48 protein-coding genes and 1 tRNA gene (2 of these 49 running past the window's edge) are annotated in these 57,671 nt (G+C 38.1%); 29 read left to right on the top strand and 20 right to left on the bottom strand.

Annotated features, from left to right (window positions below; genetic code table 11):
• The 6 genes from BTO23_RS10570 to BTO23_RS10540 all read left to right on the top strand — a co-directional run.
• A protein-coding gene (locus tag BTO23_RS10570; protein ID WP_105063469.1) for a bifunctional aspartate kinase/homoserine dehydrogenase II crosses the window boundary here: on the top strand, positions 1-438 show its end. 1,980 nt of this gene lie to the left of the window's left edge; 438 of the gene's 2,418 nt are visible here — the last part of the coding sequence; its start codon lies off the left edge, out of view; it ends in the stop codon at positions 436-438.
• A 335-nt stretch (positions 439-773) separates the two neighbouring features.
• Complete coding sequence (gene leuO / locus BTO23_RS10565; RefSeq protein ID WP_060992610.1) at positions 774-1,751, top strand: transcriptional regulator LeuO; 978 nt, start codon at positions 774-776, stop codon at positions 1,749-1,751.
• A gap of 246 nt (positions 1,752-1,997) precedes the next feature.
• Entirely contained in the window at positions 1,998-3,836 is a 1,839-nt protein-coding gene (locus BTO23_RS10560) for an AMP-dependent synthetase/ligase (protein ID WP_060992609.1), read from the top strand.
• 425 nt (positions 3,837-4,261) lie between these two features.
• A complete protein-coding gene (locus tag BTO23_RS10550; RefSeq protein WP_060992607.1) occupies positions 4,262-5,983 on the top strand; it encodes an acetolactate synthase 3 large subunit in 1,722 nt (573 codons plus the stop codon).
• The gene (gene ilvN, locus BTO23_RS10545; RefSeq protein ID WP_060992606.1) at positions 5,983-6,477 is read left to right on the top strand and encodes an acetolactate synthase small subunit; all 495 of its coding nucleotides are present in this window, start codon (positions 5,983-5,985) and stop codon (positions 6,475-6,477) included. Before BTO23_RS10550 ends, ilvN begins: the two co-directional genes overlap by 1 nt.
• Positions 6,478-6,613: 136 nt before the next feature.
• Positions 6,614-8,509 (top strand): sensor domain-containing diguanylate cyclase, encoded by a 1,896-nt coding sequence (locus BTO23_RS10540; protein ID WP_105063467.1) that lies wholly within the window; start codon positions 6,614-6,616, stop codon positions 8,507-8,509.
• A gap of 409 nt (positions 8,510-8,918) precedes the next feature.
• Here BTO23_RS10540 and BTO23_RS10530 read toward each other — a convergent pair whose 3' ends face one another.
• The 5 genes from BTO23_RS10530 to BTO23_RS10510 form a co-directional block, all read right to left on the bottom strand.
• Complete coding sequence (locus BTO23_RS10530; protein ID WP_105063466.1) at positions 8,919-9,581, bottom strand: GntR family transcriptional regulator; 663 nt, start codon at positions 9,579-9,581, stop codon at positions 8,919-8,921.
• Positions 9,582-9,769: 188 nt separating this feature from the next.
• A complete protein-coding gene (gene pykF, locus BTO23_RS10525; protein WP_061004721.1) occupies positions 9,770-11,182 on the bottom strand; it encodes a pyruvate kinase PykF in 1,413 nt (470 codons plus the stop codon).
• A gap of 387 nt (positions 11,183-11,569) precedes the next feature.
• Entirely contained in the window at positions 11,570-11,971 is a 402-nt protein-coding gene (locus BTO23_RS10520) for a hypothetical protein (protein ID WP_060992602.1), read from the bottom strand.
• Positions 11,972-12,064: 93 nt separating this feature from the next.
• Positions 12,065-13,609, bottom strand: coding sequence for a long-chain-fatty-acid--CoA ligase (locus tag BTO23_RS10515; RefSeq protein ID WP_060992601.1), 1,545 nt, complete (start codon positions 13,607-13,609; stop codon positions 12,065-12,067).
• A gap of 183 nt (positions 13,610-13,792) precedes the next feature.
• On the bottom strand, positions 13,793-14,407 hold the full coding sequence (locus BTO23_RS10510; RefSeq protein ID WP_060992600.1) for an outer membrane beta-barrel protein: 615 nt from the start codon (positions 14,405-14,407) through the stop codon (positions 13,793-13,795).
• A 187-nt stretch (positions 14,408-14,594) separates the two neighbouring features.
• Here BTO23_RS10510 and BTO23_RS21330 point away from each other — a divergent pair, with 187 nt between their 5' ends.
• Together BTO23_RS21330 and BTO23_RS10505 are read left to right on the top strand one after the other, a co-directional pair.
• Positions 14,595-14,744 (top strand): hypothetical protein, encoded by a 150-nt coding sequence (locus tag BTO23_RS21330; protein ID WP_170066713.1) that lies wholly within the window; start codon positions 14,595-14,597, stop codon positions 14,742-14,744.
• Between the two features lie 348 nt (positions 14,745-15,092).
• Positions 15,093-16,436 (top strand): tyrosine-type recombinase/integrase, encoded by a 1,344-nt coding sequence (locus BTO23_RS10505; RefSeq protein WP_105063465.1) that lies wholly within the window; start codon positions 15,093-15,095, stop codon positions 16,434-16,436.
• A 696-nt stretch (positions 16,437-17,132) separates the two neighbouring features.
• Here BTO23_RS10505 and BTO23_RS21325 read toward each other — a convergent pair.
• Together BTO23_RS21325 and BTO23_RS10500 are read right to left on the bottom strand one after the other, a co-directional pair.
• Positions 17,133-17,276 carry a hypothetical protein gene (locus tag BTO23_RS21325; protein ID WP_170066712.1) on the bottom strand — a complete coding sequence of 48 codons (144 nt, stop codon included), beginning with the start codon at positions 17,274-17,276 and terminating at the stop codon, positions 17,133-17,135.
• A gap of 32 nt (positions 17,277-17,308) precedes the next feature.
• Positions 17,309-17,509 carry an MbcA/ParS/Xre antitoxin family protein gene (locus BTO23_RS10500; protein ID WP_105063464.1) on the bottom strand — a complete coding sequence of 67 codons (201 nt, stop codon included), beginning with the start codon at positions 17,507-17,509 and terminating at the stop codon, positions 17,309-17,311.
• Between the two features lie 295 nt (positions 17,510-17,804).
• Here BTO23_RS10500 and BTO23_RS10495 point away from each other — a divergent pair, with 295 nt between their 5' ends.
• The 6 genes from BTO23_RS10495 (at position 17,805) to BTO23_RS10465 (ending at position 24,178) form a co-directional block, all read left to right on the top strand.
• Complete coding sequence (locus BTO23_RS10495) at positions 17,805-19,361, top strand: hypothetical protein (RefSeq protein ID WP_105063463.1); 1,557 nt, start codon at positions 17,805-17,807, stop codon at positions 19,359-19,361.
• Positions 19,362-19,502: 141 nt separating this feature from the next.
• Positions 19,503-20,120, top strand: a complete 618-nt coding sequence (locus tag BTO23_RS10490) for a recombinase family protein (RefSeq protein ID WP_105063462.1) — start codon at positions 19,503-19,505, stop codon at positions 20,118-20,120.
• Between the two features lie 98 nt (positions 20,121-20,218).
• Positions 20,219-21,196 (top strand): hypothetical protein, encoded by a 978-nt coding sequence (locus BTO23_RS10485; RefSeq protein WP_105063461.1) that lies wholly within the window; start codon positions 20,219-20,221, stop codon positions 21,194-21,196.
• A 704-nt stretch (positions 21,197-21,900) separates the two neighbouring features.
• The gene (locus BTO23_RS10475) at positions 21,901-22,968 is read left to right on the top strand and encodes a hypothetical protein (protein ID WP_105063459.1); all 1,068 of its coding nucleotides are present in this window, start codon (positions 21,901-21,903) and stop codon (positions 22,966-22,968) included.
• A gap of 17 nt (positions 22,969-22,985) precedes the next feature.
• Positions 22,986-23,432, top strand: a complete 447-nt coding sequence (locus tag BTO23_RS10470; RefSeq protein ID WP_105063458.1) for a hypothetical protein — start codon at positions 22,986-22,988, stop codon at positions 23,430-23,432.
• Positions 23,432-24,178, top strand: a complete 747-nt coding sequence (locus BTO23_RS10465; RefSeq protein WP_105063457.1) for a hypothetical protein — start codon at positions 23,432-23,434, stop codon at positions 24,176-24,178. The genes BTO23_RS10470 and BTO23_RS10465 overlap by 1 nt, the downstream gene beginning before the upstream one ends.
• Positions 24,179-26,835: 2,657 nt before the next feature.
• On the opposite strand, the gene BTO23_RS10460 is transcribed toward BTO23_RS10465, so the two are convergent.
• Positions 26,836-28,014 carry a MarR family transcriptional regulator gene (locus BTO23_RS10460; protein WP_105063456.1) on the bottom strand — a complete coding sequence of 393 codons (1,179 nt, stop codon included), beginning with the start codon at positions 28,012-28,014 and terminating at the stop codon, positions 26,836-26,838.
• 81 nt (positions 28,015-28,095) lie between these two features.
• Between BTO23_RS10460 and BTO23_RS10455 the strand changes: the two genes are divergently transcribed.
• From BTO23_RS10455 to BTO23_RS10440, 4 genes are all read left to right on the top strand, one after another.
• Positions 28,096-28,299 (top strand): helix-turn-helix transcriptional regulator, encoded by a 204-nt coding sequence (locus BTO23_RS10455; RefSeq protein WP_105063455.1) that lies wholly within the window; start codon positions 28,096-28,098, stop codon positions 28,297-28,299.
• A gap of 628 nt (positions 28,300-28,927) precedes the next feature.
• On the top strand, positions 28,928-29,191 hold the full coding sequence (locus BTO23_RS10450; protein WP_105063454.1) for a type II toxin-antitoxin system HigB family toxin: 264 nt from the start codon (positions 28,928-28,930) through the stop codon (positions 29,189-29,191).
• On the top strand, positions 29,188-30,417 hold the full coding sequence (locus tag BTO23_RS10445) for an ImmA/IrrE family metallo-endopeptidase (RefSeq protein WP_105063453.1): 1,230 nt from the start codon (positions 29,188-29,190) through the stop codon (positions 30,415-30,417). Before BTO23_RS10450 ends, BTO23_RS10445 begins: the two co-directional genes overlap by 4 nt.
• A 12-nt stretch (positions 30,418-30,429) precedes the next feature.
• Positions 30,430-31,587, top strand: a complete 1,158-nt coding sequence (locus BTO23_RS10440) for a beta family protein (RefSeq protein ID WP_105063452.1) — start codon at positions 30,430-30,432, stop codon at positions 31,585-31,587.
• A gap of 274 nt (positions 31,588-31,861) precedes the next feature.
• Here BTO23_RS10440 and BTO23_RS10435 read toward each other — a convergent pair.
• The 5 genes from BTO23_RS10435 to rpsU all read right to left on the bottom strand — a co-directional run bounded on the left by BTO23_RS10435 (position 31,862) and on the right by rpsU (position 36,554).
• Positions 31,862-31,937: transfer RNA gene (locus BTO23_RS10435), tRNA-Ile, on the bottom strand.
• Between the two features lie 155 nt (positions 31,938-32,092).
• A complete protein-coding gene (gene rpoD / locus BTO23_RS10430; protein WP_060992599.1) occupies positions 32,093-33,934 on the bottom strand; it encodes an RNA polymerase sigma factor RpoD in 1,842 nt (613 codons plus the stop codon).
• 98 nt (positions 33,935-34,032) lie between these two features.
• The gene (dnaG, locus tag BTO23_RS10425) at positions 34,033-35,793 is read right to left on the bottom strand and encodes a DNA primase (protein ID WP_105063451.1); all 1,761 of its coding nucleotides are present in this window, start codon (positions 35,791-35,793) and stop codon (positions 34,033-34,035) included.
• 75 nt (positions 35,794-35,868) lie between these two features.
• The gene (locus BTO23_RS10420; protein WP_060992597.1) at positions 35,869-36,312 is read right to left on the bottom strand and encodes a GatB/YqeY domain-containing protein; all 444 of its coding nucleotides are present in this window, start codon (positions 36,310-36,312) and stop codon (positions 35,869-35,871) included.
• 26 nt (positions 36,313-36,338) lie between these two features.
• Positions 36,339-36,554 carry a 30S ribosomal protein S21 gene (gene rpsU / locus BTO23_RS10415; RefSeq protein WP_005421025.1) on the bottom strand — a complete coding sequence of 72 codons (216 nt, stop codon included), beginning with the start codon at positions 36,552-36,554 and terminating at the stop codon, positions 36,339-36,341.
• A gap of 227 nt (positions 36,555-36,781) precedes the next feature.
• Between rpsU and tsaD the strand changes: the two genes are divergently transcribed.
• Positions 36,782-37,801, top strand: coding sequence for a tRNA (adenosine(37)-N6)-threonylcarbamoyltransferase complex transferase subunit TsaD (gene tsaD / locus BTO23_RS10410; RefSeq protein WP_060992596.1), 1,020 nt, complete (start codon positions 36,782-36,784; stop codon positions 37,799-37,801).
• Positions 37,802-37,860: 59 nt separating this feature from the next.
• Here tsaD and plsY read toward each other — a convergent pair whose 3' ends face one another.
• Entirely contained in the window at positions 37,861-38,457 is a 597-nt protein-coding gene (gene plsY, locus BTO23_RS10405) for a glycerol-3-phosphate 1-O-acyltransferase PlsY (protein WP_060992595.1), read from the bottom strand.
• Positions 38,458-38,602: 145 nt separating this feature from the next.
• On the opposite strand from plsY, the gene folB reads away from it, so the two are divergent.
• The 3 genes from folB to BTO23_RS10390 are packed head-to-tail and all read left to right on the top strand — an operon-like array spanning position 38,603 to position 40,254.
• Complete coding sequence (gene folB, locus BTO23_RS10400) at positions 38,603-38,956, top strand: bifunctional dihydroneopterin aldolase/7,8-dihydroneopterin epimerase (RefSeq protein ID WP_061004715.1); 354 nt, start codon at positions 38,603-38,605, stop codon at positions 38,954-38,956.
• Positions 38,953-39,441 carry a 2-amino-4-hydroxy-6-hydroxymethyldihydropteridine diphosphokinase gene (folK, locus tag BTO23_RS10395; RefSeq protein WP_105063450.1) on the top strand — a complete coding sequence of 163 codons (489 nt, stop codon included), beginning with the start codon at positions 38,953-38,955 and terminating at the stop codon, positions 39,439-39,441. The genes folB and folK overlap by 4 nt, the downstream gene beginning before the upstream one ends.
• Positions 39,442-39,450: 9 nt before the next feature.
• Positions 39,451-40,254 carry an undecaprenyl-diphosphate phosphatase gene (locus tag BTO23_RS10390; RefSeq protein WP_105063449.1) on the top strand — a complete coding sequence of 268 codons (804 nt, stop codon included), beginning with the start codon at positions 39,451-39,453 and terminating at the stop codon, positions 40,252-40,254.
• Positions 40,255-40,459: 205 nt separating this feature from the next.
• Here the strand turns inward: BTO23_RS10390 and BTO23_RS10385 are convergent, their stop codons facing one another.
• Positions 40,460-41,683, bottom strand: a complete 1,224-nt coding sequence (locus tag BTO23_RS10385) for a multifunctional CCA addition/repair protein (RefSeq protein WP_061004712.1) — start codon at positions 41,681-41,683, stop codon at positions 40,460-40,462.
• A 139-nt stretch (positions 41,684-41,822) separates the two neighbouring features.
• Here BTO23_RS10385 and BTO23_RS10380 point away from each other — a divergent pair, with 139 nt between their 5' ends.
• Together BTO23_RS10380 and BTO23_RS10375 are read left to right on the top strand one after the other, a co-directional pair.
• Positions 41,823-43,376: an AAA family ATPase gene (locus BTO23_RS10380; protein WP_105063448.1), complete on the top strand. Its 1,554-nt coding sequence runs from the start codon at positions 41,823-41,825 to the stop codon at positions 43,374-43,376.
• The gene (locus BTO23_RS10375) at positions 43,377-44,069 is read left to right on the top strand and encodes a general secretion pathway protein GspB (protein WP_105063447.1); all 693 of its coding nucleotides are present in this window, start codon (positions 43,377-43,379) and stop codon (positions 44,067-44,069) included. It abuts the gene before it with no gap.
• A 118-nt stretch (positions 44,070-44,187) separates the two neighbouring features.
• On the opposite strand, the gene BTO23_RS10370 is transcribed toward BTO23_RS10375, so the two are convergent.
• The 3 genes from BTO23_RS10370 to BTO23_RS10360 all read right to left on the bottom strand — a co-directional run bounded on the left by BTO23_RS10370 (position 44,188) and on the right by BTO23_RS10360 (position 46,967).
• Positions 44,188-44,799 (bottom strand): TIGR04211 family SH3 domain-containing protein, encoded by a 612-nt coding sequence (locus BTO23_RS10370; RefSeq protein ID WP_060992588.1) that lies wholly within the window; start codon positions 44,797-44,799, stop codon positions 44,188-44,190.
• Between the two features lie 173 nt (positions 44,800-44,972).
• A complete protein-coding gene (locus BTO23_RS10365; RefSeq protein ID WP_105063446.1) occupies positions 44,973-46,259 on the bottom strand; it encodes an inorganic phosphate transporter in 1,287 nt (428 codons plus the stop codon).
• 27 nt (positions 46,260-46,286) lie between these two features.
• On the bottom strand, positions 46,287-46,967 hold the full coding sequence (locus BTO23_RS10360; RefSeq protein WP_060992586.1) for a TIGR00153 family protein: 681 nt from the start codon (positions 46,965-46,967) through the stop codon (positions 46,287-46,289).
• Positions 46,968-47,153: 186 nt separating this feature from the next.
• Between BTO23_RS10360 and BTO23_RS10355 the strand changes: the two genes are divergently transcribed.
• Positions 47,154-48,671 carry a CYTH and CHAD domain-containing protein gene (locus BTO23_RS10355; protein ID WP_060992585.1) on the top strand — a complete coding sequence of 506 codons (1,518 nt, stop codon included), beginning with the start codon at positions 47,154-47,156 and terminating at the stop codon, positions 48,669-48,671.
• A gap of 44 nt (positions 48,672-48,715) precedes the next feature.
• On the opposite strand, the gene BTO23_RS10350 is transcribed toward BTO23_RS10355, so the two are convergent.
• A complete protein-coding gene (locus BTO23_RS10350) occupies positions 48,716-49,477 on the bottom strand; it encodes an ion transporter (RefSeq protein WP_061004707.1) in 762 nt (253 codons plus the stop codon).
• A 121-nt stretch (positions 49,478-49,598) separates the two neighbouring features.
• On the opposite strand from BTO23_RS10350, the gene BTO23_RS10345 reads away from it, so the two are divergent.
• The 3 genes from BTO23_RS10345 (at position 49,599) to hldE (ending at position 55,768) form a co-directional block, all read left to right on the top strand.
• Positions 49,599-51,200, top strand: a complete 1,602-nt coding sequence (locus tag BTO23_RS10345; protein WP_105063445.1) for a methyl-accepting chemotaxis protein — start codon at positions 49,599-49,601, stop codon at positions 51,198-51,200.
• A gap of 136 nt (positions 51,201-51,336) precedes the next feature.
• Positions 51,337-54,198: a bifunctional [glutamate--ammonia ligase]-adenylyl-L-tyrosine phosphorylase/[glutamate--ammonia-ligase] adenylyltransferase gene (gene glnE / locus BTO23_RS10340; protein ID WP_105063444.1), complete on the top strand. Its 2,862-nt coding sequence runs from the start codon at positions 51,337-51,339 to the stop codon at positions 54,196-54,198.
• Between the two features lie 139 nt (positions 54,199-54,337).
• Positions 54,338-55,768: a bifunctional D-glycero-beta-D-manno-heptose-7-phosphate kinase/D-glycero-beta-D-manno-heptose 1-phosphate adenylyltransferase HldE gene (gene hldE, locus BTO23_RS10335; RefSeq protein ID WP_060992581.1), complete on the top strand. Its 1,431-nt coding sequence runs from the start codon at positions 54,338-54,340 to the stop codon at positions 55,766-55,768.
• A 103-nt stretch (positions 55,769-55,871) separates the two neighbouring features.
• Here the strand turns inward: hldE and BTO23_RS10330 are convergent, their stop codons facing one another.
• Positions 55,872-57,140, bottom strand: a complete 1,269-nt coding sequence (locus BTO23_RS10330; RefSeq protein ID WP_061004703.1) for a cation:proton antiporter — start codon at positions 57,138-57,140, stop codon at positions 55,872-55,874.
• A 181-nt stretch (positions 57,141-57,321) separates the two neighbouring features.
• Between BTO23_RS10330 and metH the strand changes: the two genes are divergently transcribed.
• On the top strand, positions 57,322-57,671 hold the 5' portion of the coding sequence (metH, locus tag BTO23_RS10325; protein ID WP_105063443.1) for a methionine synthase. 3,331 nt of this gene lie beyond the right edge of the window; only the first 350 of its 3,681 coding nucleotides appear in the window; its start codon is at positions 57,322-57,324; the stop codon falls past the right edge of the window.

Raw genomic sequence — 57,671 nt, 5'->3', positions numbered from 1 at the left:
CATGATCTTGATGGTTCTGATGTTATGAGAAAACTTGTAATTTTAGCTCGTGAAGCCGGATTAAAAATCGAACCAACTCAAGTAAAAGTAGAATCTCTCGTTCCTATTGAATTGAGAGAAGTGAGCTTGGATGATTTCTTAGCAAAAGGTGAGTTGATTAATAGTGAGTTACTTGAACGTCTAGAAAAAGCGCAAAGGGAGCAAAAGGTATTACGTTATGTGGCACGCTTAAATAAAGATGGCAGTGCGACAGTGAGTATTGAAGCACTGGCAGAACATCACGCATTAGCTAACCTGTTACCATGTGATAATATTTTTGCAATTGAGAGTAAATGGTACCGAGATAACCCATTAGTTATCCGAGGACCTGGTGCAGGAAGAGAGGTTACCGCCGGCGCTATCCAATCAGATTTAAATCGTATATCAGCGCTTTTTTAATCAATTTTATTTCAAGATATCTTAATGAAGCCATGCATACTTGCATGGCTTTTTTGTTGATTTCGTAGGAAAAAACGGAATTGGAGTACGTTTAGATTATTTTATGTTTTTTCTTAATTGATTGATTTGTAATTATTATTTAATTGTTAAATTAAATTAAGCATAAATTAAAATTAAAATGCTTTCCATGCTATGGATTTTGTAAATCTATTCAGTAATGATAATTGAAGGATGGCTAATATATACAAGGTCAATATCTAGAAATAATAATAAAACTTGTAGTCATTTACTGTTATTTAATTTGAATAAAACTGCCCGATTGAGAGAGTCATCATATGAGTATGTCAGAATCTACCCCAGAGCCAACGTCAATAATCAGTTCAGAACAAGTTTTACGTAGTGTCGATTTAAACCTTTTGACAGTATTTGATGCTGTAATGCAAGAGCAAAACATTACTCGAGCAGCTCAAAATTTAGGAATGTCACAACCAGCAGTAAGTAATGCTGTTTCTCGTTTGAAGTTAATGTTTAATGATGAATTATTTATTCGTCATGGACGAGGTATTCAACCAACTCAACGAGCTCGCCAATTGTTTGCACCAATGCGTCAAGCATTGCAATTAGTTAAAAATGAACTGCCTAGTTCAACGTTTGTTCCTGAAAGCTCAGGAAGACAATTTAAGCTATCAATTTGTAGTCCATCAGACATGCGTTTTGCCCCTCGTATTTTGAGAGATATTCAACAAAAAGCACCTCATATTAGTTTAAAACTATCAGGTGAATATGATTTAGATATCGCACAAAAATTACGATATCAAGAAATAGATTTTGTTATTGATTACGTACGTTTTGATGAACCAGGTTACATGAGTACTGAGTTATTTACGGATGAATTGGTTGTTGTTGCTTCAGTTAATCACCCTCGCATTCAAGGTGGGATTACTAAAGAACAACTAGCAAACGAAAAACATGCAGTTCCTGCTCGTGTTGAAAATACAAAAGGGTTTGCTGACCATCTTTATATGGATTCACTGTATGAACAGGCTTATAAAGGCGCAAGCATCAGCAATGTTTTATATGTAGTATCCCAATCAGATTTAATTACAGTAGCGCCTAAATGGCTAGTTAATTCAATGCAGAATCGTGAGCAATTAATGGTATTACCATTGCCAATCGAATCAAAAAGCATTCGTGGTTACTTAAGCTGGCATGATTCATACCAAAAAGACAAAGGTCATATTTGGATGAGAGATCAATTGATGCTTATCTGTGGTGAGGAAGTCGTTGCTTCGAGCAAAGGTATGATGTTTTAAGTCATGCTTTCACACTAAAAAACGAGATTAAGGCAGCCTATAAAAGGTTGCCTTTTTTGTTGGTATTCATACGATATAAACAGAATGTAGAGTTTAAATAATTATTTTGTTAATAGAGCTATCCTGAAATGGGTTTCACACAACAATACTTACATTTTATACAGAGAAACAGTTGCCTTTTTTACTGCCACTTGTACACTTTGTACAGATTATAGCTTACACCTGTAAGCCTAAAGGTGATTCGAGATGACTATTCAAAACCTACATATTGTAAAAGAGATCCGCAAACATATTGCTAATAAGCCTAATGATACTGCATTACGTGAGCGTAAATGCGGTGCTTGGAGTGACACTCAATGCTCAGCGTGGAGTGATATCACTTGGGGCGAGTTTGGTCAGCAAATGGACACTCTATCTTTAGCACTATTAGCGCATGGATTGAAAGTACAAGAGAAAGTAGGGATCTTCTCCAATAACATGCCTCGTTGGACTGTTGCTGATTTTGCAACGATGCAATTACGTTCAGTTCCCGTTCCTATTTATCCAACAAATACGCCAACACAAGCAGCGTATGTCATTAATGATGCTGATATTCGTATTCTATTTGTTGGTGAGCAAGCGCAATATAATGCGGCGGTTGTTATTTTTGAACAATGCCCTCAATTAACTCATATTGTTGCTTTAAGTGATGATATTGATTTGAACGATCATGAAGCGGGTGTTTCATGGAATGATTTCATATCTAAAGCACATGAGGCAAATCAAGATGAATTAAATCATCGTCTTGAAAGTGCAGAAATGGATGATTTACTCACGTTGATCTATACCTCTGGCACAACAGGAGAACCAAAAGGGGTAATGCTAGATTACGCTAATATTGGTTCCCAGTTAGCAGGACATAACACTAACTTAGCGTTAACTGAGCAAGATGTATCGTTATGTTTTCTTCCTCTCTCTCATGTATTTGAGCGAGCTTGGACTTTTTATGTATTGTATAAAGGTGCGGTAAACTGTTACTTGCCAAATACAAATCTAATTAAAGATGCACTAACAGAAGTGAAACCGACGGTAATGTGTGCGGTTCCTCGTTTCTATGAAAAAATATTTTCAACAGTGCATGAAAAAGTATCTCGTGCTCCTGCTCACCGTAAGGTGATGTTTACTTGGGCAGTAAACATGGGTGCAAAAATGTCAGCATGCAAACAAGAAGGTCGTGAACCATCATGGGCGCTAAAGCAAGCTTACAAGGTAGCAGATAAATTAGTCCTTTCTAAGTTACGTATGATTCTAGGTGGGAATATTAATTTCATGCCTTGTGGTGGTGCTAAATTAGATGCAACCATTGGTCGTTTTTTCCATGCTCTTGGTGTCAATGTTAAATTGGGCTATGGTATGACAGAGACCACCGCCACTATTTCATGTTGGGAAGATGGCAAGTTTCATCCAGACTCAATTGGTACCTTAATGCCAGGTGCTGAAGTTAAAATTGGTGAAAAGAATGAAATCCTAGTTCGTGGCCCTATGGTTATGAAAGGGTATTATAATAAACCAGAAGAAACGGCACTTAATTTTACAGAGGATGGTTTCTTAAAAACAGGTGATGCAGGTGAGTTTGATGCCGCAGGTAACTTGTATATTACCGATCGTATTAAAGAGTTAATGAAAACCTCTGGCGGTAAATATATCGCCCCTCAAGTTATTGAAGGTGCTATTGGTAAAGACCACTTTATTGAGCAGATAGCTGTTATCGCAGATACTCGAAAATTTGTATCGGCTTTGATTGTTCCTTGCTATGACGCACTCGAAGAATATGCAAAAGAATTAAATATTGCTTATCACGATCGCATGGATTTAGTTAAGCACAGTGAAATAGTTGAGATGCTAGAAAAGCGTGTCGCGAATTTACAAAAAGAATTAGCTCGTTTTGAGCAAGTGAAAAAATTCACCCTATTATCGAAAGCATTTTCAATGGATAAAGGTGAATTAACACCAACTCAAAAACTACGTCGTAAAGTAATCAGTGAACGTTATCAAGACGAAATTGATGAAATGTATGACGAAAAGAAAGAGAAAAAAGAGAAGTAATCTTTCTTTTTTATTCTCATATTAGAATGTAGAAACCAGTCTTTTTTGGCTGGTTTTTTTATGCCCATAAAAAATGGGATCATTATCAACATTAAATCACAGATCAGGCAATTTATTATCTTTCTTTATTTGAAGTTGATTGGTCTTTCATACTATTTTATAACAGCTAAGTTGGAGTTAATAACTGCAAAATCTGCTCTAATTGAACGTATCGTCGGTTCCTATAAATCTCCCCTAGACCAAAGTGATATGAAAAGGTTAAAGTTGTTTCGTAATGTTGGTTTTTGTTATCACTAATTACCATCCACATAGGATTTTAATCTAATTAATTTCGGTTTAGGCTAAAAATAAGCCCTAACTATGTAAACCACTAATTATCGGTAATTCATGTCGTTGTTAGAGGGTTTAAATGTCTGGAGATAAATATGGAAATGTTATCTGGCGCAGAGATGATTGTACAATCTCTGATTGATGAAGGTGTTGGGCATATATTTGGATACCCTGGTGGTTCCGTGCTAGACATTTATGATGCACTGCATATGAAAACTGATGATATTCAACATGTGTTAGTAAGGCATGAACAAGCTGCTACTCATATGGCTGATGGTTATGCTAGAGCAACGGGTAAACCTGGTGTTGTTCTTGTGTGTTCTGGTCCTGGAGCAACGAATACGATTACAGGAATAGCAACAGCCTATATGGATTCTATCCCGATGATCGTGCTTTCTGGAAACGTACCAAACAATATGATTGGCACTGATGCCTTTCAAGAGTGTGACATGGTAGGTGTTTCTCGCCCGATAGTTAAACATAGCTTTTTAGTTAGAAAAGCTGAAGACATTCCTGAAATTATAAAAAAAGCATTTTATATTGCCTCGACAGGTCGTCCTGGTCCTGTTGTTATTGATATCCCTAAAGATGTCATGAGCCCTGCATTTAAATTCCCTTATCAGTATCCTAAGTCGATGTCATTACGATCTTATAACCCAACGACAACAGGGCATAAAGGTCAGATTAAAAAAGGCCTTAAAACTCTTTTAGCTGCGAAAAAACCAGTGTTATATATTGGCGGTGGAGCGGTTATCTCATCAGCAGAACAACACGTTATTAAATTAGCTGAATCACTTAATTTGCCAGTAGTTAGTACGCTTATGGGGTTAGGTGCTTTTCCGGGTACTCATAAAAACTCATTAGGTATGCTGGGTATGCACGGTACATATGAAGCTAATATGGCGATGCATAATGCCGATCTTATTTTTGGGGTTGGCGTTCGTTTTGATGATCGTACAACCAATAATTTAGACAAGTATTGCCCAGATGCAACCATCATGCATATTGATATTGACCCCTCTTCAATCTCTAAAAATGTAAGAGTTGATGTTCCTATCGTTGGATCTGCTGAAGTAGTTTTAGAATCAATGCTTAAACTACTTGCAGAGCAAGATACCGGTAATGATTCAGCGGCTTTAGATGCGTGGTGGAAGGATATTTCAGTATGGCAAGATCGTAAATGCTTATCCTATGAAACATCGCCAGATCGAATTAAACCTCAGCAAGTAATTGAAACCCTTCATCGACTAACGAATGGCGATGCTTATGTTGCCTCTGATGTAGGTCAGCATCAAATGTTTGCTGCATTGTATTATCCGTTTAATAAACCGCGTCGTTGGATTAACTCCGGAGGTCTTGGCACGATGGGCTTTGGTTTACCTGCGGCACTTGGTGTGAAGTTTACTCATCCTGATGAAGTGGTTGTTTGTGTCACAGGGGATGGCAGTATTCAGATGAATATTCAAGAGTTATCAACGGCGTTGCAATATGATATTCCTGTAAAAATTATCAACTTAAATAACCGTTTCTTAGGAATGGTTAAACAGTGGCAGGATATTATTTATCAAGGTCGTCATTCTAATTCTTATATGAGCTCAGTACCTGATTTTGCCGCGATTGCCGAAGCATATGGCCATGTTGGGATTCGAATTAATCATCCTGATGAACTGGAATCTGGGTTAGAAAAAGCATTGTCATTGAAAGACAGATTAGTATTTGTTGATATTAATGTTGATGAAACAGAGCACGTTTATCCAATGCAAATTAAAGGCGAAGCAATGGATAAAATGTGGTTAAGCAAAACGGAGAGAACCTAATGAGACATATTATTTCACTGTTATTAGAAAATGAATCGGGTTCTTTATCACGAGTTGTAGGGCTGTTTTCTCAACGAGGGTACAATATTGAATCATTAACAGTCTCTCCGACAGAAGACCCTACTTTATCACGCTTAAATATCACAACAGCAAGTGATGCGATGGAGTTAGAACAGATTCAAAAACAGCTGCACAAGCTTATTGATGTTATTAAAGTTCAAGACGTGACGGAAAGTGACCATGTTGAGCGTGAGCTATTACTTGTGAAGGTAAAAGCGAGCGGATTTGCTAGAGCTGAAGTTAAACGTACTGCGGATATTTTTCGAGGGCAGATCGTTGATGTGACAAGTTCTCTTTATACTATTCAACTTGCGGGTACATCTGAAAAACTGGATGCTTTTATCACTGCAGTATCAGAAGTTACTGAGGTCGTTGAAGTAGCTCGAAGTGGCGTTGTTGGTATTGCTCGTGGGGATAAATCATTAAGGGTGTAATATTTACTTACACTTAGCTTTGGTTTCTTTATAAATTAAGCCCTCCTTTATAGGAGGGCTTAATTGTTAATTGTATCAAATAAATATAGAATGCAAGTCGGTAAGTTTATTGAAAGTAAATAAAGGAAACTCGGTAATGCGTAATAAGAAGATTAAGATTGTCGCGTATTCGATTTTTGTGTATCTAATCCTGTCATTATTAACTTCGCTTTATTTATACAATGACTTTCAAAATCAAAAAGAAATCGCGGTTGAGCAGATTCAAAATGAGTCAACTCGGCAGTTAGCTTATACTCACCATGAGTACAAGGAGTTATCTATACGTATTGCTAATACGTTAGATTTATTATCGAATAGCCGTCCTTTGTATGATTACTTCTTATATCCGTCCATGAGAGTAAAACAAGCAGTTGAATCCTCTTGGTTGCGTTTAGTTTTAGCCGAAAAATTCTTTTCTAAATTAGAACTCATTGATAGTAAAGGAGTTAGACAATTCTCTTTTATCTATAATGAAAATAACGATGATGCGATTAAGGTAATTAAAGATAAATCCTCAATTAGCCATGACGACTTAGAGATATTATCTGAGTTAGATGAGGGAGCTATTTTTTCCGAAGGTATCGTGCTGAACCGAGACTTGGCAGAGTCTGGAGTTTATGAACCAATGATGAAGCTTGCTATACCTATTGATGCTTTTGGTTTGAGAAAAGGTTATGTTCTTGCTGAACTCAATGATACAAGCATTATCAATGTGATTCGATTTTCTCCGACACTTAGTATCTCTCCATCAATGGTTAATCAAAACGGTTATTACCTTTTAACGGACAATCAAAATGAAGTGTTTGGGCATTTAATTAATGGTCGAGAAGCTGAAACGCTTAAAGCTAAAAATCCAGAACTTTGGCGTTTAATGTCTAGTGATAAAATTGGCAGTATATACCTTAGCGACAGTATTTATTCATTTTATCAATTCTCGATAACTGCGAATAAACCAAATAAAAAAGCGTATTTTTTACTTCATTATCCCAAAGAAGAATTAGATGAGGTTTTTTATACGATTCAATTAGAGATAATAGAAGAGGCAAGCCTGCTATTTCTTTTATTAGGTCTTATTGTTATTCCTTTTGGCGTTCTGCTCACGTTATGGGATAAATCGAACTTAGAAAGTCAGTTAGCAAAATCAGCTCTTGAGGGAATGTCTGCGGTTGTTATTACCGATAAACATCAGCGGATAATTAAGGTGAATAGTGCGTTTACCTCAATTAGTGGTTTTACTAGTTTGGAGGCGATAGGAAAAAGTACATTTGATGTATTGAATTCGAACAGTGAACAATTTCAAAAACGACTTGAAAACTGGAAGAAAGTGAATGACCTAGGTGCGTGGCAGGGTGAAATTGAAGTACTTAGCAAATCTGGTGAAGAGTTGAGCCTGCTTGTTCGAATTAAGGTTGTTAAGAAAAAAACAAAAGAAATCCAATACTATATTATTTCTTATATTGATATCAGCAAGCGTAAGGCATTAGAAAAAGAATTACGTTATTTAAGTGAAAAAGACAGTTTGTCAGATTGTTGGAATCGTCGAAAATTTGAATTTGAATTAGAAAAACAAACGTTATTAACTAACCGTTATTACCCTGCTCATCAATGTTGCTTAGCTATTTTAGATATTGATTGGTTTAAACGGATTAATGATACTCAAGGGCATGAAGTCGGAGATAAAGTGATTAAGCTTGTGGCTGATGTTTTAAAGCAAAGCAGTAGAGAAACCGATTTTGTTGCTCGTATTGGAGGAGAAGAATTCGCTATTATCATGCCTCATACTGAGTTAAAAAGTGCCGAAATGGTAGTAAACCGCCTAAGGGTTGCTATTTCTCAATTAGATGATTATCAAGTAACGATCAGCGGGGGACTTACTGATATCGGTATTTCTCATCGAAATGCATATAAGTGCGCAGATATTGCATTGTATGAATCAAAGGCAAACGGTCGAAATACTATTTCTATATGCACTAGTTTGGATGATTTAGCTTAAAGATGTCTTATCCTTATTGGGTATTTTATTTTTCTTATTACGTAACTATCTGAACTATTATTTATTAGGGTAGGAGGCGTTAGACTAAAGTCTAAGGTTGTCTATACTTATTACTATGGATTAACAGGCCTAAAGTAGGACACTATTGCATTCAACGAAGGATATTTGCGGGCTAGCGATGATGTGAGGTCTTTATGTTTACTGATTTTTTAGTACGACTCACGGTAGGAAGTTTGGCCATTTTAGGGTTCAAATTAAGTGCGATTTATTTTTTATTGATGGTATTATTAATAGGAACTCATAATAAAGAGTTTTTTGGTTGGTAAGAAATGTAAAAACCAGACGATAGTGTCTGGTTTTTTTATATTTGATTTTTCTGCGTGATTATCGAATAGATTGATTAGTGTTATTAAGCTTCAAAAGAGCCAGATAATAGGTCCATTGTTTTAATGTAGTGCTTTTCTAGTAATTCAACCGCTTTCTCTGAATTACGAGACAATGCAAGTTTCATGATTGTTTCGTGCTCTTCTAGATATTCAGCATGCTCTTTTGCCACAGTACTATATGTATTTTGAAGGTGACGATAACGTTTAATTTGATTCGTTAATTCTTGATGGAATTGATGCATGATAGGAGCCTTTGCCCCTTCAAGAAGTGCAGAATGAAAAGCTGAATGTCGTTCTTCTCGCTCTTGGATAGCTTCAGAGGTTATTTCTTCTCTGTTTATTTTTGTTAATTTATGGAAGTTAGTTAGGATATTTAATTCCCATGCCTCATCCCCATTAGCGATTGCTTTTTTTAATAAAACATTTCCGACAACTCGTAAGCCTTCAAATAATTCTTTTAATTCTTCTTGTGAAATAGACGCAACCCAACAGCCTTTTTGAGGTTCAAGCTTTACGTATTTGTTCCAAGATAATTGAACAAGAGCTTCACGAATTGGAGAGGCGCCAACGGAGTAGCGTTCTTTCAGTTCGGAAACAACCAATTTTTGACCTGGGTTTAATTTGCCAGCAAGAATATCTTGGTAAATAATTTTTGACACTTTATCAGTCAGGGTAGGGCTAGACACTTGTCACTCTCTATATAAATCATCATTGCAAAGAAAGGTAGGGATGATCAAAAATCACCATATACCGATTGTCGTTCTGTTGGTTAGTATAGCGTCTTGTATAGTTCGTGCAATAAAAACTTATAAAAAAAGAGGGCATAAGCCCTCTTTTTATTTAACAGTGTAAAAATATTATAGATTCAAGTGAATTATAATACGTGTACAGATGCTGTGTTTGTTGTGCCTGATGGTACTAGAGCACCAGAAACCATAACAACGATATCGCCTTTAGCACCAATACCAGACTCAAGAGCTAGCTCTTTGCCACGTAGGTAGAATGCGTCAGTGCTGTCGATAGAATCAACAACCATTGGAGTAATACCTTTAGAAAGACAAAGCTGTGCTGCTGTCTTAGTATTAGTTGTTACTGCGATGATTTTCGCTGTTGGGAAGTATTTACGGATAGAACGAGCAGATTTACCCGCTTCAGTAGCTACTACGATTACAGGTGCATTCAGTTTCTCAGCTGTATCTACAGCGCCTTTACATACCGCTTCAGTGATACGTAGACGAGGGCTGTCTAAACGAGAACCAAGTTCTGCTTTTAATGCTGAATCTGTACGAGCACAGATTTGAGCCATGATAGTTACTGCTTCAACTGGGTATTTACCTTTAGCAGATTCACCAGAAAGCATTACTGCATCTGTACCATCCATGATTGCGTTCGCTACGTCGCCCGCTTCAGCACGAGTTGGACGTGGGTTTTTTATCATAGAATCAAGCATTTGAGTTGCAGTGATTACAACTTTACGTGCACGGTTACATTTTTCGATCATCATCTTCTGAGCGAAGATTACTTCTTCTACTGGAATTTCAACACCAAGGTCGCCACGAGCAACCATGATACCGTCAGAAGCTTCTAGAATTGAATCGAAGTTATCAACACCTTCTTGGTTTTCAATTTTAGAGATGATTTGAATGCTTTCGCCGCCGTTAGCAACAAGTAATTCACGGATTTCTTTAACGTCTTCTTCTTTACGGATGAAAGAAGCTGCAACGAAATCAACACCTTGCTCACAACCAAACTTAAGGTCAGCTTTATCTTTTTCAGAAAGAGCTGGAAGTTTAACTGATACGCCAGGAAGGTTAACACCTTTGTTTTCGCCTAAGTCACCGTTGTTAAGAACTTTACACTTAACTTCAGTTTCAGTTGTAGCAACAACTTCCATTTCAATTAGGCCGTCATCAACAAGAATAGTGTTACCAACTTCAAGGTCTTTTGCGAAACCTGGGTAAGTAACAGCAACAACGTCTTTGTTACCAACAACTGAGATATCAGTTGTGAATGTGAAGTCTTGACCAGCTACTAGAGCAACGTCATCGCCGTTTTCTAGTTTGATAGTACGGATTTCAGGACCCTTAGTATCAAGAAGGATAGCAAGTTGCTTACCTGTGTTCTTCATTACTTGACGAACATTATCGATACGGTTGCCGTGCTCTGCGAAATCGCCGTGTGAGAAGTTAAGGCGCATTACGTTCATGCCAGCATTTGCAAGTTCAGTTAGTTTTTCTACTGACTCAGTTTTTGGGCCAATCGTACATACGATTTTGGTCTTTTTCATGTGAGAAATCTCTCCAGATGAGTATATTTAAAATGATAAACGCAGTAATGCTCAGTCTAATGGAATGAAGTGTTGGAATATAACAACAACTTTACGCTTCATTGCCTCTATGACTAAGCATATAAATTTAATAATTGCCTGTAGTTTAGATCGAAAAGAGCAATGGATTATTGATTCAGGTAAACAATTTGCACTTTAATCACAATATTAAAAACAAATTTACATTACTCAACATCGTTTCGATCAGATCTTTTTTGTAATTTTCTATCGCTTTTGGTGCAAATTCTAACAGTAAAATAGATGAAGATCACTTTCTTGTTTTAGGGATCTTTACTAAATATTTATTTTACAGTTCAAAATAAAAAAGGCACATAGAGTGCCTTTATATTATTGATTTTCAATTGGTTGATATGCTTTAAGTTTTTGCATTCCTTTGGCTAATTTCACAAACCAAGCCCCAATAGCTAAGATTGAAATGATTGCCCCAATTACTGGAATTGCAGAATAAACTTTATCAAGAATAGAGCTATGTACCCAATATTCTAGTCCTGCAACCATACCGCTCATCGTTGCAGCGGTAACAGCAAGAACCACAAAGAACGTAAGAAAAAGAAAGAAGCTCTTGATGATAGCGTAGTAGTGACTATCAACAACATCATCGTTAGTCCCTTTATTCATTTGGTATCCAGCATAAATAATCGCAATAATTCCTGAAACCATTAATGTTACTGGCGTTAATAGGCTCGCAATATAAGCAAACCAGATGCCTTTATCTGTTTTATTTGACATGGTAGTTATCCAATCATGAAGTTGTAGCACAAGTATATACCTATTTTTTATACGGGAATATACCTGTAATGGATGAGTCTCGACAGTTGTGAGCTATACTTTTAACATACGTTTTAAAATTTTACCGGTGGCGGTCATTGGCAAAGCTTCAACAATGTCTAGATGTTTAGGGCACTTATAATCAGCTAAGTGTTGCTTACTCCACTTGATAAGATCTTTTTCTGAGACTAAATGCCCCTCTTTAAGAATAACAAAGGCTTTTACTTCTTCACCAAAACGAGGGTGCTCAATACCAATTACAGCGACTAAATGTACAGAAGGGTGCTTCATATATACCTCTTCTACTTCACGCGGGTAGACATTATAGCCACCACTAATAATCAGTTCTTTTAAACGGTCCACAACATAAATATAGCCTTCGTCATCAAAGCGCACTATGTCGCCCGTATGTAGCCAGCCATCAATAATAGTTTTTGCTGTTTCTTGTGGTTTTTTGTAATAGCCTTTCATTACGTTATGACCACGAATGACCAGTTCACCTTCTTGTCCTATTGGTAGCTCGTGACCATTCTTATCAACGACTTTCATGGTAACACCCGGCAGAGGCTGCCCAATACTTCCTGGTTTTCTTTCAAATTCTAAATGGTTAAATGCTGCGACAGGAGATGATTCTGATAAACCATAACCCTCGATGACTGGAACTTGCAGCTTTTCTTCAAATTGTTTAAGAACTTCAACTGGCATTGATGCACCACCAGATATTGCTACTTTAAGAGTTTGGGCTATTTCTTTGAGATAATCACCTTTGTGTTTCTCTGCGTAAGCAAGTAAGCCAATAAACATGGTAGGAACACCAGCAAGATGAGTTACTTTATGCTCGTGTACTTGTTGAAGAACCGTTTTAGGAACAAATCGAGAAATAAGTACAAGTGCACTGCCTGCTAAAATTGATGTATTCATGATCAACGATTGACCAAAAGTGTGGAACAGAGGAAGTATTGCAATACTAACGTCTGTTCCCTTTTGGTTCGTTAATGACTGACAGGCCTGAGCGTTACATAACATATTACTTTGACTTAACTCTGCGCCTTTTGCTGCTCCAGTTGTTCCTGAAGTGTATAGAATGACACAGCTGTCTTGAGCGGTTCGATAAATTGCATCAAAGGTTTCTCTGCCCGTTTTTAACCATTGATTAAAAGAGTGTGCTGCAACTGGTTTTTGAGATTCAATGGTCTCAATTAAAATAAAGTGCTCACAGAAATCGGCTTTTTCATACCCTTCATAACCAAACTTTCCGATAGGCATAGCATCAGAACCTTGGTATGAAATCAATGCAACGGCATCAGAGTCCTTTAAGTGATAAGCAACTTCATCGCTTTTGAGCATGACATTAAGGGGGACGACAACGGCTCCTATTTTTTGTATGGCATAGTAAGCGATAACAAATTCAGGCGTGTTTGGGCATGACAATGCAATTTTTTCATTTGGCTGTATATTTAATTGAGTGAGATGATCAGCAATGGCGTTTACTTTTTTATTTAGTTCGGCATAAGTGATTTTTAAATCATGGAAAATTAACGCGATATTGTTAGGGCGAAATGTAGCGTTACGTTCGAGATTGGTGGCAAGATTGTACATATATAACCTTTGTTAGTTTTTGTTGTGTGTTATATCGAGAAGTAATTTTTATCTAGATGAACTAAGTGTATATCAAGGAGAAGAAAAAAATAGAGAAGGTAAAGATGATTTCTTGTTTTTATTATCAATAAGAGCAGTGATTGAACTTTCAAGCACTGCTTCATTTGCTGTAGTGAGGAATAATTAGAATTTATATGATGCTCCAATATACAAAGAATCTAGAGCGTATAAATTTGTTTCTGTTGTGAAACCATTTTGAACATCAATATAGTCAACCGCGTACATATCCATTTCATAAGCAGCTCGAAGTTGAACTCCTTTTAGGGATACGGGGGTATATTCAACACCAAAGCCAAATTTAAAGGCTGCACCATTATCATCGCTAAGATATTCTTTATTCTGTTTTAAATCTAAATTAGACATTCCAACAAGACCAAATGGACGGATACCATTATCAAAAGTGTAGCCTAAATTAGCAGCAAGAGATATTGAGGTTGGTTCCATAGAATAGCCATCAACTTTTGCTTTTACTTTTCCATAGTTGGTGTAAGTCCCTTCAATTCCGACAATTTTATTAAACTGATAACCGAGGTAGACTTTTGCCGTATTGCCATCTGCTTTTGCTTCTATTTTATTATTACTATAGCCCCAAGAGTCTTCTTCGGAATAACCAAATGAACCAAAACCAGCACCCACATAAAAACCACTAATCTTAGGTGTTTGTGTAGGAGTGTATTCATTGGCTATGACGTAAGAAGATGTAGAAAGAAGTAATAGCGAGATGCATAATTTTTTCATCGATTATTCCTTAATCAAATGGATTATTTCTCTGAGTATAGGTAGCTTTATCAAATATCCAAAAAAGGAATGGTTAATAGTGAGATATTGATAGTGCAATTGGTTCTTTGATAGAGGAAAAGGCTATTTTTCAATTAAAAAATGATGGGGGATAATCATCGATTCGATGAACTCAAGGATAGAGAAGATGAATAAAAAAGTAATACTCGGGATTTTTATCATTCTTATTATTGTAGCGTTATTTACTTCTGGATTAATGAGAGCAACGATTGAATTGTCGCTATTTTTACTTTTGATGGGTTATGTATTCATAACAAAAAGAAAACAGAAAGAGTAGAAAGCAAAAAGGCTGATAAGTAATTAACTTATCAGCCTTTTCTAATTTGGTGGCCCCTCCCAGATTTGAACTGGGGACCGAACGATTATGAGTCCGAAAAGATTCATTTTCATAGACGTTCATTGTTATGCAAAATTCATTATAATCAATGAGTTATTTTTATTTTGCTTTTCATTGCGTTTCATAAAATGTTACTCAAATTCCCTCTTGTCTGACCCATTATCTGACCAGAAATAAGTGTTTCTTGATTCAGATGATATTTTGTCAACATGGTTTTTGGCTAGTATCTCATTATGTCTTTTTCAAATTGACGGTACTTTTGCTGAAAACAACAAGGGAAATTTAACGATGTTAACAGCAACCCAAATTCAATCCGCTGTAAATAAGTCTTCATCTTACTATCTATGGGATCAATCTGGTCAAAGAGGAACTGGGAGGCTAGGCGTGAAAGTTTTGCCCTCAGGTAAAAAGCAATTTGTTTTTCGTTATTACCAACAAAGAAAAGAGAGGTTCATCTCTCTGGGTTTATTTAGATCTCGCACTAATGGCATGACCTTAGTTGAAGCAAGAGAAAAAATGCAGGAATTTTCTGCCTTATTAATGCAGGGTAAAGATCCTAAAAAACATATCGAGCAACTAGCGATTGAAGAGAAAAAGATTGAAGATGAACATAATGAGAAGGGGACATTAAAAGAGCTTTTTCATAGTTATACAGAGCGGATGAAAATTGATGGTAAACGTACTTATAAAGCAGTATTAGTTAGCCTAGAAAAAGAGTTTTATCCGTATATCTCATCAGACACAAAAGCTTGTGATGTAACAACAAATCAAATCAAATTTGTGATCAGTAAAATTATTCAGCGTGGTGGTGAGACTGTAAGTAACCGTGTTCGCAGCTATATTATGGCAGCATTCAATCATGGTATGAAGTTTGATAATGATCCTCGATATTTTTCATTACATTCGACATTTGATATTAAATTTAATCCTGTGAATCCTATTCCCAGGCAAAAAAATGCTGAGCGAGTAGGCGAACGCTTTTTAGATTGGGATGAATTAAAGAGATTTCTGATTGATTTAAATAGTGATTATGGTTCTTTTAATATGGGGAAAGATTTCCGCAATTTAGCTCAACTATGTATTTATCTCGGAGGGCAGCGTCCATATGAAATCATTACGCTGTCATGGTCCAATGTAAATTGGAAAGAGAGATTTATTATTATTGAACGAGGATTATCAAAAAATAATCGGGAGCATACGGTGCCGTTAAATGAATTGGCATATCAAGCTTTACTTAATCAATATGAGTTAAGTGGGGATGGTAAGTATATGTTTCCAAATCCTAATGATGCAACTCGTCATGCACTTACCTGTTCGTTCGGTCGCTCAATAACTCGTTATCGTGAAGAAAAACAGATGGCACATTTTTCACCAAGAGACTTGAGACGTACATGTAAAACACTGATGGGAGCCTGTCGGATCGATAAGCAAACACGAGACAGATTACAAAACCATGCATTACAAGATGTAAGTTCGAAGCACTATGACAGATATGATTACTTTGATGATAAATTGGAAGCGCTTATAATTTGGAATGACAAACTAAAGGATTTGATCGATTACAAACCGCCATCACTTGCGCTAGTACCATCATTGTCAGTAGGGAAAGTAACCTTAACATTGGCGAAGTAACATTGTTGATTGAAAGCCCTACTGGGCTTTCTTTTTATATATTTCTCTAGGCTCATTTATTTGTATTAAATTTTAGATGCTGATTATGGATATAGCTCTTTAATTGCATGACCGATCCTAAACAGAGGTGTCACTTAGTAGGCTAAAATACCAGTCTATTAGGTATAAACCACTCTCTTGTTCTTGGTATCAGAGAAAACAACGATGTGAAATTAGCAGTAAGGTACAGAAGTAAGTAAGACCGCGATTTGGTTCTAGATCAGAGATATGCATTCATACTTCAGAAACAACGATGAACATAACGTGAAATATAGATCTTATTATTTGATTTAAAAGTAATTTATCTAAAATTGAAGGAGTACAGTTCTTTAATTGCATGACCGATCCTAAATAGAGATGTCACTTGTTGGGCTAAAATACCAGTTTATTAGGCATAAACCACTTTCTTGTACTTGGCGTCAGAGAAAACATCGATGTGAAATTAGCAGTAAGGTACAGAAGTAAGTAAGACCGCGATTTGGTTTTAGATCAGAGATAGGCATTCATACTTCAGAAACAACGATGAACATAACGTGCAATATAGACCTTATTATTTGATTTAAAAGTAATTTATCTGAAACTGAAAGAGTGTCGCTCTTTAATTTCATGACCGATCATAAACGAATATGTCACTTGATGAGCTGCACTACCAATCTATTAGTTATAAACCACGTCTTCTTCTGCCGAGTTTGGCACATCTTCTGCCGAGTTTGGCACATCTTCTGCCAAGTTTGGCACATCTTCTGCCAGGTTTGGCACATCTTCTGCCAGGTTTGGCACATCATCTGCCAAGTTTGGCACATCAACTCTTCAATTAGCTCTGTTCTAATAAATTAGGAAAAATCACCATACGTGATCCTTTGAATTGCATCGAGAACTTTGGTTTTACCTTGCTCGGAAGCCAAGACTTCTAATGGACTTAACCCATTGAATATCACTTTTGGTGTTGTGATCCATTCTTCAGATATCTGTTCATCAGCAAAGAGTTCTAGTAGTTTTTCTCTAACCTCTTTATCTATATGCGCAATCTTCATTATTCTCACCTGTTGTTATATAAAAATATTTTTTTAGTCCAAAAAGTTCTATATATCGATCCGTTTGATAAATATCGGTCTTTTTATAATGGATTGATTCTAATGAATTTATATCATTTACAGTAATGTTTTTCTTCGTTAGTGTTCGCAAAAGCAACGATAAGAAGACATGAAATGGTGTATATAAAATTTCCGATCAACTTACGACAGTTAAGATCCCCATACAATGTAGACCTGTTTATAAATCATGGTGAAGTCAAAGTAGAAGGTAAAACCGTACTATTTGGAGGCTATCATGAAAATGATTCATATTTTTTTTAGTGTATTGAACTTTACCTACAGTAATGTCGATCGAAAGAAACTTCAGAAGTCACTTAGCCATTCTTTACGATTATCTAGTGAGCAGGATAAAAACGCACAATGGTATGAGGAGCTGGCACAATCGAATATTTTAACACGGCATGGAAGTTCAGTATCTTTAAATAGCTTAGCTCAACATGAGAGAGCAGAACTCTTAGATAATTTTCTTCCTGATCCAAAAATTGCCAAGCGAGAGGCGAAGTTAAGGCAAAGAGCTGAGTCTAAGCGTAAATTAAAAAATGCAATTTCATCTGAAAGGAAAAATGGAAATAACGAGGCTGCTGATTTATTTCAAGATTGGTTAAATTTTCCTGATGATCAAGCTATTCCTCCTAGGTATTGGCATCGTGTAGTAGCAAGACCGCCCGTAATGTGGGGAAAGAAACAAAGAATGAGGATGCTGGCGGAGTATCATGATTTACATAATATGCTATGTGGTGCAGAGCCAAGAACTAATCAAACCTACCTTCAAGAAGTTGTTTTTACGATTCCAAGGCGTTGGGAGATTGGCACAAACATTATGCCATTGCAGATGTACATTGATATTGTTAGTTCCTTTTATCGGTATTATTTTCCTGACTATGAAATAAAGCTAGGTCTTGGGCACCATGATGAAAGACGGCAACATGTATCAACGGGAGCGCATTGCCATTTATATATATCGACGTTAAATCAACGGACTCAAAAGCGTGATTTATTGAAACAACAATACAATGAAGCCGTTAAATTTCAACGCTCGTTTGGCCCTGTACATTGGACAAGTGCGCTACCTGTAGAAGAAAAAGAAAAAGGTCGAAAATACAAGAATGCGCTTTTTGAGTTTGATCGAATGTTTTATGCATTTATTAATGCTTATTATCTGAATGCATTGGGACTAAATGCTGAATTTAGCCCAGAGGTAGAGCGTCGTTCACAACAGCGTAAGTTAATGAATATTCAAGCGAGTCTTCCAAAATCTCAGCGTAGTTTTAATTTAGAAAGCATGGTGAGGGAAGAGTTAGAAAAGGAACGAGCTGAATTAGATAAGGTGCAGATCCAACTGTCTACGACAGAAAAGCAATTAGCCCAAGCTCAAGATAGATTGGTTATGGCAGAAATCGAATATGGTGAGAAATTGGTGCAATTTGAAGTATTAAAGATGCAGCATCAGAGAAAATCATCTCAGATGGCGATTCAACTAGCAGAACAACATCTAGAACTAAAACGAGTATCAGACACCATAAATGCGCTGAAGGCACAGCTAACGATGGTAACGAAGCAAGTCAAAAAGGTAATCGTGGATGTTATTGAGTATGGTTTCTTTTCACTATTAGCGAAAGCTAACAAAAGACCAAAGTTAGTTGAGAAATACATGAATATGTTTTTGGTGTCTATGAATGAAAGCTTGCCCGAATTTTTACAGCCATTATCCATATCTGTGGAAAAATTATTGGGAAGTGATATGGCAGAAAAAGTCATTAAGAAAGAACTATCAGGGAATGAGATAAAATAGCTCATATCAATGTCTATTATAACCATACTTAAAATAGACATAACGAGCTTCACATATCAAACATTAAAAGACAGTATAAAATAGACAGTAATTAATGGACGGTTTAAATTAGACAAACGGACATTTATAGGACATAAGAAAATGATAAGAGCTTATCTAAGAGCCTCAACAAACGATCAGGATTCATCTCGCGCAAAAAATGAGTTACGAGAGTTTGTAAAAGTAAGAAATCTTCAGATTGCTTCTTTCTATCAAGAGAATATCTCAGGTACAGCAATAGAGCGTCCAAAACTAGATCAGTTGATTGAAGACTCAGAAGACGGTGATGTTCTGTTAATAGAAAAAATGGATCGGTTAACCCGTCTCCCATTTCAAACCTGGGAAACGCTAAAAAGTAGGATAAAAGCGAAAGGGTTATCCATTGTTGTTGTTGACCAATCAATGACGCATCAAACTCTTGTTGATTCAGACGAATCAGTCTCGGCAATTCAGCAAGCGTTAACTAACTTTATGCTTGATCTGGGAGCTGCAATGGCTCGTGATGATTATGAAACTCGACAGAAGCGAGCACAGCAAGGAATAGCAAAAGCAAAAAAAGAAGGTCGGTATAAGGGGCGTCCAATAAATGTAGAAACAGCTCAAAAGTGTAGAGCAGTGAAGTTATTAGTGGCAGACGGTGAAACGATCTCGGCAGCTTGTAAATCTCAAGATGTTGGAAGGGCGACCTATTATAAATACCTACAAGATAAAAGTTACTAATTATAAAAGTAAGGTTAGTTAGTTAAGTTCCTAACTAACTAACTAACTAACTAACTTAACAAATTAACCTAATAAGAATAAAAATAAGGTTCATAAAAATGGCTAGGAAGAAATCATATACAGATGATGATGTTATCAATGCGGCAAAAATAATAGTCGACAAGGGTTTAGAACCAAGTGGGTGGCATTTACGAGAGGTGCTAAAGCGAGGGAAAACGACTAATCTTAAAATTGATTTAGATAGATTGAGAGAAGAGGGAAAAATCCCTGAAGTGGTTGAAAAGAAAATCGAAGTAAGTATAAATCTTCAATCTGGAAATCAAGTTCACACAGAGTTACCTGTTGAAATTCAGGATACATTTAATCGTCTTGAAACTGAATTCAGCGATGCATTGAAAGATGTAATGGTTAAGATGAATAGTGCTGCATACCGTCATCATGAGCAGTTGGTCAGAACTCGATTAAAATATGCAGAAAATGCTACAGAAGCCGCTATTGCGGCAAAAACAATAGCAGAGGAAGCAGCAATTGAAATTGAAAATCGAGTACGTATACAGGTTGAAGAGGGTGAAATTCAAGAAGATACAATAGAAGAACTTGAAGATAGATTAGAAGAGTTAGGGAATGAAAAAATTGATTGGAATGCGACAAATCGACAATTACAGGAAAAAAATCTGTTGTTGAGTGAACATTTGGATACTGAGATTAAGTCTTATCAAGCGCTTATGGAAAAGCTTTCAAGCAGCCAGGAGGCTTATATTGTCTTAGATACTCAATCTAAAGTGACATTGAGTGAAATTGAAATATTGCGGGATCAATTATCTGACTTGACGGTTAACTTTGATTTTATTAAAGAGAAGTTAGTAGCTGAGACAACAGAGCTTAAATCAGTAAATAAATCATTAGAAAAAATAGAAAATCAAAATACAGCCTTACGAAAAGAACATGAGGAAATGCTTGTTAGCTTGCGAATAACAGAGAACAAACTAAAAGCATCTGAAGAGCAAGTCGCGGAACTGTTAGTGAAAAATAGCGCAATTCAAATGAGGTTGTCTCAGCAGCAGATGGAGGCTTAAAGATCATATTCGTTCAGTATGAGGTACTAGCTATATACGTAAGCATCTCTTGGGTTAATTATTTGCTCTAGTGATCGTTAAGCTAATGAACGTTAGGCTAATGATTGTTAGCTTATGTTATTTTTGTGTATACACATTTTGGGCGCAATGGAGGTTTCAAAAGAGAGTTACGCCGTTTTTGTGTATACACATTTTGGGCGCAATGGAGGTTTCAAAAGAGAGTTACGCCGTTTTTGTGTATACACATTTTGGGCGCAATGGAGGTTTCAAAAGAGAGTTACGCCGTTTTTGTGTATATACATTTTGAGCGCAATGGAGGTTTTAAAAGAGAGTTATGCCGTTTTGTGAGAATTGTCAATTATGCAGTTCAAATGAAACGTATTCCTGTACTGGTTGAACTAACAATGTCAGCTAACTCGAATGTGGGTAAAAGCAAGTTAAAATTTGTGCTCTAAACTATGTGGGTTCGGATTAGTTGAGTTTGAGTAAGATCTAGCTTATTACAGTCTATAAAATCGGGGAGGCGATCACAGCAAGTATCATTGTGTCGTGCGAATATCCACTAGCAACATTGTGGAGTAATTGCATTTTATTTCGCCATATGAGATTAGATTTCACAAGTTGAATCGATATCAAATGATACTCAGCTATGTACATGATATGATTGAAAACGTAATGATCAGTTATATTGTTTAAGGGAATTTATGCCAACATCTTACGAGCATCAAATCAGCAAGTTGCTAGACCGTTTTAACTTCCACTTTACCAAAAGTCAGGTTAAGCAGGTTATCGATACAGTAGCTAGGTCAAAAGATGACTTTAAAATGGATGTTTTAAGTGTTGTTAACACAAATACCGACTTGCAAAATAAGCTCAATGAGCTTGGCTTGTTGGCGCTGCAACTTGATACGAGACAGGTTGAGATTTTTAATGTCACTCAGCCAGCTGACCAGATCGCACTTAACTCACTGTTCGCAACATTGCAGCTCACCACAGAGCAGTCAATTATTGATGCGTTTCCATTCCCAGTTGAAAATACTACGCTGTTAAATAGCTTGCAAACCAGCAGAGTTTATCCTGTATTGCGGGATAGCGTTTCTTTTGGTGGTGAAACATATAAGCGAATTGTTGCATCTGTAATTACAGACCGAGAAATTGAAGAGCCTGTACCTGCATCACACTTATCAGCAAGTGGTATTCAACTCCAGAATACTAATACAACATTCATGATGAAACGTAGAGTGAGAACTCAACTCTTTCATGTAATTTACTGGTGTGAGAATAAATCGAGACTAATCTTATCTGTAGATAGAGCGTCGATGTCAAGAACTGCCTGTCAAACACAACTGTTTATTATGCGTCAATTTTTGATGGCTAATAGAGTTGACCATGGTGACCCAGTCAACGTGTTTCATGCTATCGGTCCTATGTATGATGCTGTTGATGGTTACATCACGAAAGTTGGACATGTTACAACAGACTCCAACCCTGTTCGAATTCCACTAAAGGGTAGCCAAAAGTGTTTGAAGCAGGATAGCTACCACAATACAGGTGAAACAGCTGGTTATGTGCATGCTAAATTTTCTGTAACCAAAAAGTGGGAGTTTCCAGTAGCAAATACAACACGTAAAATTGACATTGAGGTTGGGTTGATGGGGCATCCAAAGATGCTTGATACATCGCAACCATTGACTGATTTTTCAGTTAATAAATCGTCAAGATTAGATGATTTCAATTTCGCGATTGAGAAAGTGCTGTTGCATCTTCCATAGATATTTTAAGGTTTGTCATGAGCAATGTAACCCAGATTAAAACACTGTTAGCCGAGTTGGTGTCGACAACACAGTCACCGATCTATGCTGTTTGTGACGCCATTACTTCTTATTTAGAGCAAAATCCGCGACAAAAAAATTTGACCATCGGAGGTTTGCGAGCAGCATTAAATCGCGCCCCTTCAGGTGATAGTGAGTTGATTCAGGCAGCATATGCTCTAACGGCCAATCCTTTTGATGCTCTAGAAGTCAGATATAAATTGTATGATGACAGTATCACTGATGTGATTGACGAATTAGATCAGCATACGTATATGGTGGCGTTAAACGAGCAACAGTATATTGATAATGATGGGAATATACTAAAGTTGGAAGAGCTAAACTCTAGAGTGTTCCCATACTTTGTGAATAGACTTCAAGTACCAACGAACCCGTTGTCCCTAGAAGAAGTGGGGCATCGATAATGACAGTTTCTCCTATTGACAGTATGGCACAAGCTGCTGGTTACAGTATGCAGGATATACTTTCTGCTTGTCCTGATATTATGGAACAGTTAGCACGTCAGAGACCGTTATCATATGATGCGTTTGTCAGCCAAATTGACAGAGATTTGAACAAAATAATCAGTATCACTGAGTCTGGTAGGCAACATCATTATGAGAAAGGTGAAGATGCCATAACCGAGCACCTTATCGTCCAGCTCAAACAAAAATACCCATCGGTGCATCATGATGCTCAAAATGGTGGTCATTGTGATATCTATATTGAAGTAACGGGTTCTAGTGGCGACTTATATAAATGGGTGATGGAAGCAAAGCTTTGGAATGGCTTTGATTACGTGTATGGCGGATTAGAAAATCAATTGCTAGGTAGCTATGCAATGGGTGGTTCTAATAATTGCAAAGGCGGTATGATTTTCTACTCGAAGCTTGAGAGTGGCGCATCGTATGCGATGAATGAATGGGAAACTGGTCTGGTAGCAAGGAGCATCGCAGTTAGCAATAAAAGTTCAGATGGTTTAAGGTTTGGGACCGAACATAAACTTAACGGTGGTTCAGGTGCTGATTTTTATGTCAACCATTATTCTGTCGATTTATTCCATGCTCCAACAAAAGCTAAACTTGATAAAGCAGCTGAAGAGAAAAGAAAGAGGCTTGAAGCAAAAATTAGAGTAGAATTAGTCGCTAAGTCCAAAATCCAATCTAAATAGAGTTATACTTAGGAAATCCCATGTGATGCTCCTTAAATAAAGGTACTCACATGGGCTGTTCTGATTTCAAATGTAAGAAAACCAACTCACCAACACCCATTAATTATCATCTCGATAAGTTGATGTTACTTCAGGTATAAGAGGTATTCGAATACCTCACAAATCCTTGAACGATTTACTGTTCAGCCAAATCATGTATTTACCTTTACGATAACCTGCCTAACGATATCACTGATGTAATCGAGTCATATGATTAACAATTTGCTATACGGAGCTAAATAGTACTTCACAGGTATATAATTCGATCCTCCGTTTAAAAATCAAAGCTTAGTAATCGAATTGAGAAATTAGATTGCTCTGCGAGAGGGAATTTCTGGATGTGCTGAATTCGGATAACTTTTGATAGGGCAAACGGACGCCAATAAAATATTATTGAGCGCTTACTCTGACTGATTTTTGGGAAAAAACGATTGAGAGTGCTCATTGCTGGAACACTGTTCTTCGTTTCTTCTATAACCCTTCTCTGGGCCAAAATTTACAGGTAAAGGCTTAAGCGATGTGTCGATCTGTAGCTGAGTAACCGTGTACCATCAGTATTTTACGTATCAACAACATCTTGGCCGAAAACGCTATCCGTCCATTCGGGATAGAGTGAGAGCTTGGCTTTTTCTGATATGTCGTCAGGCGCTAAAGTGAACCAAAGCCTAACGGCTTTCGTTCACCTCTCAACACACCGAGTAACTGGCTGGCGCTTACGTAAAAAAAGTTGTTAGCGAGGAGGGTAAAGAACGTCTTCAGATAAAAGCTTTATTATCAACTAGAAACAAATCTTTAGCGTTTATGCTTGTCTTTTTTGTGCTTGTTATATATAAAATATTTTATAAGTCAATGAGTTAAACTTCTTTACAGATGAGGTTAAGTTAGATAAATTGACTTCAGAGCAAGCAACTAGCGCTCTAGTCCACCTAGCTGGTGGCTTAAAGAAACAACGTTAAAACGTGAACACATAGCCATGTTAAGCAGTAAGTTAGCAACTATGTGAAACTATCCGCCTCGCAGGCGGCTTAAAGAAGCAACGTTAAAACGTAAACACATAGCCATGTTAAGCAATAAGTTAGCAATTATGTGAAACTATCCGCCTTGCAGGCGGCTTAAAGAAGCAATATTAAAACGTAAACACATAGCCAAGTTAATCAATAAGTTAGCAATTGTGTGAAACTATCCGCCTCGCAGGCGGCTTAAAGAAGCAAGGTTAAAACGTAAACACATAACTATGTTAAGCAGTAAGTTAGCAATTATGTGAAACTATCCGCCTCGCAGGCGGCTTAAAGAAGCAACGTTAAAACGTAAACACATAACTATGTTAAGCAGTAAGTTAGCAATTATGTGAAACTATCCGCCTCGCAGGCGGCTTAAAGAAGCAACGTTAAAACGTAAACACATAACTATGTTAAGCAGTAAGTTAGCAATTATGTGAAACTATCCGCCTCGCAGGTGGCTTAAAGAAACAACGTTAAAACGTAATGCATAGCATTGAATAGGCACTTAAAAAACTGAGAAATATGAGCCATTTTCTTAATCATCTCAACTAGAACAAAAGCTGAATATCCATCAATTGCTTTATCGAAGAACATTGTTCTTCGTTTCTTCTATAACCCTTCTCTGGACCAAAATTTACAGGTAGAGACTCATAGATATATGTGTATTCATAGCGATGTAACGTAGATACGATCTCGATCTGTACTCAACATTGATTTGGTATTTACCTTGCCCTCGAACTATCAAAGCTTGTTATCTGGATTATGTTTAGAACAACACTTATCTATAACTAATAACTCAGCATTTTTCAGTGGGCATAATCAAGCTGGTAAATAAGAATAGAGTCTAGAATATCACCACTTTATCGCGCGTGCTGGTCAGCACACGCAATGAGACAGTATGAGTTATTAACTTCATTGCTATATAAGTTTAATCATCTGCGTGCCGAGCGTGCACAGGTAAGTAACGATGGAACAGTGTTCTTCGCTTTCTTTACTATTTAATTATTATCACGAATAAAAAATACAATGCGTTATCTAAGTGAAGCCTTCAAACCGCTAAAAATCGTTTTTAATATTCATATACTTTATTTTTTGACTAACATTCCATAGATATTAACGATTTTATGTATACGTTGCCTGCTAAGCTCTAGCGTCCGTGCTACTTCTGATAGATTAACTTTACCTGTTTCCAAGCGCTGCATATCAATCAATTGCTTTATTGAAGAACACTGTTCTTCGTCTCTTCTATATGCACAATCAAATAGTGTGGTGATCTGTCTTCAGAATCTCACCACTTTATCGCGCGTGCTGGTCAGCACACGCAATGAGGCAGTATGAGCTGTTAGCTCCAGGGGTACATTAGTTTAATCATTTTCGTACCGAATATATGCTGTAAGTAACGTTGGAACACTGTTATTTCGCTTCCTCTATATGAACGATCAACTTCATAGCTATATAAGTTTAATCATCTGCGTACCGAACATATGCGGTAAGTAACGATGGAACAGTGTTCTTCGCTTTCTTTACTATTTAATTATTATCACGAATAAAAAATACAATGCGTTATCTAAGTGAAGCCTTCAAACCGCTAAAAGTCGTTTTTCATACTCATATACTTTATTTTTTGACTAACAGCCCATAGGTGTTAACGATCTTATGTATCCGTTGCCTGCTAAGCCCCAGCGTTCGTGCTACTTCTGATAGATTAACTTTACCTGTTTCCAAGCGCTGTATATCAATCAATTGCTTTATTGAAGAACACTGTTCTTCGTTTCTTCTATAACCCTTCTCTGGGCCAAAATTCACAGGTAAAGACTCATAGCGATGTGTGCATTCATAGCGATGTAACGTAGATACGATTGCCATCCAAGACTCAACATTAATTAGATGTTTATCTTGTTCTCTAACTACCCAAGCTTTTGGTTGTAAAGGATCTAATGCGCGAATTATTGCTAGACACCAGTTTTTCCAACAAGAGTAATCTTGAGGTTTTATACGTTTTATACAATTAAAGGTAGCAGGGTAAAGCTCTTGAGTGGTGGTTGTAATGCTTTTTGCAAGCTCGATCCAGGTTGTTTGTAGAACATGGTTCTTACAAAACTTTATGAAATAGCGAGGGTGCGGAGCAAAACCACCAAGTAAACGGTACATATTCGACGCTTTCTGGCTATTTGATTCAGCTTCTTTCTGTTTTTCGAATTTAGATTCAATATAAATATTATCAAGCTGTGTTAAAGCACGAAAAACTTTATGTTTTGCTGCTTTATAAGACTTCTGATCACGATTAGGGTGATGTTCAGAGCAATAATAATGAGAATGTTGAGGTAATCGCCAGCATAAAGCGCATGTTGGAAGAACCGTGTTCCAGTAGGTTTTTTCTTTATACTGCGGTGTTAATGCTCTTACTTTCCAAAGGCTTTGCAATACTTCATCTGCATAGTCAATTTCATCATAATTTGTAGTCCATAATCCACGAATTGCGAGAAATTCTTCGAGTTGTAGAATAGTGCGATTCAGCCCACCGTGAGCAATAACTAAGGAATCTAACTCATTGATTGTTTGTGATTCATACGTTTTTAAAGACTTGAACTCTGCTTTAAATGCCTTAATGAAAAATGGCTCAAGAACAATGTTCTTTAAGACAGTAATAGCGTAAAGATATCCAGCACGCTTGCGTTGAGTAATTTTTATATTTTCAACACGAGTTTGTTCCTGTAGCGCATTAGCTTGTTTTTCTATCTGTTTTCTTAGAGCTATACGCGATGCGTGTAGATCGATAAATGAATCTGTCAACATGGTTTGTTGTATGTTTCGTATTATGCTTGGTCTGTATTGTCATTATAGTGTTTTCAAAGAATAACAATAGAGAATAAAACAATGAGTAATAAATTATTTATCAGGCAGGATGAGTTAGCAAGGTTACTAGGGGTGAGCAATACAACCATCTGGCGATGGAGAAAATCGAATCATCTGCCGAAGCCCATAGCATTGAGTAATAGGGTGATAGGTTGGCGATCTGTGGATATTGATGCTTGGTTAGAATCACAGTTGTCTAGTACTGATGCAGAAATTAAGAGTTAGGCCTAAAGGGTAAGTGCTGTGAATTTAGACGATGGAACCATGCTTCAGTAAAATTTTCATTTATTCTTGGTTTCGATATTCAAGTTAAAATTTAAACTTATAATGAACTATGATTCACAGTGGACTAATAAAGAATTATTTCGGATATCATTATTTTTAGTATGGTGTCCGATTTTGGCTTAAAGATGTAACTTTTATAGTGTCTTTGTGTGAAATAGGCAATGTGAATGTTCAATACCTATATCTTTAATTCTGAATAGCGCCTACAAATTTTACCGTAAACTCATTCATAATTTACTTTTTCTTATGCTATTTTCTTACCGTTGATGACAGCCATAATTCTTAAAATAGATGGCTATAGCGCATATAAACGTCTTACTTTAATGTATTCATGCTGGTTGTTTATATAGACGTATGTGATAACTATGGTTTCTGTCGGTTAACTTTTCTCTTGATATCTAATGACTAAAGGATTGATATTCATTTAATTTCTTATTCATGGCTTGTTTTTTAGTCAATAGTCTCCATGTAATCTATAGGGTTACTCATTTATTCGTTCTCGAATTGGGAACATTGTTGACTTGGTAGATTTCTATATATAAGATAGTTCCCAAATGGAGAACAAGTAATGCAATTGATTGGTAAACATCACTTAACCTACGTATTGGGCTGCAATGAAGAAATAGATCAGTGGATTTCTGCGTGGGTTACAGAAGTCAGCCATGCTTCGTGGAAAGAACCTAGTGCTATTTTAGATGCGTTTCCTAGAGCTATATCTGTCGATGGAACTGTTTTCCTTTTTCCTGTATGTGGAAATAAATTCCCTCAAATTAAACTAAAAATTAAATTTGGTTTAGATAAAGCAATGATTAGTGAAGTGATACAAGAATGAGTAGTCAATTAGCTCCGAGAGTAATTAGAACAGAAGAGCAATATCATCAATATCTCAACGAGGTTGAATATTTATTCGATCAAAATTTGACGCCTGGATCTGAGGAAGCTGAGCATTTTGAATTGCTCACCTTACTTATTGAACAGTATGAGAAAAGTCATTACCCAGTAATGCCAGTTGATCCAATAAGTGCTATTAAATTTCGGATGGAAGAAAAGGGTTTAAAGCAAATTGATTTAGCTCCATATTTTGGAACGAAGAGTCGAGTATCTGAGGTTTTATCAGGTAAAAGGCCTTTGACTGTATCCATGATTAAGTCACTATCTATAGGTTTGGGAATCGCTCCTCAAACTTTATTAGGTATGGAGTCAGAATCAGAGTTTACAGAACGGGCTAGTAACCAAGAAATTAACTGGGCTAAATTTCCGATTAAGGAAATGATTTCTAGAGGCTGGATCAAAGATACTGCTTCAAAAGCGAAATCTGAAGTGGAAGGGTATGTAAAAGAGTTTATCCAGCAAGTCGGCGGAACGACGGCTTCAGCAGCTTTCAGAAGAACATTGACAGGTGATGCTTATTCTCCATCAACACAATATAAACTTTATGCGTGGGTAAGCCGTGTGGTTCAGAAATCACGAGAAAAAGATTCAATACCACAATATGATTCAAGCATCATTGATAAAGATTTCTTAAAGGGGTTAGCTCAGTTGAGTTGGTCTGAGTTTGGGCCAAAATTAGCGATTGAGTATCTTGAAACACATGGAATATGTGTTGTTATCGAGCCTGCACTTAAAGGAACTTCAGTCGATGGTGCTGCTTTAAAAGATAGCAATGGTCGCCCTATTATTGCCTTATCTTTGAGGTTAGACCGATTGGATAACTTTTGGTTCACGCTGCTTCATGAAGTTGTCCATATATGGAAACATATCGATTCAGATAAAACATTTGTAGATGATCTTGAGCATGGAGCTGAAAGCACCGATAAATTTGAAGCTGAAGCTAACCGCATAGCTCGTGATACATTAATTCCTCGTACTGTTTGGAAGCGTAGTCAGGCTTATTTGAATCCAAATAGCAAAAATATAGAAGATTTGTCACGAAATTTAAGAATTCACCCTTCTATAATTGCGGGTAGGTTGAGAAAAGAAACAGGTAAATATAATCAGTTTTCTAATTTAATTGGTCAAGGGGAGGTTCGTAAGCACTTTCCCAATAAAATTTGGTAAGTGAGGTAATTTATGATTCCTAAATATGTTCCAATTAGTCGAGCTAAAAGTGGAGAGTTCGAATCTTATAAACAGCTTAATGATAGTGTAAAGCAGTTTATTCTACCAATATTTGAATTACCACCTATGACTGAGGATATGTTAGGTAGAAAAAAATATACCTCTGTAGCTAATCCATACGAAGTATATATTCAAGGTGTTGCTTCTGATATTCAAGATGCTATGACTGGGGCTTCTATTGGTATAGATATTAATAGTTGGGCTCCAAACGCAACAGTTGAATCTGGAGAGCACATATTAGTTTTTTTAAGTAGTTGCCTGTCTAATTTAGGATGTAATGTTATACCTGTTGTTGGCTATGACAGATGGGAAGACGAAGAATACTCCACTGTTTTGAAACAACTCTCCAAAGAAACCAATCGCTTTTTTATTCGATTAGATAATGATGCCTTTAGTGACATGCAAGAAGAGGAATACTTTCTTGAAACCTTTGATAGCATAGTTACGGCTTTGAATATTGATATTTCTAGGTCATCAGTGCTCTTTGATTGTGGGGATGTTTCTTTGAGTAAGTCTTCGATTGTAGCGATCCAAGATAATATCACTTTAGCTTTAAAACTATTAAAAAATTATGACTTCAAGTTCACTTCAATGGCTGGATGCTCTGTTGCTGGTGACATTAATGGAATGGTGTCTAAAATTAACTCTCAGGCTCCAGTTGTTAGAAAAGAGGTTAAAGCTTGGAAAAGCATAAAAACCTTTAACCCAAATGCTAATCTAGTATTTGGAGATTATGGTATTAGTAACCCGACAGTGAGTGTAAGCATTGCGCCATATGCTAATGGTAAAATTCGATACACAATGAATGATAGCTATTTAGTAGTAAGAGGATACCCGAGAAATCAAGGCGATAAAGGTGCACAAATGCACGACTTGTGTCGTCGGTTAATTAGTTCTGGGCATTATATGAAACCTAGTTTTAGTTGGGGTGACAGAATGATAAGTGTATGTGCAAATGAAGGCTGTTTAGAGGGTAAAAAAGAAGCTTTCAAAGGAAGTACAACTCAATGGGTTACGATAGATACGACACATCATATGACTTATGTGGTTGAAGAAGTTAAAGAGTTTGAATTAACCTTAGCTACAACAAGAAAAATTAGAGTTAGTTAATTGAATAGAGGAGCTTAAAGGCTCCTTTTTTGTTTATGATGTATTTACTGGATATATATTTGTTTAAAGCCTAATAGTAAAAGTGCAGTCTAAGCGTTTTGAGAAGCTATACAATCAGAATATAAAACTTGGTAACACAGAGAGTCTCAGATTACTATGGGATAGCGACAAGAGGATATGAGTGCATTGGGCTTGTCTGACCCGTTACCTGACCCAGAAACGTCAGATAGCAAAAAGGCGTAGTAGGTACTAACCTATTACGCCTTTCTAAATTTGGTGGCCCCTCCCAGATTTGAACTGGGGACCGAACGATTATGAGTCGTGCGCTCTAACCACTGAGCTAAGGGGCCTTTGTAGGTGGTTGATTATAGGGGAAGATGAAAAGGGTGTCTAGAGAGAAGGTGTTTGGTTTTTAATCAGTTAGTTAAAAAAGTGGCTTTAGATCGAAAAAAGGTGAGCCTAAGCCCACCTTTTTGATTCTATTGATGAATAACAGCGAGAGCTATTACTCGTCTAAGAAGCTACGTAATACTTCTGAGCGGCTAGGATGACGTAATTTACGTAATGCCTTAGCTTCGATTTGACGGATACGTTCACGTGTTACGTCAAACTGCTTGCCCACTTCTTCTAGAGTATGGTCAGTATTCATATCAATACCAAAACGCATGCGAAGTACTTTTGCTTCACGAGGTGTTAAACCAGCAAGAACATCGTTGGTTGCAAATTTCAAGCTTGTTGAAGTTGCAGAATCAACAGGAAGTTCAAGTGTGTTATCCTCGATGAAATCACCTAGGTGCGAATCTTCATCATCACCAATTGGTGTTTCCATTGAAATTGGTTCTTTTGCGATTTTCAAAACCTTACGGATCTTGTCTTCAGGCATTTGCATGCGTTCAGCAAGTTCTTCAGGTAGTGGTTCACGACCCATTTCTTGTAGCATTTGACGTGAAATACGATTCAATTTGTTGATCGTTTCAATCATGTGCACAGGAATACGAATAGTACGCGCTTGGTCAGCAATTGAACGAGTGATAGCTTGACGGATCCACCATGTTGCATAAGTTGAGAACTTATAACCACGACGGTATTCAAACTTATCAACCGCTTTCATTAGACCAATATTACCTTCTTGGATTAGATCCAAGAATTGTAGGCCACGGTTGGTGTATTTTTTCGCAATTGAAATTACAAGACGTAAGTTAGCTTCAACCATTTCTTTTTTCGCACGACGAGCTTTCGCTTCACCGATAGACATACGACGGCTGATGTCTTTAATATTTACAACAGGTAAGCCTGTTTCTTTTTCAATGCTGTCAATTTTCTTGATTGAACGACGAATATCATCTTCGTAACGCTTTAGGCGTTCAACGTATGGCTTGTCAGAAGCAAGAATTTCATTGAACCATTCATCAGACGATTCGTTGCCTGAGAATAATGAAATAAATGATTTCTTAGGCATTTTTCCGTATTCAACGCACATACGCATAATTAAACGTTCTTGTGTACGAACACGATCCATACTGCCACGCATTTCACGAACAAGGTAATCAAACTGCTTAGGGATCAGTTTAAATTCACGGAAAACATCAGTTAATTCACCAATAGCTTCACGTGCCTTTGCGTTATCACGCCCATGCTCTTCAAAAGCAAGTTGCATGTTGTGGTAAGAAGTTCGAAGTTCAGTGAACTTCTCCAAAGCAAGCTCTGGATCAATACCTACATCTTCTTCTTCCTCGTCTTCATCATCTTCAGCTTCTTCATCTTCGTCTTCAAGATCTGATTCACTCAGTTCTGAACCGATATGTGTCGCTGTTGGTGCTGCAGAACCATCATCATTAGGATCAACAAAACCAGAAATGATGTCAGTAAGTCGAATTTCTTCGGCTTGAACTTTATCAAACTGTTCTAATAGGTATGAAATTGCGCCAGGGAATTCAGCAACAGAACACTGAACTTCATTGATGCCTTCTTCAATACGTTTAGCGATGTCGATTTCGCCTTCACGAGTAAGAAGTTCAACGGTACCCATTTCACGCATGTACATACGAACCGGATCCGTTGTACGGCCAATTTCACTTTCTACACTTGATAGTGCGGCTGCAGCGGCTTCTGCTGCATCTTCATCAGTTACGGCATCATCATCATTCAATGACATATCATCAGCATCAGGTGCGGTTTCTACCACTTTGATACCCATGTCATTGATCATTTGGATAATATCTTCAACCTGCTCAGAGTCTACTATTTCTTCTGGTAGGTGATCGTTAACTTCTGCGTAGGTCAGATAGCCTTGTTCCTTGCCTTTGATTACAAGTAATTTTAGCTGTGACTGCGGATTTTGATCCATAGACGGTATCCTACTTCTGGTCTGTGTGAAGGAATTAGTATGCGAAATGCAAACCACTAATAATAACAAATTTTTTCATTGATGACGATGCTGGGATTCTATGCTTTTAGTTCTAGCATCAAGGCTAGTAGCTCCCGCTTTTCTTCGACTGATAAGCCAAGCGTTCTTTCTTTCGTCTGCAAACTTTCAATTTGTTGATTGATGCACTGGGCCAAAATATTGTCCAGCGAATCCATAAATAAATCTTGTATGTTGTCTTGGTCGATAGGAAGTTCCCATGCCGCCAAGCGTGATAATAATTTTTCATTTTTATCACCGCGCCAATATTCTAATAATTGGCCTGTAGTGATATGGGGGTTATGTCGACAATTTTCAAGTAATTGAAGAAATAAACTTAATCCAGGGAGGGGAATGTCTTTCACACTCTCTAAATCTGGAACCAATTGAGCTAAATTTGGATTTTGTAATAATAACGTGATTACTTCACGCATTGCTGTACGTTTAATTTCTGGTTGAGCTTGGCGCTTTGTTTCTGGAGTGCCTTGTTTAGATATTAGTTGCTGTAATTGACTTTCATCCATAATTCCAAGTGTTTTGCCAAGTTGCTCACGTAAATAAAGACGTAATGTGCCACCGGGAACTTTATCAATCAAAGGAACTGCTAACGTAGTTAGCTTCGCTTTCCCTTCTCGACTGCTAGTATCTATTTGGTCAACTAAGCTTCTAAACATAAAATTAATTAAAGAATCAGCTTGAGCGACTTCTTGTTCAAATGCCTCTTTCCCGTGCTGGCGGATATAAGTATCCGGATCTTCTCCATCAGGTAAGAACATGAACTTTAATTGACGTCCATCATTTAAGTATGGCAGAGCTTGTTCCATTGCGCGCCATGCGGCTTCTCGGCCCGCTCGGTCACCATCATAACAACACACAACGGTGCTAGTTTGACGAAAGAGGAGCTGCATATGGTCGCCTGTGGTTGCAGTACCTAGAGACGCAACAGCATAATCAATGCCAAATTGAGCAAGGGCAACGACGTCCATATAGCCTTCAACCACTAATGCTTGTGGTAATTCTTTGTAAGCTTGTAGTGCTTCATATAAACCATAAAGCTCTTTGCCTTTATGGAAAATAGGCGTTTCTGGTGAGTTTAAATATTTGGGAGTGCCTTCACCAATTACACGGCCTCCAAATCCAATAACACGCCCTCGGCGGTCTCGAATTGGAAACATCACTCGTCCACGAAAGCGGTCATAACGACGGCCATTATCACTTTCAATTAACATCCCACCACTGACTAATGCGTCTTGTGATGCCTTGTCTCTACCGAAGTTGTTTTTCACCAACTCCCATTCATCAGCAATATAACCGATACCAAATTTCTGAACTATTTCACCAGAAAGTCCTCGACCTTTAAGATAGTTGATTGCGTGAATATTTGCTGCGGATTTTAATTGAGAGCAATAAAATTGACTGATGCCACCCATCAAGTCATATAAGCTTCGTTTTTGTTCTGAGTTTGCGGTTGGGCCAGAGGGAGCATTGAAACCACTGCGTTGTTCACGTGGCACTTCAAGGCTAAGCATTGAAGCAAGTTCTTCAATGGCTTCAACAAATTCTAAACGGTCAAATTCCATGAGGAAATCAATGGCGTTGCCATGAACCCCACAGCCAAAGCAGTGATAGAATTGTTTTTCTTGGCTAACAGAAAAAGAAGGGGATTTCTCATTATGAAATGGACAACAAGCACCATAGTTTTTCCCTTGTTTTTTCAGTTTTACTCTTGCGTCAATGATATCGACAATATCGTGTCGATTTAAAAGCTCATCAATAAAACTGCGAGGGATATGTCCTGCCATCTTTTTCTTTTCCTGTAAATACAAACAAGCCGTGCGATCAAAGATAGCACGGCTTGTTTTATAAATAGAGTACTATTAAGCCAGTTTAGATTTAACTAGTTGGCTTACTTTACCCATGTCAGCGCGGCCTTGGATTTGAGGTTTTAACACGCCCATCACCTTGCCCATATCTTGCATTCCAGCAGCACCTGATTCAATAATTGCTTCGTCTAATAACTCAGCAACTTCTTCATCGGTAAGTGCTTGCGGCATAAAGTCATCAAGTACTAAAATCTCAGCACTCTCTTTATCTGCAAGATCATCACGACCAGCGGCAGTAAACTGCGATACTGAATCACGACGTTGTTTAACCATCTTCGTTAAAACAGCAATGATTTCATCGTCAGACAAAGTTGTATGACCATCGATTTCACGTTGTTTAATTTCCGATAAAGCTAAACGAATTGTGCCAAGGCGTAATTTATCCTTGGCTTTCATCGCTAACTTTTGCTCGTCTTTGAGTTTTTCAATTAGAGCCATAACTTAGTCCTAAATTAGGTAAGTTATTAGTACAGGCGAACGCGACGTGCGTTTTCGCGAGACAACTTCTTAGCGTGACGCTTTTGAGCTGCTGCTTTAGCGCGTTTACGTACTGTAGTAGGTTTTTCGTAATGCTCACGACGGCGAACTTCAGAAAGAATACCTGCTTTTTCGCAAGAGCGCTTGAAACGACGTAGTGCAACGTCGAACGGTTCGTTTTCACGTACTTTAACTACTGGCATATGCCTTTCACCTCAGGTGTTAGTCAATTCGCTGGTAGTTATAATTAACCAGCTATTATTCAAATTGGTGCCGAATTTTAATCCGATCAAGACGTTTTGTAAAGCATTCTTGATTAAGAATTGAGTAATTTCTTTGTTTATTTTGTCTTCTCTAGTCATCAGGTCGCTTGAGCTAGCTTAGGGATGTAGGTAATATGGCGATAAATTAACGGGTAACTGAGAAAAATATGCGAATTTTAGGTATTGAAACCTCGTGTGATGAAACGGGTGTAGCTATTTATGATGACGAAAAAGGGCTACTGGCTCATCAGCTGTATAGCCAAGTAAAATTGCACGCAGATTATGGTGGTGTTGTACCTGAATTGGCCTCTCGTGACCATGTTAAAAAGACAATTCCCCTAATTCAAGCAGCATTAAATGATGCTGGCATGACTAAAGATGATATCGATGGTATCGCTTATACCGCAGGTCCTGGTTTGGTGGGCGCGTTATTAGTTGGTTCAACTATCGGTCGTAGTATTGCGTATGCATGGGATGTACCTGCCATTCCTGTTCATCATATGGAAGGCCACTTACTTGCTCCAATGCTTGAAGATGAGCCACCAGCATTTCCGTTTGTAGCACTACTTGTGTCAGGCGGTCATACAATGATGGTTGAAGTAAAAGGCATTGGTGAATACCAAATCCTTGGTGAATCTGTTGACGATGCAGCTGGTGAAGCGTTTGATAAAACGGCTAAATTAATGGGGTTGGATTATCCTGGTGGTCCTTTGCTGTCAAAATTAGCAGAGAGTGGCACAAAAGGCCGTTTTAAATTTCCTCGTCCGATGACAGATCGTCCAGGTTTAGATTTCAGCTTTTCTGGTCTAAAAACATTTGCAGCAAATACTATTCGTGCTAACGATGATGATTTGCAAACTCGTGCAGATATTGCGTTTGCTTTCCAAGAAGCTGTAGCAGATACCTTAGCAATTAAATGCCGTCGTGCATTGAAGCAAACGGGTATGAAACGTTTAGTAATGGCGGGTGGGGTAAGTGCGAATACCTACCTTCGTCAAGAACTAGAAGCGATGATGAAAAAAATTGGTGGTGAGGTGTTCTATCCTCGAACTGAATTTTGTACCGATAACGGTGCCATGATTGCTTATGCAGGTATGCAGCGTCTGAAAAATGGTGAGACAACTGACTTAGCGGTTCAAGCGAAGCCTCGCTGGCCGATAGATCAATTAAAGCCTATTGCTAAATAGAACGGATCAAAAAAAGATCGTAGATGATCTTTTAGGTTAAATATAATAAAGGGGCTAGATTAGTCCCTTTTTCTTTGCCAAATTTTTGTTTCTTTGCCTGCAAAAAAACGTCGAATATTTTCATGATGTTTTAAAACGATTAAACAAGAAAGCATGGCTACGGGTAAAGTGTATTGAGGTTTTACAAGCCAAGTAAATAAAGGGGCAAGTAGAGCTGTGACCATTGACGCTAATGACGAGTACCCAGTAACTAATACTGTGACCATCCAGCAACCAAATAACATTCCTGTTAAATCTAGTCCAATTGGAGCAAGAGCACCTAATGCGGTAGCGACCCCTTTCCCACCTTTAAAATGAAAAAATAATGGGTACATGTGACCTAGACAAGCTGCAATAGCAATAATACCAAGCAATAGCGGATTGATTTCAAGAAAGTAACCTCCCCATACTGGCAACATTCCTTTTAAAATATCACATAGAAGTACCAAACCTGCAGCGCCTTTTCCACCCAAGCGGAGAACATTAGTTGCGCCTGGGTTATGTGAGCCTGAATGTCTTGGGTCTGGTAAGCCTTTTAATCGACATATTAAAACCGCACTAGAGATCGATCCTAGAAGATAGGCGATGATGATCATAATTAGTGCAAGAGGGGTCATGAATGAGCCTTTATTTAAGCGATCAAGAGCGATCAGAAATCATTTTTATAGTATATTGCTCAGCACATCGTGCAAAGTAATATCAATATTACGTTGTTTTTCTTTTGATGGGTATCCGACCTCTTAATAAAAAGTGTGATCAAAGATGGATTTAGTATTTATAAAACAACTTGAAGTTATTACAACCATTGGTGTTTATGAGTGGGAACAAGGCATTAAACAAAAGCTCGTATTAGATATTGATATGGCTCATGACAATAAACCTGCGGCAGATTCAGATAATGTTGAGCAGTGCTTAAATTATGCAGAGGTAAGTGAAGCGGTTACAGAACATATTCAACAAGGTCGTTTTCTTTTGGTTGAGCGTGTAGCTGAAGAAATTGCAGATCTTATTATGACTCGTTTCTCTGTGCCTTGGGTTCGTATTCATTTATCTAAGCCTGGTGCTGTGGTAAACGCATATAGTGTGGGTGTTGTGATTGAGCGAGGAAGCAAATGATCACAACCTATATTGGTATTGGCTCCAATATTTCCCCTGAAAAAAATGTAAAAATAGCCATTGATGAATTACATCAACTTGGTGAAATAACAAAAGTATCAACTGTGTATGAGGCTGAGCCTGTAGGTTTCTCTGGTCATAATTTTTTCAATTTGGTTGTTGAGTTAAAAGTTAACTACTCATTGAGGGAACTTGGTGCTCTATTACGTGCGATTGAAATCAAATGGGGTAGAGAACCTAATGCAAAAAAGAATCAAGATAGAACCCTTGATCTTGATATCTTATTGTATGGTGACGTTGTCTCAGCATCAGATCCAACATTACCTAGAGATGATCTGTTTAAATTTGCCTTCGCTATTTTGCCGATGGTTGAATTGAACCCTGATCTTATTATCCCTAGTACTGAGAAAACGGTCAGTCAAATATGGGCTGATTTTCCACGCAGCCAATCACTTAAACCAGCATTACTTAACTTAAATTTTTAATGGAATATCATGACGTACTTTGAAGCTTTTTTTCTCGCTTTATTGCAAGGATTTACTGAGTTTTTACCTATTTCAAGTTCTGCCCATCTTATACTTCCTTCTGCAGTTCTTGGATGGCCAGATCAAGGTCTAGCCTTTGATGTCGCTGTGCATGTAGGTACCCTTGCTGCGGTAGTTATTTATTTTAGAAAAGAGGTAGTGACTTTATTAACTGCTTGGATTGGATCTATTGTTAAAAAAGAACACAATAAAGAATCTAAGCTAGCATGGCTAATCATCTTATCGACGATCCCAGCAGCATTATGTGGTTTGTTATTTAAAGATTTTATTGAAGTGTATTTGCGCAGTGCATGGGTTATCGCCGCAACGACGATTGTGTTTGGTCTTTTGCTTTGGTGGGTAGATAAAAACTCAGAACTAGCGAAAGGTGAGTATGAGATGACGTGGAAAAAAGCATTATTCTTAGGTGTTGCTCAAGCGATGGCAATGATCCCAGGGACGTCTCGTTCTGGAATTACGATTACCGCTGCTCTTTATCTAGGTTTTACTCGTGAAGCGGCTGCTCGTTTTTCATTTTTAATGTCCATTCCAATTATCACTCTTGCTGGTTCTTATCTTGGTCTTAAATTAGTGATGAGTGATGTCTCTGTGAATTTAGGTCTATTAAGCACTGGTGTCGTGGTTTCTTTTATTAGTGCTTATATTTGTATTCATTTCTTCTTAAAACTGATTTCAAGCATGGGTATGACGCCGTTTGTTATCTATCGCTTACTATTAGGTACAGGTCTACTTATGTGGTTAAGCTTTGCTTAGAAACTAGAAACTAGAAACTAGAAGCTGTATGCTTCACTAACTAGAAACGATAAGAGCGAGTATTGCTGGCGTGGCAATGTTCTAGGCTTCAGGGCGCTACGTTTGCAGGTTTCAGGTGTACTCGATTTTGATTTTCCTGAAACCTGAAACCTGAAACCTTAGCTTTTATAGTTTCTAGAGCGAAGCGTTCTAGTTAGCGTATAGCTTATTTGATATCTAATTTACTTTTTACCGCTTCAATTCGTCTCTTTGTCAACTCTTCTCTAATTTCTTGTCCTTTAAAACCTGCGGCAACCACTTCTTTAACTTCAACCGCTTTTGCTGTTTCAAACGCCATTTCAAAACGTGATTTTTGTGGGTAAGGTTCAGACTCTAATCCTAATCGACCCGCATGATCGGCTTGGCAACAAAGTAAGATAGGCTCTAAGCGTTCAGGTTTACGCCATACGTCCATCTTATCGAATATCTTAATAAAGGTTTGCGCTCGTAGTTCAGGTGCTCGGTGAATGTTGGTGTGGTGTTCACAAACCAGTAGTGCTAAATCTCGATATTCATTAGGAACTTTAACTCGGGCACACAGTTTTTTTATGAGTTTAATGCCTGTATGACAATGCATTTTATGGCTTGGCCATTCTGATTCTGGCGTCACGCCTTTACCTAAGTCATGAACTTGAGCAGCAAAGCGAGTGGGTAAACCTTGGCTTAGTAATGCAGCTTGTTGAGTAACCATTAATGTATGGATGCCAGTATCTATTTCTGGGTGCCATTTTTCTGGTTGAGGTACGCCAAACAATGCATCAAGTTCAGGTAAAACAACAGCCAAAGCCCCACACTCTTTTAATACGGAAAGAAAAATTTCTGGGTGTTGGCTAGATAAGGACTTTTCCCATTCTTGCCATACACGCTCTGGAGTCAGGTGAGATAACTCTCCACTCTCTACCAAGGTTTTCATTAAGGTCATGGTTTCTGGTGCGACAGTAAAACCGAGAGAATAAAAGCGGGCAGCAAATCGAGCGACGCGTAAGACGCGCAATGGATCTTCAACAAACGCATCAGATACGTGGCGTAATAAGCGGTTATTTAAATCATCTTGTCCATTGTAAGGATCTATGAGTTCACCATTATCGGCTTTAGCAATGGCATTGATCGTTAAATCGCGGCGTAATAAGTCTTCTTCTAACGTAACATCGGGCTCCGCGTAACAAGTAAACCCTTTATACCCTTGACCGCTTTTACGCTCTGTTCTTGCTAGCGCATATTCTTCTTTGGTTTTTGGGTGTAAGAAAACAGGGAAGTCCTGCCCAACAGCTTGATAACCTAGCGAACCCATTTCGTTAGGGGTAGCTCCAACAACAACCCAATCTTTGTCTTTTACATCAATATTGAGAAGCGAATCTCGAACTGCACCGCCAACTAAATAAATTTCCACGTTTTGCCCTACTAGCTGCCAAGATAAAGAGAACTTTCTTTACTTTCTTAGCTCCAATGATACCGTGCAATCATAGGTTTTCGACTTTTTATTCCATATTTATTCTTGTAATTATCCTGATAAGGCAAACACCATTCTTATGTACCAAGATTTTTTTGGCTTTAATGAGCTTCCGTTCTCAATGACACCTAATGCGCGTTTTCTCTATTTGAGTGAACGCCATAAAGAAGCGCTGAATTATTTATTGTCAGGACTAGGGCAAGGTGGTGGATTCGCCTTATTAACTGGCGAAGTTGGGACCGGAAAAACGACAGTATCTAAAGCTTTGTTTTCTAAATTAGAAAATAAAGTGCACTTAGCTTTAATTTTAAACCCAACATTTAGCGCCCAAGAATTGCTTGAAGCGATTTGTGATGAGTTTGAGATCACCTATTCAAATAATGCCTCTTTGAAAAATCTTACAGATAACATTGTTGGCTTTCTAAAAGAAGAGAGAGAGAAAGGCTTTCAAACGATTGTTGCGATTGATGAAGCGCAGCACTTGGGGCCAGATGTTTTAGAGAAGTTACGTTTATTAACCAACTTTGAAACGGACAGTGACAAATTATTGAAAGTACTTTTAATTGGTCAGCCTGAGTTGCAACATAAATTACAACAAACAAATTTACGTCAATTAGCACAACGTATTACGGCTCGATATCATTTGTTGCCATTAACACCACAAGAAATTGAGTATTATATTGCCCATCGTTTAACTGTGGCTGGTGGCGATATTTCATTATTTCCAGCATCGGTAATAAAGAAAATCGCTCACTATTCTGATGGAATACCTCGTGTGGTGAACTTATTGTGTGATAAAGCGCTTTGGATAAGTTATCAGAGTGGCAATAAGGGAGTAACTAATAAAGCAGTAGAACAAGCAAAAGAATTAGTACTTGATTGGCAAAGCCCGCCAAAGGTTAATTCTCATCAGAGAACGTATTTTGCCTTTACTCCATTAGTTATAGCATTGGGGCTCTCTGCATTATTGAGTTTGGGGAGTTATCATTTTCTTCCTAAGTATTTGGATGCTCATTACCCAATGAGTGCGCCTATCGTAGAAGCACCATTAATTGGATTTGAATCTCAATCGGATGCGTTTCAAGCCTTATTATCGGTATGGGGATATTCAACCAATTCGTTTCAAGCTAATTGTACTAATGCAAAAAGAGCACAATTATATTGTTTAGACAGTAATGGCAGTTTGAGTGACTTATTGGCGATTAATCGACCTGCAGTTGTTTGGCTACAGCAATCAACAGGGGATGATTTACTTGCGCTTGTTTATCGTGTTCATTCTAAAGGGGTGGAGCTACTTTTGCCGTCTGAACATGTCGAAGTTTCTCATCAATGGTTTGAGCAGCATTGGAATGGTGCTTATATTCAATTGTGGAAAAAACCAATCATTACCGAAAGAGCAATGAAGCGTGGTGACAAAGGAAAAGCGATTTTAGAATTAAATCGTTTATTGTCTTTTGCATTAGAACAACCTTTCAGTGACTCGGAAAAATTCAATAAAGAGACGGAACAGCAAGTGAAAGAGTTTCAAGAAATATTTGGGTTAGCTACTGACGGTGTTGTTGGGTCAAGTACATTAATGTGGCTAGATAGTGTAGTTAATATTGATGCGCCTTTGCTTCAAGGAGATAAGTAAATGTCGTCTTATCGTTTTCCTTTATGGGTTTTAGGCTCAATTGTCGTGCTCCCTCCTTTGGTTATATCTAGCTATCTTTCATTACCTTACTACAAGGCGTCTCAACAAGAGTTAGAGCCTTATAAGCCTACATATACGGTATTATCATTACCAACTTTAGATACAGAGAAGTTACCGTTACGTGCGACAGAGTTGTCTTTAAGTCGTTTGAAAGAGCCAACGAAAAAAAAGAATTCAATAGAGGAGTTTAGAGGTATTCCGAATTCAAAAGATAAAGATGACATTGATAATATTACCGCTGAACAAAACCAAGAACCTCTAGATATTGATAATTTAGATTTATCAGGTTTGTCACCGGAACTGGCTGCGCGATTTGAATCTATTTTAAATGAGCCGTCTGAGGTTGAAGAGCGGTACGAGAATGGTTCTGCTAAGTATGGCGATTCTCCTTATGTTGAGTTAGATAAAAAAGGCGCTCAATTTTCAGGGCAGTTGCCTCCTCTTAATTTTCAAACACATAATTACACGTCGAAACCAAGTCGTCGTTGGGTAAAAGTGAATGGTAAAGAAGTGAATCTTGGTGGGCATATTTCAAATGGAATTACATTATTAGAAATAAACCCAAGAAATGTAGTGATTGACTTTAAAGGCCAAAAGATAGAGATCCCTGCTCTGTATGAGTGGAAAGGGTAATGACTATTTACTAATAGGAATAATACCAATTTCAGTAATTACATTGGTATAAAAAAAGCTCAGATAATTCTGAGCTTTTTTGTATATATGATTTATTGATTAGTCATCAATAATGATTTTAAGACCAACCGTTTTGTTTCTTTTTACGACTTGGGATCATGTGAGGAAGTAGAAGGCCAAACAGTAGACCAATACCTGCAACACCACCGCCGTACATGAAGTACTTAAGTAATAAGTCTTCTTTTTGCGTATCTAATTTAGCGCGTAATTCACGAATTTCAGATTGAGAGCTAACCAATTGGTTATTTACATCGCTGTAGCTTTGCTCTAAATCTTGCATTTGTTGGTTACGTTGAGTCAAGCTATCAGCTAACCCCGCTTTCTCATCATTCGCAGCTTTACGAGCGTTAGCCAGTTGTGTTTTTACTGAAGTAAGTTCAGCCTCAACTTTTGGTAAGCGCTCACCTAGGCCCGCTTGGCGAGAAACAAATTTACTTTCAACCCAGCCCTTACGGCCTTTAGTATCCACAATTTGTGTGAAGCCAGAGTTTTTGTTGCTGCTTAATAGAGTAATGCGCTCACCCGCATTTACACTACCTATGATTTTGTATTGATTACTTGGACCTGAGTGCATGTACGTAAACAGGTTATCAGAAATATAACGAGTTTGAGCTTGCGCTGGCGCAGCAATAGCCCAAGTAAGTAGAATCAGGCTAATAAAATGCTTCACAATAATATTCCTTTGAAAAATGGTCTTGAACCTTCTAAGTAAAGAGAAAAAGAACTTACTCATCACGACAGATTCAAACGAAGTTATAGATACTAAAAATATTTAAGCCCAGATGCAAGAAAAGAGGAGATTTTACTCTCCTCTTTGTGCAATTGTTTCAAAATTGATTAAGGTTAGACTGGAGCGCCGATACCAAAGATTGCTTGCATTGCGTAGTAGAAAACTACAGCCAATAATGCACCAGCCGGTAGCGTAACAACCCAAGACGCTACGATATTACGTACTACGCCTAAGTTTAGTGCGCCAATACCACGTGCAAAACCTACACCTAATACAGCACCAACTAGAGTTTGAGTTGTTGAAATAGGAAGACCAGTACCAGAAGCTAACACTACCGTTGATGCTGTTGCTAATTGAGCAGCAAAACCACGGCTAGGAGTCAGTTCAGTGATACCTGTACCTACTGTTGCCATTACTTTATGACCTAATGTTGCAAGACCAACAACGATACCAATACCACCTAGAGGAAGGATCCACCAAGCGATAGTACTCTTCGTTGTGATTTCACCCATATGCTCTACGGTTGATACAACAGCAGACAGTGGACCAATTGCGTTAGCAACATCATTAGAACCATGAGCAAATGCCATTGCACATGCGGTAATAACCATTAACGTACTAAAAATACTTTCTACGCCAGTAAAACCACGGCTGTCTTTCTCATCATTTACTGTATTTGCAAATTTACGAGAGATATACAGATAACCACCGACCATTACTAATGCTGATACGCCTGCAGACGCAACCCAAGCTTCGCCATTAGATAGATGAAGACCAACGTGCTTTAGACCTTTTTTGATAGTAACAAGTGCAATAACCATAGTGGTGATGAACATGTATACCGGAACAAAACGTTTAGCATTCATTAATGGCTTATCTGTATCAAATATCAGTCGTTGAGCACTGATAAAGATCATGTAAGCAAAAATACCGGATATGAGAGGGGTGATTAACCAGCTCCCTACGATACCTTGAACTGAGTTCCAATCAACCGCTTCTGTACCTACAGCAACACACGCGAAACCGATGATAGCACCGATGATAGAGTGAGTTGTTGATACCGGCCAGCCCATGTAAGACGCAAGCAATAACCAAGTACCCGCAGCAAGAAGTGCTGACATCATGCCGTAAACTAATACTTCAGGCTGATGGGAAAAAAGAGAGGTATCAATTACCCCTTTACGAATTGTATCTGTAACTTCGCCACCGGCAAGGTATGCCCCTGCAAATTCGAAGATCATAGCAATGATGATCGCTTGTTTTACTGTTAGTGCTTTAGACCCTACAGAGGTGCCCATTGCATTGGCTACATCATTTGCACCAATACCAATAGCCATAAGGAAGCCGAAGAAGGCCGCAACTAAAATAAGGGTCGTGCCGTAGTTAGCAAGAATATCCATTGTATTACCTGTTACTGAATCACAAACTTATGAGCGAGATAGCATTAGTTCTAAACGAGAACCAACACGCTGTGCTTGGTCGGCAATGCCACCAACCCACTCAAGGATTTTATAAAGGAACATAACATCGATCGGATTGTACTTGTGTTCGATGCTCATGAGTTGCTGGCGCAGTTGAATTTGCAATTCATCAGTATCATCTTCAATGATATCTAATTTATTGATCATCTCAGCAACCAAAGTGACTTCACGTCCCTTAAAGCCGGTTTCTAATAGCTCGTCCAATTCGCTGATCACTTCTTGCGCTTGATTAGCCGCATCTAAACAACGTTGAACATAAGCTAAAAATGCGTCCTGCATAGAGCTTGGAATTTCAAGTTGGCGACCAACAACGCGACCTGCGATGTCTTTAGCCAGGTTTGCAAGTTTATCTTGCTGAGTTAACAGACCGAGCATGTCGGTACGGTCAACAGGCATGAATAACCCACGAGGAAGTTTTAAACGAATTTCACGTTTTAGAACATCCGCTTCTTTCTCTAAATGAGAAATTTGCGCACGAAGTTCACTCGCTTTTTCCCAATCACCTTTTGCACACGTTTCGAAAAACGGAATAAGAAGTGAGCAGCATTCATTGACACAAACAACGTGACGCTGCAAAGGTTTCATTGGGGACTTTGCGAATAACCCCATAATAGTATTTACTGGCATGGTTTCTTAACCTAATAAAACAAGTACCTAATGGTGAATTGTTAGACGATGGCCATAAAGGCGCGAATGTTAACCCAATCCCACTATCAATAAAACTACTTTAGATCATGGTTTTGGCATTATTTGTTGCTTGATACCGAACAGTTTAAGCCATATCCTTGGAAAGACAACGGTTATGAGGTCATTATGGAAACTGAAATAGAACTGAAATTTTTTGTTTTTCCTGAGTTTGTAGACACTATTATAGACAAAATATCAGGAGCGAAAGTCATAGAGCAGAGTTGCCTTAACTTGGGTAACATCTATTTTGACACACCCGAACAGCATCTTCGTAAGCATGACACAGGCTTACGTATTCGTCGATTTAACGATGAAAGAACCCAAACATTGAAGACTGCAGGTCGAGTTGTTGCCGGATTACACCAGCGACCAGAGTACAATGCAGAGCATGATTCTGATGTCCCTAATGTCAATTTACACCCTCAAGATGCTTGGCCTAGCGATATTACGTTAGACGATCTTCAGCAACAGCTAGCCCCTTTATTTTCGACTAATTTCGTACGTCAACAATGGTTAGTTGCGATGCCTGATGGCAGTGAAATAGAACTGGCCTTTGACCAAGGTGAAGTCATTGCTGGTGATAAAACCACACCAATTTGCGAAGTAGAACTAGAGCTTAAGTCAGGACAAACGGATGCATTATTTACACTAGCTCGTGATTTATGTAGCTCGGGTGGAATGCGTCTAGGTAACCAAAGTAAAGCGGCCAAAGGGTATCGTTTAGCGATGAATACTCCAGCGGATAAAGTAAAAAACTTGTCGTTAGTGAGAACGGAGTCTAGTGACAGCGTTGAAACGTGCTTTATTAATTCTTTGGAATACGCACTTTCTCATTGGCATTATCACGAACAAATTTATATCGACACACAAGATCTACTTGCTTTGCAGGAGATCCGTATAGCGATAGCCTTTCTACGCCAAATATTTTTGGTGTTTGGTGAAATGGTGCCAAAACGTGCAAGTGAATTGTTGCGCCAAGAGTTAAAGTGGTTAGAAGAGCAGCTTCATTGGTTAGATGAATCAGAGCACCTAGACTACTTAATTGAAGAAAAAGGCAATGTATTAAGAAAATTAGATGCGAGAAAGTTCTTAGTTGCTAGTCTTAAAGAAAGTGCAGAATCGTTACCAAAGACAGATGAAATGATGTCTTTATTAATGTCATCTCGTTATTGTGGTTTGCTATTAGATTTGAGTCGTTGGATTTTAACGCGTGATTGGCAGCCATTTTTAGACGATAAAAAGCGTCAAATATTGCAAGAATCTATCGATAGTCATTCTGGGACTTTACTCGACCGTACTTGGGAAGCATTAGATTCCGCATTCTCTACAGAAAATCAATTATTACCCGTAGATTACTTTAAGCAAAAAATGCGTTTACGCCGTAATCTAATGACAGGGACGTGTTTTGCTCTTATTTATGACGATGAGAGACGGAAAGGGTTCCGCTTACCTTGGCTTGATTTATTGCAAGGTATAGATGACTTGATGAGTTTGGAACCATTAAGAACTCGAGTTCAGTTGCTAGATGACGAGGAAGAGCGAGAGCAACTTGTGCGTTGGTTACTCCGCCAAGAGCGTTCAATTCTTCATGCGATGGAACAAACCCGTAAAGCGGGGCTAGAATACCCTCCTTATTGGCAATAACTTTACGTCTAATAAGAATGTGTAATCATATAAAAGAGAAGTAATCACTTCTCTTTTATATTATTTATCTGATCTAGCTTTTGTAGTATTTCAGTTTGTTGTTGTAAAAGTAGTTCTAGCTTTTCATCTCTATGGTGCCTATCTTCTTGTTCTTTTTTTCTTTTCTCAATTTTTGAGGGCTCGGTAATTATTGAAGTTATCAAACCTGAAATCATACCAAAAATCCCCACACCTGAAATAATTACTAATACAGCCAGTATTTTTCCAGCCATGGTTACTGGGTAGTGATCGCCATATCCAACCGTTGATATAGTTACAAAAGCCCACCATACCGCATCGCTTGCTGTATGGATATTTGCATTAGGATCATTGCCTTCAAACATCAGCATAAAGACAGACCCTAAAGAAATTAGTGTGACCATTAAAATGAGAATAGAAGCAATGGTCGCTTCTTTTCGATTTGATTGGATTTGTTTTAACAAAGATTGGCTTGAACGAAGTAAACGAAAAACACGTAAAATATGAAATATACGAGCATAGCGTACTGGTTCAATAATTGGGATGCTAGCAACAAAGTCAATCCAGTGTTCTTTTAAATATTGGAGCTTATGTTTGCTACGGAAAAAATCAACTGAAAGCTGAAATATAAAGAGACCACATATAATGGTATCAAGGGTGATCAGTATCGTTCGGCTATTGTGTTCTAGTGGTACGAACAGAAGGCTTGAGATCACAATTAACGATAAAAAGGATAGTATCAGTGACATTAAACTCATGGGTTTAAGGTCAATTTTGTTATGATTCATGTTAATTACTTATGTCTGTCTGTCGATATAAAATAGAAATATGTGTTTGCATGATGATAAGCGTTATACGTTTTCATCATGCACTAAAAAAATTGATTCCGAAAGGTAGTGAGGGAAGAGAATGTTAACAATAGCTTTTAAGCCATGGGAAAGGCTGGTCACTGATATTAAGTTAGTGCCAAAGCTGGTCATGTTAATGGTATTTAGTACGGTTTTGTTGGTGTCAAAACAGTTATGGGACGCAAATACTTTTTACCAAGCAGTAATTACTATTCAAAAAGAGCAAGCCAAAGAGTCAGCTATTGCCAGCGCTGAGTTAGTTGATAGCATTTTAAGTAATAAGCCAAACGGTAAAGAACTCGCTAGTGAGGCAATTAGTATTCAATCTAATGCATTGGCTAAAGGTAATTATGTTTATGTGATAGATCGTGATAGCGGCAAAGTGTTTGGTCATCAATCGGTGAAGTCACTTTCTTCTCTTTCGTCTTCATTAGATGAGGGGCGTTCATTAAAAGAGGTGCTTCAGGGGCTTTCTTCTCAAAAAGCGTATTCTCTTAATGATCACAGTCGTTATGAATTTGCAGTAAAAGTGCCTAGCCATAATTGGGTAGTGGTGGCTTCTCAAACATCAGAGAGTGCTGAGGTATATTATCAAGATTATCTTTTCCAAGTTATTTGGCAAACGATAGTCATGATCGTTGCTTTTATGGTTATTCTTCTTGGTGCTTCAAGTATTATGTTACGTCAAATGCGCTACTTAAATGCATCAATGAAAGAAATTGCAGCCCAAAATTTATCTGAACCGGTAGAAATGAACTGTAAAGATGAATTTGGTGATTTAGCAAGAGAGTTAAATAAAACCCGTTTACAACTTAAATCAGTCGTTGAAACTCAATTGGCGGCTTCCCAAGAGTTATCTAGCCTAACAGAGATCATGACGATCAGTATGGAAGGAACAAAAGAAGCTGCTCAAGAAGAGTTTGCTGAAATAGATCAACTTGCTACGGCGATGAGTGAAATGAGTTCAACGGTACAAAATGTGGCAGAAAATGCACGTAATGCATCGGCTGGTACAGAGCAAGCTCAAGAGCAAGCAAAAGTCGGGCAACAGTTTGTAGAAGGTACGATCGTTAAAATTCAAGCGCTATCTGGTGACATTGCCGCTTCTGCTGAGGTGGTTAATCAGGTTGAAGAGCGTGTTATGTCTATTAGCTCAGTGGTTGAAACGATTCGTGGTATTTCAGAGCAGACGAATTTATTGGCATTAAATGCGGCAATTGAAGCTGCACGAGCTGGGGATGCTGGACGTGGTTTTGCTGTGGTTGCAGATGAAGTTAGAAACCTAGCGCAAAGTACACAAGGTGCCACGGTTGAAATTCAAGATATGATCACTCAACTTCAAAATAGTGCAAATCAAGCGGTTGAGCTAATGGAGAAGAGTGTTGTTGAAGCGGCTGAAGGTGTTGAGTTAGTGACTAACGCTGGTACAGAGTTAAACAGTATTGTGAGCCAAGTTAGTAGTATTAATGAAATGAACTTCCAAATCGCAAGTGCGGCAGAACAGCAAAGCAGCGTTGCGGAAGAAATGGATCAAAACCTGACGAATGTTCGAGAGCTGGTTGACGCTTCTGTGGTTGTCATGACAGAGCTAACAGAGACTTCTGAAGAGATACAAAAAAATGCGGAAGAATTAGAAGAAAAAATGAAAGTATTTAAGATCTAACGCATTGGTTTTATTTCCTGACGCCTACACTCAGTTGTAGGCGTTTTTGTTTGCGGCTAATAATAAAGTTTGGCACCATTATTTTATCCGTTATGCTGTATTAACTAACGTTATGGAAATTTCGATAAGGAATATCATGTCTTTGCCATCATCATTACAAACTCTTGCTGAGCGTCGTCAGCAAGAGTTGACTCATCTTTCTCATGTTCAAAATTGGCCTGAACTGTATCAGCAGCAATTACTTATTGCTCTTGGCTGTAGTGACTTTTTACACGAATGCTTTCAAAAAGATGAATTCCTGTGTCAGCATTTTCCATCAATGTTTAAAGCAGCAGACAGAAGTGAGCAATACCGCTCTCGATTACAGGCAATACTGTCGTCCTGTACTGATGAACATGGATTAATGAGAGAGCTACGTTATTTCCGCCGACGTGAAATGGCTTATATAGCATGGCGCGATTTTACTTATACTCATTCCGCTGACAATAATTGGTCTTTAGAAATCAGTCTTTCTCACCTTTCCTTACTCGCAGAAGCACTAATAGTTGAATCTTACCAATGGCTTTACAAGCAAGCATGTATTGATTGGGGAATACCAATAAATGCGCAAGGTGAAGAGCAGCCGATGCTCATTATTGGTATGGGTAAACTAGGTGGCGGAGAGTTGAACTTCTCATCTGATATCGATTTGATTTTTACTTATCCCGAAAATGGCGAGACAGAAGGCGCTCGTCGAAGTATTGCGAATGCTCAATTCTTTACACGCTTAGGTCAAAAACTAATTAAAGTGTTAGATCAAACGACGGTTGATGGTTTCTGTTATCGAGTTGATTTGCGTTTACGTCCTTTTGGTGAAAGTGGACCATTAGTGATGAGTTACGCTGCACTTGAAGATTATTATCAAGAACAAGGGCGTGATTGGGAACGTTACGCGATGATCAAAGCGCGAGTGATGGGAAAAGAAACGTACAGTCATTACCAAGAATTGCGTCAAATGTTACGCCCATTCGTTTTCCGTCGTTATATTGATTTTGGTGCCATTCAAGCACTACGTCGAATGAAATCAATGATAACAACAGAGGTTCGCCGCCGTGGTTTACATGACAATATAAAACTTGGCGCTGGTGGTATTCGAGAAGTTGAGTTTATTGCTCAAGTATTCCAATTAATTCGCGGTGGTAGAGAGCCTTCTTTACGAGGTCGAGGATTATTAGAAACATTAATAGCGATTAAAGAACTAGGGCAATTATCTGTTCAAGAAATTGATGACCTCACCAACGGTTATTGCTTTTTACGTCGTTTAGAGAATTTATTACAAGCGATTGGAGACCAACAAACTCAAACCTTACCAATGGATGATCGCGACCAAACTCGTCTTGCTTTTGCTATGGGAATGCAACATTGGGCTGAGTTGTACTCTGAAATAGAGCACCATATGAATACGATTCATGCCGTATTTGAAGACTTAATTGGCCATGAAGAAGAGGAATCAGAGAGTAGTGTTGGTAAAGCGTATATTGAGTTATGGGATATGGCACATAACCAAGATGTACTTGAGCATATATTACAAGAACTCAACCCAGAACAAGCTGAATCGTTAACTCAACATATTATTGAGTTTAAAGGCGAGTTGAAAAAGAAAACCCTTGGTCCAAGAGGTCGAGAAGCGATTACTAATCTGATGCCAAAGTTGTTTAGTGTGGTGATCAGTCGAGAAGATGCTAGTGATACCTTACCTCGTATTACCAAACTTATTCAAGCGATTGCAACTCGAACTACTTACCTAGAGCTTCTTGATGAGCATAGCGGAGCATTACAACATCTGGTTCGCTTGTGTGCAGCAAGCCCAATGGTTGCAGAACAGTTAACTCGTTACCCAATTCTTCTTGATGAACTATTGGATATAAACCAACTCTATAACCCTATTGAATTAAGTCAGTATAAAGTAGAGCTACATGAGTTTCTTGCTCGCATTCCTGAAGATGACATGGAGCAGCAAATGGAGGCATTGCGTCAGTTTAAGCAAGTGTGTTTGCTAAGAATTGCAGCCTCGGATATCGCTGGTGGGTTATCGCTTATGAAAGTAAGTGATCACTTAACGTATTTATCAGAAGCCATCGTTGAAGCGGTAGTAAACCAAGCTTGGTTACAAGTCACTGAAAAATTTGGTGAACCGACACACCTTGAAGGGCGAGATAGTAAAGGTTTTGCCGTTATAGGTTATGGTAAAGTTGGTGGGTGGGAGTTGGGCTATAATTCCGATCTTGATATTGTCTTTATGCACGATTGCGATGCCAATATTTATACCAATGGTAAAAAAGAGATTGATGGTCGCCAGTTTTATTTACGTTTAGCGCAACGCATTATTCATATATTTTCAGTGCGAACGCCGTCAGGTATTTTGTATGAAGTTGATACCCGTTTACGTCCATCGGGAGCGTCGGGTTTATTGGTCAGTACTAGCGAAGCATTTGATGAATACCAACGAGATGATGCATGGACATGGGAGCATCAAGCTTTAGTCCGTGCACGAATGATTTATGGCGACCGTTTATTACAAGAGGCATTTAATAAAACACGCCATGATATTCTTTGTTTACCTCGAGATGAGAAGGCACTGCAGAAAGATGTCGCTGAAATGCGAGAAAAGATGCGAGATCATTTAGGAGGGAAGAAGGCTGGACGTTTTATGCTTAAACAAGATATCGGTGGTATTACTGATATTGAGTTTTTAGCACAATATTTAGTGCTAAATCACAGCCATCAAGCTCCTAAGTTAACTCGTTGGTCTGATAATGTACGCATCTTTGAAAGTTTTGCACAACAAGGCGTAATGGATGACGAATTATCTCAATTGTTGATCCATGCTTATTGTGTAATGCGAAATGAAATTCATCACCGAAATTTATTAGGCTTTGATGCTGATGTTGATGAAAATAGCTTTAATCAAGAAAGAGAAACGGTAGTAAATGCTTGGAATAATTGGTTTGTTGAGTAAGCATTACTTAACTCTTCGTTTATTATTACTAAGTTGGCGTAGAACTTGCGTAAATGCTACCATTTATAACAGATGATTTTTATAAATAGCTCGAACCGATAATGGTGGATAGTTTGCTGTTTATTGCCCGGAGAAAAGAATGAAACCGACACTTCCTAACTATGATCAGTCTGGTGTATTGATCATTGGTGATGTAATGCTTGACCGTTATTGGGGTGGGCCAACGACTCGTATTTCACCTGAAGCTCCAGTTCCAGTAGTTAAGGTTAATAATATTGAAGAGCGTCCAGGTGGTGCTGCCAACGTTGCAATGAATATTGCCGCATTAGGTGGAGATGCTCACCTAGTTGGTTTAGTGGGTGATGATGAGCCAGCAAAAGCGTTAGGTGCAACATTAGCCTCATTAAAAGTGCATTGTGATTTTGTTACTCTTCCTGAGTTTCCAACAATTACTAAATTACGCGTTATGAGCCGTGGCCAACAGCTTATTCGTTTGGATTTTGAGGAAAGCTTCCATGATGTTCCTGCTGAGCCACTGATCAGCCGTATGCAGGCGACCTTATCCAAAGTAAAAGCCGTTGTATTATCTGATTACGCAAAAGGCGCATTAGAGCACGTACAATTAATGATTCAAGAAGCTCGAAAAGTAAATGTTCCTGTATTCATTGATCCTAAAGGTGCGGATTTTGAGCGTTACCGTGGTGCGACGTTATTAACACCAAACATGCTTGAGTTTGAAACGGTTGTTGGCAAAGTAAAAGATGAAGATGACTTGGTAGTGAAAGGCCAACAAATCATTGAAGAATTTGATTTTGAAGCTTTGCTTGTTACTCGTAGTGAACATGGCATGACATTGCTTCGTCGCGATATGGAACCACTGCACTTACCAACACTTGCTCGTGAAGTATTTGATGTAACTGGTGCCGGTGATACGGTAATTTCTGTACTGGCAGCATCGGTATCAACAGGTAAACCGCTTGATGAAGCATGTGCTTTAGCAAATGCCGCTGCTGGTGTTGTGGTTGGTAAACTTGGTACATCAACGCTATCAACGATTGAATTGGCAGAAGCGATTCACGGTAGCCAAGATTCTGGTTTTGGTATTATTGGTGAAGAACAGCTGATCAGCGCGGTAAAACAAGCGCGTGAACGTGGTGAAAAAGTCGTTATGACTAATGGGTGTTTTGACATTCTCCATGCGGGTCATGTGTCTTACTTAAATCATGCAGCAGAGTTGGGTGATCGCCTAATTGTTGCGGTAAATACGAATGAATCAGTACAACGCCTGAAAGGCCCTGGTCGTCCAATTAATCCTACGGATCGTCGTATGGCAGTATTGGCTGGCTTAGGTGCGGTTGATTGGGTTGTTCCTTTTTCTGAAGATACGCCACAACGTTTAATCTCAGAAGTATTGCCAACCACGCTAGTAAAAGGTGGTGATTATGTGATTGAAGATATTGCTGGTGGTGCAGAAGTCATTGCAGCCGGTGGTGAAGTTAAAGTATTGAACTTTGAAGATGGTTGTTCAACAACTGGCATCATTGAAGCGATTAAAGGCGGTAGAGGTTAATTCTTCTCTGCTCATAAATCTTTAAAACGTTAAAAATAAAAGCCCCATTATCTAGCTGGATAATGGGGCTTTTTTATAAGGTTTATAGAAAGTTAACTAAGTATCATTCTAGTTTTTTTGCTTTTTCAATCATGTTCGTAATTGTTGAGCCTTGAACAAGAATAGAGAAAACAACAACAGAGTAAGTCATCACCAATATAATTTCTCGTACATCAATGTTTTTATCTGGGATAACTAAAATACCAGATGGAATCGCCAAAGCCATTGCCAGAGCTAAGCCTCCACGAAGACCGCCCCACGTTAAAATATTAACTGATAGTGGGTTATAGGTTCTGAAACGCTTAAAACCAATGTATGAAATGAAAACACTTAAATAGCGACTTGCTAGTACCAATGGAATAGATATTGCCATTAAGATCCAATCTTCTTGGTGGAACTGGAACAGCAGCATAGACATACCAATAAGAAGAAATAACACGCCATTTAAAAACTCATCAACTAATTCCCAGAAGTGATCTAAATGATCTTCACTCTCTTTTGAAAAGCCAATATAGCGAGTCCAGTTACCAATCATGATTCCTGATACCACCATCGCTAATGGGCCTGAAACATGAAGTATTTCAGCAAATGCATAGCCAGAGGTTGGAATACCAATTGTTAATAATAGCTCCATTGAGTGGTCATTGGTTGAGCTGATTAAGTAATGGAAAATCAGACCTAAAACTAAACCATAAATGATGCCACCGATTGCTTCTTGCAAAAAGAGTGCGCTAACGCTGCCAACCGTTGGTGTTTCTGAGCCGAAAGCAATGGTAAATAGAGTAACAAAAATAACCAAGCCAAAACCATCATTGAACAGTGATTCACCTTCAATTTGAGTTGAGATACGTTGTGGTGCATTTAATTTTTTCACAATCGCAAGAACAGCAATTGGATCGGTTGGTGAGATAAGAGCACCAAATAATAGGCAGTAGATTAAGTCGAAATTGATGCCAATTAAGTTACATATTCCCCATAGGGCAAAACCTATAAAGAAAGTAGAGAATAAGGTCGCGCCTAAAGCAAGTACGGTAATTTCCCACTTCTGATCTTTGAGGTTTTGTAATTTGATCCCTAAACCACCAGCAAACAGTAAGAAACCTAATATTCCTTTTAATAGAAAATCTTCGAAATTTATATCTGTCAGGGTTTCGGTCGCAATCTCTCTAAGATGAAACCAACCATTATGACCGGCAACAATTATCCCTAGTGACAGCATCATTGAGCCTGCAGTGATTGCTATGGTTGTTTGCATTTTTCCTATTTTGCTATTAAAAAATGCAATTAACATAGCAGCAGCTGCAAGAAAACAGAGTGTGTTATATACGGACATTGTTTAACCTCTATATATGTTATTTGTGTAACAAAATGTGATAGAGGTCATTTTCCACTCAAATTGATAAATATCAAACTTTATTTCGAATTTGTGAAAATAAAACCATTTTGGACGTCTAGATTTCTATTAGATGTGTGATAGGATTGTAACAGAAAAGTATTATGGATGAGGCAGTACCGTGGCAGGAAGCAATAAGAAAACTCAAATAGAAAAACAACTTTTAGAACGTATACTTTTGATAGATGGTGGTATGGGTACCATGATCCAAGAGTATAAGTTTGAAGAGCAAGATTATCGTGGAGAGCGCTTTAGTGATTGGCATTGTGATTTAAAAGGTAACAATGACCTTCTAGTGCTTTCTCGTCCTCAAATTATCAGAGATATTCATTCTGCTTATCTAGAAGCGGGTGCTGATATTTTAGAAACGAACACCTTTAACTCAACAACGATCGCAATGGCTGACTACGACATGGAAAGCTTGAGCGAAGAAATGAATTTTGAAGCGGCGCGATTAGCAAGAGAAGTCGC

The sequence above is a fragment of the Aliivibrio sifiae genome (genome assembly GCF_002954715.1).
In the GTDB taxonomy this organism is placed as follows: domain Bacteria; phylum Pseudomonadota; class Gammaproteobacteria; order Enterobacterales; family Vibrionaceae; genus Aliivibrio; species Aliivibrio sifiae.
The sequence above is the reverse complement of the archived record's forward strand: the minus strand, read 5'-3'. Positions and strand labels throughout refer to the sequence as shown.

Coding starts and splice junctions, on each gene's coding strand:
- BTO23_RS10355 (WP_060992585.1), top strand. CDS start 47,154: ATGGAAACTGAAATAGAACTGAAATTTTTTGTTTTTCCTGAGTTTGTA.
- BTO23_RS10380 (WP_105063448.1), top strand. CDS start 41,823: ATGTACCAAGATTTTTTTGGCTTTAATGAGCTTCCGTTCTCAATGACA.
- BTO23_RS10345 (WP_105063445.1), top strand. CDS start 49,599: ATGTTAACAATAGCTTTTAAGCCATGGGAAAGGCTGGTCACTGATATT.
- rpsU (WP_005421025.1), bottom strand. CDS start 36,554: ATGCCAGTAGTTAAAGTACGTGAAAACGAACCGTTCGACGTTGCACTA.
- BTO23_RS10360 (WP_060992586.1), bottom strand. CDS start 46,967: ATGCCAGTAAATACTATTATGGGGTTATTCGCAAAGTCCCCAATGAAA.
- leuO (WP_060992610.1), top strand. CDS start 774: ATGAGTATGTCAGAATCTACCCCAGAGCCAACGTCAATAATCAGTTCA.
- BTO23_RS10485 (WP_105063461.1), top strand. CDS start 20,219: ATGGCTAGGAAGAAATCATATACAGATGATGATGTTATCAATGCGGCA.
- BTO23_RS10465 (WP_105063457.1), top strand. CDS start 23,432: ATGACAGTTTCTCCTATTGACAGTATGGCACAAGCTGCTGGTTACAGT.
- BTO23_RS10490 (WP_105063462.1), top strand. CDS start 19,503: ATGATAAGAGCTTATCTAAGAGCCTCAACAAACGATCAGGATTCATCT.
- folK (WP_105063450.1), top strand. CDS start 38,953: ATGATCACAACCTATATTGGTATTGGCTCCAATATTTCCCCTGAAAAA.
- BTO23_RS10450 (WP_105063454.1), top strand. CDS start 28,928: ATGCAATTGATTGGTAAACATCACTTAACCTACGTATTGGGCTGCAAT.
- BTO23_RS10460 (WP_105063456.1), bottom strand. CDS start 28,014: ATGTTGACAGATTCATTTATCGATCTACACGCATCGCGTATAGCTCTA.
- BTO23_RS10550 (WP_060992607.1), top strand. CDS start 4,262: ATGGAAATGTTATCTGGCGCAGAGATGATTGTACAATCTCTGATTGAT.
- BTO23_RS10495 (WP_105063463.1), top strand. CDS start 17,805: ATGAAAATGATTCATATTTTTTTTAGTGTATTGAACTTTACCTACAGT.
- plsY (WP_060992595.1), bottom strand. CDS start 38,457: ATGACCCCTCTTGCACTAATTATGATCATCATCGCCTATCTTCTAGGA.
- BTO23_RS10350 (WP_061004707.1), bottom strand. CDS start 49,477: ATGAATCATAACAAAATTGACCTTAAACCCATGAGTTTAATGTCACTG.
- BTO23_RS10470 (WP_105063458.1), top strand. CDS start 22,986: ATGAGCAATGTAACCCAGATTAAAACACTGTTAGCCGAGTTGGTGTCG.
- tsaD (WP_060992596.1), top strand. CDS start 36,782: ATGCGAATTTTAGGTATTGAAACCTCGTGTGATGAAACGGGTGTAGCT.
- BTO23_RS10420 (WP_060992597.1), bottom strand. CDS start 36,312: ATGGCTCTAATTGAAAAACTCAAAGACGAGCAAAAGTTAGCGATGAAA.
- BTO23_RS10440 (WP_105063452.1), top strand. CDS start 30,430: ATGATTCCTAAATATGTTCCAATTAGTCGAGCTAAAAGTGGAGAGTTC.
- glnE (WP_105063444.1), top strand. CDS start 51,337: ATGTCTTTGCCATCATCATTACAAACTCTTGCTGAGCGTCGTCAGCAA.
- BTO23_RS10365 (WP_105063446.1), bottom strand. CDS start 46,259: ATGGATATTCTTGCTAACTACGGCACGACCCTTATTTTAGTTGCGGCC.
- BTO23_RS10390 (WP_105063449.1), top strand. CDS start 39,451: ATGACGTACTTTGAAGCTTTTTTTCTCGCTTTATTGCAAGGATTTACT.
- BTO23_RS21330 (WP_170066713.1), top strand. CDS start 14,595: ATGAATAAAAAAGTAATACTCGGGATTTTTATCATTCTTATTATTGTA.
- BTO23_RS10375 (WP_105063447.1), top strand. CDS start 43,377: ATGTCGTCTTATCGTTTTCCTTTATGGGTTTTAGGCTCAATTGTCGTG.
- BTO23_RS10475 (WP_105063459.1), top strand. CDS start 21,901: ATGCCAACATCTTACGAGCATCAAATCAGCAAGTTGCTAGACCGTTTT.
- BTO23_RS10540 (WP_105063467.1), top strand. CDS start 6,614: ATGCGTAATAAGAAGATTAAGATTGTCGCGTATTCGATTTTTGTGTAT.
- dnaG (WP_105063451.1), bottom strand. CDS start 35,793: ATGGCAGGACATATCCCTCGCAGTTTTATTGATGAGCTTTTAAATCGA.
- BTO23_RS10455 (WP_105063455.1), top strand. CDS start 28,096: ATGAGTAATAAATTATTTATCAGGCAGGATGAGTTAGCAAGGTTACTA.
- pykF (WP_061004721.1), bottom strand. CDS start 11,182: ATGAAAAAGACCAAAATCGTATGTACGATTGGCCCAAAAACTGAGTCA.
- BTO23_RS10515 (WP_060992601.1), bottom strand. CDS start 13,609: ATGTACAATCTTGCCACCAATCTCGAACGTAACGCTACATTTCGCCCT.
- BTO23_RS10560 (WP_060992609.1), top strand. CDS start 1,998: ATGACTATTCAAAACCTACATATTGTAAAAGAGATCCGCAAACATATT.
- ilvN (WP_060992606.1), top strand. CDS start 5,983: ATGAGACATATTATTTCACTGTTATTAGAAAATGAATCGGGTTCTTTA.
- hldE (WP_060992581.1), top strand. CDS start 54,338: ATGAAACCGACACTTCCTAACTATGATCAGTCTGGTGTATTGATCATT.
- rpoD (WP_060992599.1), bottom strand. CDS start 33,934: ATGGATCAAAATCCGCAGTCACAGCTAAAATTACTTGTAATCAAAGGC.
- BTO23_RS10510 (WP_060992600.1), bottom strand. CDS start 14,407: ATGAAAAAATTATGCATCTCGCTATTACTTCTTTCTACATCTTCTTAC.
- BTO23_RS10500 (WP_105063464.1), bottom strand. CDS start 17,509: ATGAAGATTGCGCATATAGATAAAGAGGTTAGAGAAAAACTACTAGAA.
- BTO23_RS10520 (WP_060992602.1), bottom strand. CDS start 11,971: ATGTCAAATAAAACAGATAAAGGCATCTGGTTTGCTTATATTGCGAGC.
- BTO23_RS10330 (WP_061004703.1), bottom strand. CDS start 57,140: ATGTCCGTATATAACACACTCTGTTTTCTTGCAGCTGCTGCTATGTTA.
- BTO23_RS10505 (WP_105063465.1), top strand. CDS start 15,093: ATGTTAACAGCAACCCAAATTCAATCCGCTGTAAATAAGTCTTCATCT.
- folB (WP_061004715.1), top strand. CDS start 38,603: ATGGATTTAGTATTTATAAAACAACTTGAAGTTATTACAACCATTGGT.
- BTO23_RS10445 (WP_105063453.1), top strand. CDS start 29,188: ATGAGTAGTCAATTAGCTCCGAGAGTAATTAGAACAGAAGAGCAATAT.